At 69.6% G+C, this 56,060-nt stretch carries 48 protein-coding genes, 2 tRNA genes and 2 pseudogenes (2 of these 52 only partly in view); 21 read left to right on the top strand and 31 right to left on the bottom strand.

The features are described 5' to 3' along the window. Nucleotides 1-237, top strand: the 3' portion of a protein-coding gene (locus tag ABTX60_RS25935) for a hypothetical protein (protein WP_351636740.1). The gene continues 39 nt to the left of window position 1, outside the view; the window shows 237 of its 276 coding nt (coding positions 40-276); its start codon lies off the left edge, out of view; it ends in the stop codon at nucleotides 235-237. Between the two features lie 152 nt (nucleotides 238-389). Here ABTX60_RS25935 and ABTX60_RS25930 read toward each other — a convergent pair whose 3' ends face one another. Then, nucleotides 390-1,349: a D-2-hydroxyacid dehydrogenase family protein gene (locus ABTX60_RS25930; protein ID WP_352099397.1), complete on the bottom strand. Its 960-nt coding sequence runs from the start codon at nucleotides 1,347-1,349 to the stop codon at nucleotides 390-392. A gap of 224 nt (nucleotides 1,350-1,573) precedes the next feature. Beyond that, entirely contained in the window at nucleotides 1,574-1,987 is a 414-nt protein-coding gene (locus tag ABTX60_RS25925) for a hypothetical protein (RefSeq protein ID WP_352099396.1), read from the bottom strand. Between the two features lie 160 nt (nucleotides 1,988-2,147). Here ABTX60_RS25925 and ABTX60_RS25920 point away from each other — a divergent pair, with 160 nt between their 5' ends. Both ABTX60_RS25920 and ABTX60_RS25915 read left to right on the top strand, forming a co-directional pair. After that, nucleotides 2,148-2,789 carry a maleylpyruvate isomerase N-terminal domain-containing protein gene (locus ABTX60_RS25920; protein ID WP_352099395.1) on the top strand — a complete coding sequence of 214 codons (642 nt, stop codon included), beginning with the start codon at nucleotides 2,148-2,150 and terminating at the stop codon, nucleotides 2,787-2,789. Nucleotides 2,790-2,966: 177 nt separating this feature from the next. Continuing rightward, a pseudogene (locus tag ABTX60_RS25915) lies at nucleotides 2,967-3,162 on the top strand (IS630 family transposase); the annotation flags it as partial. A gap of 101 nt (nucleotides 3,163-3,263) precedes the next feature. Here ABTX60_RS25915 and ABTX60_RS25910 read toward each other — a convergent pair. After that, nucleotides 3,264-3,992 carry an SDR family oxidoreductase gene (locus ABTX60_RS25910; protein ID WP_352099394.1) on the bottom strand — a complete coding sequence of 243 codons (729 nt, stop codon included), beginning with the start codon at nucleotides 3,990-3,992 and terminating at the stop codon, nucleotides 3,264-3,266. Between the two features lie 76 nt (nucleotides 3,993-4,068). Between ABTX60_RS25910 and ABTX60_RS25905 the strand changes: the two genes are divergently transcribed. The 3 genes and pseudogenes from ABTX60_RS25905 to ABTX60_RS25895 all read left to right on the top strand — a co-directional run bounded on the left by ABTX60_RS25905 (nucleotide 4,069) and on the right by ABTX60_RS25895 (nucleotide 5,924). Beyond that, nucleotides 4,069-4,446 (top strand): MerR family transcriptional regulator, encoded by a 378-nt coding sequence (locus ABTX60_RS25905; RefSeq protein ID WP_352099393.1) that lies wholly within the window; start codon nucleotides 4,069-4,071, stop codon nucleotides 4,444-4,446. 429 nt (nucleotides 4,447-4,875) lie between these two features. After that, nucleotides 4,876-5,190: pseudogene (locus ABTX60_RS25900) on the top strand (Imm10 family immunity protein); the annotation flags it as partial. A 326-nt stretch (nucleotides 5,191-5,516) separates the two neighbouring features. Beyond that, nucleotides 5,517-5,924: a hypothetical protein gene (locus ABTX60_RS25895; RefSeq protein ID WP_352099392.1), complete on the top strand. Its 408-nt coding sequence runs from the start codon at nucleotides 5,517-5,519 to the stop codon at nucleotides 5,922-5,924. Between the two features lie 595 nt (nucleotides 5,925-6,519). Here the strand turns inward: ABTX60_RS25895 and ABTX60_RS25890 are convergent. The 3 genes from ABTX60_RS25890 to ABTX60_RS25885 all read right to left on the bottom strand — a co-directional run bounded on the left by ABTX60_RS25890 (nucleotide 6,520) and on the right by ABTX60_RS25885 (nucleotide 7,710). Further along, nucleotides 6,520-6,601: transfer RNA gene (locus ABTX60_RS25890), tRNA-Arg, on the bottom strand. Nucleotides 6,602-6,665: 64 nt separating this feature from the next. Then, nucleotides 6,666-6,875, bottom strand: a complete 210-nt coding sequence (locus ABTX60_RS43260; RefSeq protein WP_502992396.1) for a DUF7660 family protein — start codon at nucleotides 6,873-6,875, stop codon at nucleotides 6,666-6,668. A 79-nt stretch (nucleotides 6,876-6,954) separates the two neighbouring features. Further along, the gene (locus tag ABTX60_RS25885; protein ID WP_352099391.1) at nucleotides 6,955-7,710 is read right to left on the bottom strand and encodes a GntR family transcriptional regulator; all 756 of its coding nucleotides are present in this window, start codon (nucleotides 7,708-7,710) and stop codon (nucleotides 6,955-6,957) included. Nucleotides 7,711-7,788: 78 nt separating this feature from the next. Between ABTX60_RS25885 and ABTX60_RS25880 the strand changes: the two genes are divergently transcribed. The 4 genes from ABTX60_RS25880 (at nucleotide 7,789) to ABTX60_RS25865 (ending at nucleotide 10,274) form a co-directional block, all read left to right on the top strand. After that, nucleotides 7,789-8,067 (top strand): hypothetical protein, encoded by a 279-nt coding sequence (locus ABTX60_RS25880; protein ID WP_352099390.1) that lies wholly within the window; start codon nucleotides 7,789-7,791, stop codon nucleotides 8,065-8,067. A 12-nt stretch (nucleotides 8,068-8,079) separates the two neighbouring features. Beyond that, complete coding sequence (locus ABTX60_RS25875; protein ID WP_352099389.1) at nucleotides 8,080-8,397, top strand: hypothetical protein; 318 nt, start codon at nucleotides 8,080-8,082, stop codon at nucleotides 8,395-8,397. Nucleotides 8,398-8,662: 265 nt separating this feature from the next. Beyond that, the gene (locus ABTX60_RS25870; RefSeq protein ID WP_352099388.1) at nucleotides 8,663-8,959 is read left to right on the top strand and encodes a hypothetical protein; all 297 of its coding nucleotides are present in this window, start codon (nucleotides 8,663-8,665) and stop codon (nucleotides 8,957-8,959) included. A gap of 265 nt (nucleotides 8,960-9,224) precedes the next feature. Next, the gene (locus tag ABTX60_RS25865; RefSeq protein WP_502992395.1) at nucleotides 9,225-10,274 is read left to right on the top strand and encodes a YaaC family protein; all 1,050 of its coding nucleotides are present in this window, start codon (nucleotides 9,225-9,227) and stop codon (nucleotides 10,272-10,274) included. A gap of 237 nt (nucleotides 10,275-10,511) precedes the next feature. Here the strand turns inward: ABTX60_RS25865 and ABTX60_RS25860 are convergent, their stop codons facing one another. From ABTX60_RS25860 to ABTX60_RS25850, 3 genes are all read right to left on the bottom strand, one after another. Continuing rightward, nucleotides 10,512-13,970, bottom strand: coding sequence for an NACHT domain-containing protein (locus ABTX60_RS25860; protein WP_352099386.1), 3,459 nt, complete (start codon nucleotides 13,968-13,970; stop codon nucleotides 10,512-10,514). A gap of 565 nt (nucleotides 13,971-14,535) precedes the next feature. Beyond that, entirely contained in the window at nucleotides 14,536-14,814 is a 279-nt protein-coding gene (locus ABTX60_RS25855) for a phosphorylase family protein (RefSeq protein WP_352099452.1), read from the bottom strand. A gap of 155 nt (nucleotides 14,815-14,969) precedes the next feature. Then, the gene (locus ABTX60_RS25850) at nucleotides 14,970-15,434 is read right to left on the bottom strand and encodes a 5'-methylthioadenosine/S-adenosylhomocysteine nucleosidase family protein (RefSeq protein ID WP_352099385.1); all 465 of its coding nucleotides are present in this window, start codon (nucleotides 15,432-15,434) and stop codon (nucleotides 14,970-14,972) included. Between the two features lie 653 nt (nucleotides 15,435-16,087). Between ABTX60_RS25850 and ABTX60_RS25845 the strand changes: the two genes are divergently transcribed. Then, nucleotides 16,088-16,645 carry a hypothetical protein gene (locus ABTX60_RS25845; protein WP_352099384.1) on the top strand — a complete coding sequence of 186 codons (558 nt, stop codon included), beginning with the start codon at nucleotides 16,088-16,090 and terminating at the stop codon, nucleotides 16,643-16,645. An 870-nt stretch (nucleotides 16,646-17,515) separates the two neighbouring features. On the opposite strand, the gene ABTX60_RS43255 is transcribed toward ABTX60_RS25845, so the two are convergent. After that, complete coding sequence (locus ABTX60_RS43255; protein WP_502992389.1) at nucleotides 17,516-17,932, bottom strand: NrdR family transcriptional regulator; 417 nt, start codon at nucleotides 17,930-17,932, stop codon at nucleotides 17,516-17,518. A 187-nt stretch (nucleotides 17,933-18,119) separates the two neighbouring features. Between ABTX60_RS43255 and ABTX60_RS25840 the strand changes: the two genes are divergently transcribed. Continuing rightward, entirely contained in the window at nucleotides 18,120-18,605 is a 486-nt protein-coding gene (locus ABTX60_RS25840) for a helix-turn-helix domain-containing protein (protein WP_352099383.1), read from the top strand. A gap of 1,396 nt (nucleotides 18,606-20,001) precedes the next feature. Here the strand turns inward: ABTX60_RS25840 and ABTX60_RS25835 are convergent. Next, nucleotides 20,002-20,074 (bottom strand) — tRNA-Arg (locus tag ABTX60_RS25835). A 321-nt stretch (nucleotides 20,075-20,395) separates the two neighbouring features. Here ABTX60_RS25835 and ABTX60_RS25830 point away from each other — a divergent pair. From ABTX60_RS25830 to ABTX60_RS25815, 4 genes are all read left to right on the top strand, one after another. Next, nucleotides 20,396-22,003, top strand: a complete 1,608-nt coding sequence (locus tag ABTX60_RS25830; protein ID WP_352099382.1) for a dynamin family protein — start codon at nucleotides 20,396-20,398, stop codon at nucleotides 22,001-22,003. A 3-nt stretch (nucleotides 22,004-22,006) separates the two neighbouring features. Then, on the top strand, nucleotides 22,007-23,827 hold the full coding sequence (locus ABTX60_RS25825; protein WP_352099381.1) for a GTP-binding protein: 1,821 nt from the start codon (nucleotides 22,007-22,009) through the stop codon (nucleotides 23,825-23,827). A gap of 347 nt (nucleotides 23,828-24,174) precedes the next feature. Further along, the gene (locus ABTX60_RS25820) at nucleotides 24,175-24,654 is read left to right on the top strand and encodes a single-stranded DNA-binding protein (protein ID WP_352099380.1); all 480 of its coding nucleotides are present in this window, start codon (nucleotides 24,175-24,177) and stop codon (nucleotides 24,652-24,654) included. A 281-nt stretch (nucleotides 24,655-24,935) separates the two neighbouring features. After that, nucleotides 24,936-26,345 (top strand): Cys-Gln thioester bond-forming surface protein, encoded by a 1,410-nt coding sequence (locus ABTX60_RS25815; RefSeq protein WP_352099379.1) that lies wholly within the window; start codon nucleotides 24,936-24,938, stop codon nucleotides 26,343-26,345. Nucleotides 26,346-26,416: 71 nt separating this feature from the next. Here ABTX60_RS25815 and ABTX60_RS25810 read toward each other — a convergent pair whose 3' ends face one another. Beyond that, nucleotides 26,417-26,818, bottom strand: a complete 402-nt coding sequence (locus ABTX60_RS25810) for a DUF4234 domain-containing protein (RefSeq protein WP_352099378.1) — start codon at nucleotides 26,816-26,818, stop codon at nucleotides 26,417-26,419. A gap of 225 nt (nucleotides 26,819-27,043) precedes the next feature. On the opposite strand from ABTX60_RS25810, the gene ettA reads away from it, so the two are divergent. The 3 genes from ettA to ABTX60_RS25795 are packed head-to-tail and all read left to right on the top strand — an operon-like array spanning nucleotide 27,044 to nucleotide 29,793. Continuing rightward, complete coding sequence (gene ettA, locus ABTX60_RS25805) at nucleotides 27,044-28,708, top strand: energy-dependent translational throttle protein EttA (RefSeq protein ID WP_352099377.1); 1,665 nt, start codon at nucleotides 27,044-27,046, stop codon at nucleotides 28,706-28,708. 6 nt (nucleotides 28,709-28,714) lie between these two features. Further along, nucleotides 28,715-29,128, top strand: coding sequence for an acyl-CoA thioesterase (locus ABTX60_RS25800; RefSeq protein WP_352099376.1), 414 nt, complete (start codon nucleotides 28,715-28,717; stop codon nucleotides 29,126-29,128). Continuing rightward, entirely contained in the window at nucleotides 29,125-29,793 is a 669-nt protein-coding gene (locus ABTX60_RS25795; protein WP_352099375.1) for a DUF8185 domain-containing protein, read from the top strand. Before ABTX60_RS25800 ends, ABTX60_RS25795 begins: the two co-directional genes overlap by 4 nt. A gap of 30 nt (nucleotides 29,794-29,823) precedes the next feature. On the opposite strand, the gene ABTX60_RS25790 is transcribed toward ABTX60_RS25795, so the two are convergent. Continuing rightward, nucleotides 29,824-30,237, bottom strand: a complete 414-nt coding sequence (locus tag ABTX60_RS25790) for a globin (RefSeq protein ID WP_053671759.1) — start codon at nucleotides 30,235-30,237, stop codon at nucleotides 29,824-29,826. 78 nt (nucleotides 30,238-30,315) lie between these two features. On the opposite strand from ABTX60_RS25790, the gene ABTX60_RS25785 reads away from it, so the two are divergent. After that, a complete protein-coding gene (locus ABTX60_RS25785) occupies nucleotides 30,316-31,299 on the top strand; it encodes a methyltransferase domain-containing protein (RefSeq protein ID WP_352099374.1) in 984 nt (327 codons plus the stop codon). A 19-nt stretch (nucleotides 31,300-31,318) separates the two neighbouring features. Here the strand turns inward: ABTX60_RS25785 and ABTX60_RS25780 are convergent, their stop codons facing one another. The 14 genes from ABTX60_RS25780 to ABTX60_RS25715 all read right to left on the bottom strand — a co-directional run bounded on the left by ABTX60_RS25780 (nucleotide 31,319) and on the right by ABTX60_RS25715 (nucleotide 50,558). After that, on the bottom strand, nucleotides 31,319-32,755 hold the full coding sequence (locus tag ABTX60_RS25780; protein ID WP_352099373.1) for an FHA domain-containing protein: 1,437 nt from the start codon (nucleotides 32,753-32,755) through the stop codon (nucleotides 31,319-31,321). A gap of 32 nt (nucleotides 32,756-32,787) precedes the next feature. After that, nucleotides 32,788-34,134 carry a vWA domain-containing protein gene (locus ABTX60_RS25775; RefSeq protein ID WP_352099372.1) on the bottom strand — a complete coding sequence of 449 codons (1,347 nt, stop codon included), beginning with the start codon at nucleotides 34,132-34,134 and terminating at the stop codon, nucleotides 32,788-32,790. A gap of 99 nt (nucleotides 34,135-34,233) precedes the next feature. Then, nucleotides 34,234-35,643 (bottom strand): PP2C family protein-serine/threonine phosphatase, encoded by a 1,410-nt coding sequence (locus ABTX60_RS25770; protein ID WP_352099371.1) that lies wholly within the window; start codon nucleotides 35,641-35,643, stop codon nucleotides 34,234-34,236. A 3-nt stretch (nucleotides 35,644-35,646) separates the two neighbouring features. Next, nucleotides 35,647-38,193 carry a serine/threonine-protein kinase gene (locus ABTX60_RS25765; protein WP_352099451.1) on the bottom strand — a complete coding sequence of 849 codons (2,547 nt, stop codon included), beginning with the start codon at nucleotides 38,191-38,193 and terminating at the stop codon, nucleotides 35,647-35,649. Nucleotides 38,194-38,210: 17 nt separating this feature from the next. Continuing rightward, nucleotides 38,211-39,548, bottom strand: a complete 1,338-nt coding sequence (locus ABTX60_RS25760) for a coiled-coil domain-containing protein (protein ID WP_352099370.1) — start codon at nucleotides 39,546-39,548, stop codon at nucleotides 38,211-38,213. 68 nt (nucleotides 39,549-39,616) lie between these two features. Beyond that, nucleotides 39,617-40,669 carry a glutamate ABC transporter substrate-binding protein gene (locus tag ABTX60_RS25755; protein ID WP_352099369.1) on the bottom strand — a complete coding sequence of 351 codons (1,053 nt, stop codon included), beginning with the start codon at nucleotides 40,667-40,669 and terminating at the stop codon, nucleotides 39,617-39,619. After that, nucleotides 40,666-42,117 carry a GlnX family signal transduction membrane protein gene (locus ABTX60_RS25750; protein WP_352099368.1) on the bottom strand — a complete coding sequence of 484 codons (1,452 nt, stop codon included), beginning with the start codon at nucleotides 42,115-42,117 and terminating at the stop codon, nucleotides 40,666-40,668. Before ABTX60_RS25750 ends, ABTX60_RS25755 begins: the two co-directional genes overlap by 4 nt. Before the next feature lie 446 nt (nucleotides 42,118-42,563). Continuing rightward, nucleotides 42,564-43,535 carry an N-acetylglucosamine kinase gene (locus ABTX60_RS25745; RefSeq protein WP_352099367.1) on the bottom strand — a complete coding sequence of 324 codons (972 nt, stop codon included), beginning with the start codon at nucleotides 43,533-43,535 and terminating at the stop codon, nucleotides 42,564-42,566. Further along, entirely contained in the window at nucleotides 43,526-44,791 is a 1,266-nt protein-coding gene (locus ABTX60_RS25740; protein WP_352099366.1) for a 6-phospho-beta-glucosidase, read from the bottom strand. Before ABTX60_RS25740 ends, ABTX60_RS25745 begins: the two co-directional genes overlap by 10 nt. A 2-nt stretch (nucleotides 44,792-44,793) precedes the next feature. Then, nucleotides 44,794-45,687, bottom strand: coding sequence for a carbohydrate ABC transporter permease (locus ABTX60_RS25735; RefSeq protein ID WP_352099365.1), 894 nt, complete (start codon nucleotides 45,685-45,687; stop codon nucleotides 44,794-44,796). Next, a complete protein-coding gene (locus ABTX60_RS25730) occupies nucleotides 45,684-46,628 on the bottom strand; it encodes a carbohydrate ABC transporter permease (RefSeq protein ID WP_352099364.1) in 945 nt (314 codons plus the stop codon). Before ABTX60_RS25730 ends, ABTX60_RS25735 begins: the two co-directional genes overlap by 4 nt. A gap of 2 nt (nucleotides 46,629-46,630) precedes the next feature. Continuing rightward, entirely contained in the window at nucleotides 46,631-47,968 is a 1,338-nt protein-coding gene (locus ABTX60_RS25725) for an ABC transporter substrate-binding protein (protein WP_352099363.1), read from the bottom strand. Between the two features lie 70 nt (nucleotides 47,969-48,038). Continuing rightward, complete coding sequence (locus ABTX60_RS25720) at nucleotides 48,039-49,250, bottom strand: ROK family transcriptional regulator (RefSeq protein WP_352099362.1); 1,212 nt, start codon at nucleotides 49,248-49,250, stop codon at nucleotides 48,039-48,041. A 228-nt stretch (nucleotides 49,251-49,478) separates the two neighbouring features. Then, a complete protein-coding gene (locus ABTX60_RS25715; protein ID WP_502992394.1) occupies nucleotides 49,479-50,558 on the bottom strand; it encodes a mechanosensitive ion channel family protein in 1,080 nt (359 codons plus the stop codon). Between the two features lie 341 nt (nucleotides 50,559-50,899). Between ABTX60_RS25715 and ABTX60_RS25710 the strand changes: the two genes are divergently transcribed. Further along, entirely contained in the window at nucleotides 50,900-51,436 is a 537-nt protein-coding gene (locus ABTX60_RS25710) for an HNH endonuclease (RefSeq protein WP_033314199.1), read from the top strand. Between the two features lie 100 nt (nucleotides 51,437-51,536). Here the strand turns inward: ABTX60_RS25710 and ABTX60_RS25705 are convergent, their stop codons facing one another. From ABTX60_RS25705 to ABTX60_RS25690, 4 genes are all read right to left on the bottom strand, one after another. Next, nucleotides 51,537-52,892, bottom strand: coding sequence for an FtsX-like permease family protein (locus tag ABTX60_RS25705; RefSeq protein ID WP_352099361.1), 1,356 nt, complete (start codon nucleotides 52,890-52,892; stop codon nucleotides 51,537-51,539). Beyond that, on the bottom strand, nucleotides 52,889-53,575 hold the full coding sequence (locus tag ABTX60_RS25700) for an ABC transporter ATP-binding protein (RefSeq protein ID WP_352099360.1): 687 nt from the start codon (nucleotides 53,573-53,575) through the stop codon (nucleotides 52,889-52,891). The genes ABTX60_RS25705 and ABTX60_RS25700 overlap by 4 nt, the downstream gene beginning before the upstream one ends. Further along, on the bottom strand, nucleotides 53,572-54,105 hold the full coding sequence (locus ABTX60_RS25695) for a PadR family transcriptional regulator (RefSeq protein WP_352099359.1): 534 nt from the start codon (nucleotides 54,103-54,105) through the stop codon (nucleotides 53,572-53,574). Before ABTX60_RS25695 ends, ABTX60_RS25700 begins: the two co-directional genes overlap by 4 nt. A gap of 78 nt (nucleotides 54,106-54,183) precedes the next feature. Next, a protein-coding gene (locus ABTX60_RS25690; RefSeq protein ID WP_352099358.1) for a beta-N-acetylglucosaminidase domain-containing protein crosses the window boundary here: on the bottom strand, nucleotides 54,184-56,060 show its 3' portion. It continues 1,015 nt past the right edge of the window; 1,877 of the gene's 2,892 nt are visible here — the last part of the coding sequence; its start codon lies off the right edge, out of view — the gene reads right to left on this strand; its stop codon occupies nucleotides 54,184-54,186.

Below are 56,060 nucleotides of genomic sequence, written 5' to 3'. Positions count from 1 at the left end.
CTGTGGAGCGTGGCTCTCCTCGGAGCCGGGGCCGGCCAGGCCTTCGCCCTCGACGGCTCGGGCGGGTCCAGTGGCTCTGGCAAGTGCGTCGATGACGGCAAGGGGAATGTCCGCTGCGTGCACGAGGCCGTATACCGCGACAGAAACGGAAACGTCCACGTCGTCACGAGCCAGGCGCAGAGCTGTTCAAGCGAGGGCTGCAGCAGCAATGTCGTCATCGGTGGCAAGGACTCCTGACGTCCGAGACAGCCGAGGCGCCCTTGTCCACGCCGGCGCCTGTTGGTAAGTCCACCCGTCGGTCAGAGATGGCCGGGACCCGGTACCGGGTCCCGGCCATTTGCGTGTGCCGAGGGCCGCTGCCACTCGCATGCGGCGCCCGACGGACGTCTTCAGGGCAGCCGTCGGACGGGCGCGCCCGCGAGGAACGCGCGGATGTTCTCGACCGCCTGCCCGTAGTACGTCGCGTAGTTGGCCCGGGAGACGTAGCCGAGGTGCGGCGTGGCGAGGAGGCGGGGCGCCGTGCGCATCGGGTGGTTCGCGGGAAGGGGCTCGACGTCGAAGACGTCCACGCCGGCGCCGGCGATACGGCCCGTGTGTAGGGCGTCGAGGAGGGCGTCCTGGTCGACGATCGCCGCGCGCGAGGTGTTGATCAGGTAGGCGGACGGCTTGAGGAGGGCGAGTTCGGACCGGCCGAGCAGTCCCCTGGTGCGGTCGCCGAGGGCGAGGTGGACCGACACGAAGTCGCTGTCCGCCAGCAGTTCTTCCTTGGAGGGGGCGAGTTCCACGCCGACCTCGTCGGCGCGCTCCCGGGTGAGGTTCTGGCTCCAGGCCCCGACCCGCATGCCGAAGGCGAGCCCGACCTGGGCGACCCGGCTGCCGATCTTCCCCAGGCCGAGCAGTCCGAGACGCCGGCCGTGCAGATCGGCACCGACGGTGCTCTGCCAGGGGCCGCCGGAGCGCAGGGCGTTGCTCTCCTCGACGAGCCCGCGTGCGAGGCCGAGCAGCAGCGCCCAGGTCAGCTCGACCGGAGGGGTGGAGGAACTGGCCGTGCCGCACACCGTGACGCCGTGGGCGTCGGCGGCCGCGTAGTCGATGACGGAGTTCCGCATGCCGGAGGCGACGATCAGTTTTAGCCGGGGCAGCCGGGCGATCAGCGACCCGGGGAACGGCACGCGTTCGCGCAGGGTCACGACGATGTCGAAGCCGGCCAGCGCCGCGGCCAGGTCGTCCTCGCCTTCGATGTGCCGATCGAAGGTCACGACCTCCACGTCGTCCGCGACCCCCGCCCAGTCGGCGACCTCGGTCGCCACCTTCTGAAAGTCGTCCAGCACAGCGCATCGCAGCCGCACGGCTTGCCCCTTTCACGGTGCAGGGTCCGGTCAGGTCCGGTTTGGGACGGTCCGGTCCGGTCCGGTCCGGTCCGATCCGGTTCGGGTTTGGATCCGGGTCGGCGCTCGGGGACCATGATCGCGCGTGCCCGGGGGTTGCGGAAAGTGGCAGAACCTCGGCACCGCTTCCCGCCGACCCCTTCGTCTTCGTCCCGGATCGCTCGGGGGTGGGCCCCCGATCCGGTCTAGGGCTGCGACTGACCCTGTTCGCCGGGGAGTCCACCACGGGACTCGTCGAGAAACTCGTCACGGAACTCGTCGAGCAGCTCGAAGAACAGCTCCAGCGCAGGCCGGCCGGTGGCTTCGGCGTATCGCTCGATCACGGTCGACCAGCCCAGAGAGGTCTGCCCGCCCATGCGCCGCTCCAGCCACAGGTCGAACGGACTCTGACCTCCCGGGCTCCAGAAGTCGAACGGCTCCTCGGCGCCGTGCACGGCAAGGGCCACCCGGTACCCGGCCAGCATGGAATCCAGATGCTGCAACGACCTGTCACGCACCCACATGCCCGGGCGCAGTCGTACCTCCTCCAGGAGGTCGTACACATCGCGCATCGCGGTAAGCCGTTCGTGCGCGCTCCGGGCCTTCTCCGTCGCCGTCATGGGGGAACCGTACTGTCGCGTCGCGGGCGGCATGACGGAGTCCCCGGTCGTCCGTCCTTGGATGGTTCACGAGCACCGCCTGCTCCGTAGCTCCGTGACCGTCGGTCCACCAAGTGGACGCACCCGCCGTCGTGATCTTGCTCCCTGGGACGATGCCTGCATGACTGACGGGATACGGAATGTGTACCTGCAGGCGGCCGAGAAGGCCGTGGGCCTGCTGGCGGGCGAGAAGGTGGCCAGCTCTTGGACATCCGAGTCCGCGCTCCTCGGGATGTCAGTGGGCGGGCTGGCCGGCCACCTTGCTCGAAGTGTCCTGCAGGTTGAGTGGTTCCTCGACGGTCAGGTGGTCGGCGCGGAACCGGTGTCGCCGGTGCGGTATTACGCGCGACTCGTCGGCACATCGACCCCGGAATCGGCGCTGAACGTCGGAGTGCGTACCCGCAGCGAGGAAACAGCCGCCGCTGGTCCGGAGACCGTGGCCGACCAGGCACGGGCGGCGTGGGAGCGGCTGACGCGACGGCTGAGCGCCGAGCCGGTCGATCGACGGGTGGAGGTCCTGCACCGGCCGGGGGAGGAGATGCTGCTCGACGGCTACCTGCAGACTCGTTGCGTCGAGTTGGCGGTGCACATCGAGGACCTCGCACTCAGCGTGGGCAGTGACTGCCGGGCGCCCGATGCCGCGGTAGCCATCGCGGTTGACGTGCTCGTCGCGGCCGCCCGCGACCGGCACGGGGACCAAGCCGTGTTGCATGCGCTGGCCAGGCGCGAGCGCGACGTCGACCAGGCGCTGCGGGTGCTGTAGCTCGCCTTCCGGCGCCGGCACGTCCTGAGCCCGTGCGAGGGTTCGAGGATGCCCTGCGGGGTGAAACGGCTCCTGACCAGCGCCGCCGCAGGCGAAGACCGGGTCACATCGCGGACATACACCGGCGGTGCGGGTCCGCGGCCGTTCCCGCAGACGGATATCCATTGCCGAACTGGATTGCCGCCCCATGCACCCGACCTCAACCCCGTCGAAGGCATCTGGTCTCCCCTGCGACGCAGCTGGCTCTCCAACGTCGCCTTCATGACCCCCCGAACACCTCGACCAGCGCATCCGACGCGGCTTACGCCTCATCCAGTGCCGCAGTCACCTCATAGACGGCTGCCCCGCCGAGACCGGCCTGACCATCGGACCCGCCGATCAGCGACCCGACACCACGAGTTCGACCTCAAGTAGAGGAGCTCGAGAGGCCGATGGGGAAGCAGCCGACCGAAGTCCGTGCGGCCCGAGGGGCCCTCAGGCCGCCATCAGCGCCGCCAGGGCGCGGTCCATTGCGGCGTTGAACTCTTCCGGCGCAAGCGGCAGACGGGACTTGACGTCCCGACTCCACTGGTCGGCGAGGACCTCGGCGGAGCCCGCCTCGACACCGTCGAGGGCCGCGTCGGCCAGGTCCGACGGAGCGATCTTGTCCACCGGCCAGGCCGCGGCCATGTCGGTGTCGGCCAGGCCGAGGTGTACCGCTGTGACGAGCGTGCCCTGCTCGGCGAGCTCCAGGCGGACGCCGTTGGTCATGGCCCACGCGGCGGCCTTGGTCAGGTGGTAGGCGTTGGCGCCCTTGCCCCCGAACCACGACATGGCGGAGAGGACGTTGACGATCGCGCCCCCGCCGTTCCTGGCGAGCGCCGGCGCGAACTCCCGGATCATTCCCAGGTGGCCGAACATGTTGGTCTCCAGCTCGTGCCGCACCGCGTCCAGCGAACCCGTCACCAGGTCGGTCCCCGTGCTGATTCCCGCGTTGTTGATGAGTAGCGAGACGTCCGGGGCGGTCTCGGCGGCGGCCCTCACAGATGCGGGATCGGCGATGTCGAGGGGCAGCACCTCGACCCCGGGCAGGTCCACGGTCTCCGGTCGGCGGGCCGTAGCGTAGACCGTGCGGGCGCCCCGTTCGAGCAGGCGCTGGGCGAAGGCGCGGCCCAGGCCGCGGTTGGCTCCGGTGACAAGGGCGACGGCGTTGTTGATATCCATGTCCGGGACGCTAAAACCTGACGCTAGCGTCAGAGGCAAGTGCTGGTCGTCAGGGCCAGAGGTGAGGGGAATCACCATGACTGTCACAGTGGCCGCGGCCGAGCGGTTGATCCGCATCGGTGAGGTGGCACGGGGTGCCGGCGTCTCGGTGCGCGCCGTGCGCTACTACGAGCAGCAAGGGCTGCTCATCGCGGAGCGCAGCCCGTCCGGCCAGCGCCTGTACCGGCAGGACGCCATCGCCCTGGTCCGCTTCTTCCAGCAGATGTACGCCGCCGGCCTGACCAGCCGAAGGATCACCGAACTCCTTCCATGCTGGGACTCCGGGCACACCGACGCCGAGCAACGAGCCATGCTGCGAGCCGAGCGCGAGCGCATCCAGGCCAAGATCGACGACCTACAGGCCGCCCTGGACCGCCTCGACGAGGTCATCACGGTCACGGACACGCACCCGTAGGCGCGGTCGGTCAGACGTCTCATCAGCGATCTGACGTCGTTGTCTTGGTTGAGGCGATGAGGAGTTGCTGAGGGTGGAACTGTTGCCGGGTGGCCGACGCGATGTGCGGTGCTCGGGCAGGGCGGAGACCAGCGCGGTGGTCTGGTTCTCCAGGGTCTTTCCGGTCGTAGGCCGTCAGGGTTTGCCGGTCAACTGGCAGGTGCACAGACTGCCCGACTCGCCGGAAGCGTACAGGGCCATGATCACTCGCCCCAAAGCAGCTCCAGCCCAAAGCCGCTCCGCCGACCTCACGTCATCGGCCGTCGCAGGCCCTGGTAGAACACGCGTGTGACCTACAGATTCACAGCGAATATCGCCTATGGGTGGCACGAGCCGGGGCCAGACATCTATGCCCTGACTGCCGGAGTTTCCTAGTCGGAAGGCAGGGAGAGCTTCGCGCTTGAGTTCCAGTGCAGCTTCGAGGAACCCGATGCGCAGAACATCCGCAACGGCTGCGACTCATACTGCGTTGTCACCCCCGACCATGGCACCGCGTACGGGTGTGTGCGCACGGTGGAGCTGGAAGAAGACATACTGCGGGTCACGTTCGACCCCGAGTCCCTCGAAGCCTTGTTCCTGGATGATCCGGTAGTCGAGGCGGTTCTCCACGCACCGGCCGCGGACGTAGCTCACATGAGGGAGGCACTCACGCGCATCCTCACCTACGGCCGGCCGAACGTGCTCCCAGTGGTGATCGGGGTCTGAACTACTAGGAGGAACCACCGAGTAACGGGGGCAAGAAGCTTCTCGGAGTCTGCCCCCTGCAGCGCTCTGTGCGGTACAGCAGCGAGGTACAGCAACCGCCCCAACTCCTGGCGGCTGGCGGAGGCCGTAAGTAACTGCTTAGCCAGGCCAGGAAACCTCAGCGACCACCCCGCCCGTGGTTCGCATCGAGAGGGTTCACGTAGGCCTTGGACCGTTGTCCTTCTCTGCTGTGACCTGCAATGATTCAGCCCGAATCATCATTACGAGAGAGTCCAGGCATGCAACCTCCGAGACCAGGCTGTCCCGACACCGCGTCCCGTCGGCGCATGAAGCGGCCGCGCATTTCGCTGCTGCTCGCGCTCGGCATCGTCGCCGTCTCCGTTACGGGGTGTGGCAGTTCCGATGACAAAGGACTACCGGTGCACGTGGTCAACGAGTCGGCCTGGGATGCCCACGTGTTCGGTTGTCCAGGGTGCGGGAAGCTCGGGGTTGTGGTCGAAGGGGAACCTGACCGAAAGCCCGGCGGGAGCGGCGGTTCGGTCATGGGGTGGACCGAGGGACGCGCGTGGCCCGCGACGTACAAGGTCGTTGTCCGCGGAGTGGAGTCGGTCTGCCCATTCATCGACCCCGAGCCTGGTAAGGGAGAGGGCGCAATGGGGACCCGTGACGTCATCTACGTAGTGGACGAGAGCGGGAAATGCGTCGAAGGCCCGGGGAGCATGGACGAGATCTGACACCAGCGGCTGGCACCGACAATCGCGAACAGTGGCAGTCAGCATCAGATCTCAGGCGAGGGGCCGCGCCACTCTCGTGCCAGAACATGCGGGGACTCACGGGGAACCGGGGTTCACCAGGGCTGTGCCGACAGCCGACGCGCAAGGCAGAGAATCCCCATGTGCCGCCCACGATTGCCCAACCTCGCCCCTAAAGTGGTGGTCCAACCCGGTCACTGAGTCCAGACCCGCTGGAACTCTCTACTGCCTCGCTTCGCACAGCAGTATGCCTCTATGTAATGAGCGTCGACGACACCGTTCATCGTGAGTGGGCATCCACTCAACGCCGTCATCGGGGACCTGAAGTCTGGCTTCTTCGAGGGGCACTAGGCGGCGGGCGCGATCGTACGACGACAACGCACCCGTTGATCCCACGGACCCTGACCTGGTACCTCACTGTCGGGGCGGCGGGATTGAACCCACGACCGGGCTGCCCTGGACGAGCGGGGAGGCCTGCTGGCCGACAGGTGAGGGGCCGTTGCCGTCAGCGTTGCCGTCACAGACACGAAACGCCTGGAGGGGAAATCCCGCTGGGACCGTTATTGCTGGTAGGAGGTGGCGCCCCCGGCAGGACTCGAACCTGCGGCCAAGCGCTTAGAAGGCGCTTGGTGGGTTTGGTGTCGTACCGCTGCTGACCTGCTTCTCTTACCGTGCAGCACGCGTCATCGTCTGGACTTCGACACGCATTCGACGCGGCTCGGGCTACTCGTACGTCGTCGCTGCTTGCAGAGCTCGCGCGAAGAATGCCCAGTCGCCGCCAGGCGGCAACTCCCGGCCGGTGTGGCGGTACCAGCCGTCCGCGTCATCCATCCAGGCGGCCAGAGCGTCCAGGAAGCTCGGAAGGTCCGCGTTCTCCCATGAGCCTCCGTCCGGAGCATGACTGCGACGCAAGGAACGAACGAAGGCTGCCAGGTCTTCTCTGCTGTCGACGTGATCAGGAGAAGGGGACCCTACTCGGCACGTCGAGCCGGAGGTCGCCCCGTGGGGGAAGCTAGCGGTTGATCGGGATCTCGTACACGATCTCGCAGTGAGCGGCAGGCACCACGATGTCCGCTGTCTCTACGGGGCGTCCGTCGTCGCTGTAGTACGTCCGCCGGATGTGCGTAACGAGTGCGGCCTTCTGGATACCGAGAAGTGACGCCTCCTCGGCGGTCGCCTGCCTCGGCTCCGGCTGCTCCACTGCGTGGCTGACGGTGACGCCGATCGCAGCCATACGGTTCACGACTCCCGCCCCAGCGTGCGGCCCTCCCTCGGGGAGAACGACGAGAGTGCCGGCGGTGAGGTCGTACGGCTCCCAACTCGTCGACAGCTGCACCGGCCTGCCATCGGCCAGGAACTCGTACGACGTCTTGACGCACAGGCCGCCCTCGGCGATGCCGAGCCGCGCTGCGATGTCTGCCGGAGCCGGCACCTTGGCCTCGGTCCGGCTCTCCCAATCTCCTTGCCTGCCCACCGCCTTCATGTCCGCTCGGAAGGGCGATCCGCTGGGCTGCTCCCGGGCCGATGACCGGACTACCCGGACCCGCTGTCGGGGCTCGGCGACGTACGTGCCCGAACCTGCGCGCCCCTCAAGCACACCCTGGGAAATCAGCAGCTCCTGAGCCCGGCGGACCACGTTCTCGCCCACCCCGCACTCCTGGCCGATCTGAGCGCGGGACGGCAGGCGGTCCCCGGGCTCCCATACGTGTTCCGCGATCCGCCGCCGGAGTTCGTCGGCGATGCGGAGATAGGGCGGCTGCTCAGGCATATGGAAAATCTAGTCCACTAGCTCTAATCTAGTTAACTAGCTTCACTCAAAGTGATAGTCGGTGACGGAGGCTGCCCTGTGCCCGCTTCGGGAGTTCGCGTGGCAGCCATCGCTGCCCGGCTGTCCGACCTCGGGCTTCCCGCGCGCGTTGAGGAGCACGACCGGCACACGTCGGTCGAAGCAGCAGTGCCGGAGTCTCTCTCCGTCGATTTATGGCGGGAGGTCCTGGAAGCGGTGGCCGAGGCCGATCAATTCGGGCTGCTAGCCACCAGCCTGAACGACCGCACCCTCTGGGCGGTCGTACGCAAAGCGGTCCCCGCGACGGGCGATGTCGGGGGACCGAGCCATCAGCGATAGGAGCTGACCAGCATGCTCAACCGTATCCGTCGCGCCGTTGCCCTCGCCAGAGCGCGGCATGTCCCCAAGGGCAGGCACCGCCGCACCTTAAGGCCCTCGCGGCCACCGATGATCGCCGCCGATTCCCCGGCATCCGCTGACGAGCCGACAGTCGCCCTCGCGCAGGCCGTCAACGAGCCGAGCCATCGGCAATTGCTCAGGGGCGAGGACAGTGCACTCGTCCGTCCGTATGTGCTGGCGAGAGAAGGCCGCACCCGACGGCGCCCGACGGTCGTCATTGCTCCCTACCTGTCGACCGACGCCCGGTCGACTCTCCTGGAGGTTCAGTGACGTCCTTGCGGCGGCAGGCTCTCGGCCCGGACACCTCAGCCACCTCGTACCGCTCGGCTGCTTGCCAGATTGGCACGCACCCGGCCTGCGCGGAGTCCACTCCGGATTTGGCGCCGGTCGACCTCCCCTTGATCTACGAGGCCTGCGGCTGCCTGTGCCACTCGCCATCTGACCAGTCTCGGCCCGGAGGCGACGCAGCGAGGGGTTCGAAATCGAGCGGCACGCCGGCGCCTGACCTCGAGGCCACCGAGGGGCGAGTAAAAGGATGACGGCACAGGATGAACTGAGGCTCCTCCCATGGGCGGGGCCGGACGGCAAGCCGTGCTATCTCAGCACTGGTGACCATGGGGGCTACGTGTCCCGCCTGGCGGACCACATCGAGGCTTTCCAGCTTGGGATGGCATCCCAGCTGCTTGAGCATGCACGTCAGGTACTCGACGACGACACCGAAGACCTGGAGGAGTTGCACCTTCTCGCCGCCCAGTTGACCAGCGCATTGCGGGACGTGCTGCGCGTAGCAACCAGCCGTGGACGCGAGCCGGTCGCGCCTGGGCGCCGTTGAGGGAACTGAGCGGCAGCCGTTTGTAGTGCGGCAAGGAGCCTTGGAGACGGTCCGGGGCTCCTTGTTTCATCTGGCGTGCCCTTGGTGACCACCCCTTGGAGTTCGACACGATCCCTGATCCGGCTGCTGTTGTGGACTGGTGCGGCGGCGGACAGGGACTCTAGTTAACTGCTGGACACACCGGCGTGCCGCGCGGCAGCGTGCTAGTAACGGGCGTTCTTGCTCCGGACGCCGCCACTGCTGAACTGGAGACTTGAGGAGGCTCGTGGTCACCTATAGGGACCTTGCCCTGCCGCCCGCCAAGGAGGTCTGGCGTGACCTGAGAGGGCTTCGTGTAGGAGTAGGCGGACCAGCATCCGCAGAAGCCGCTCGACGGGCCGTTTTTGTGGCTGCGCTCGAACAAGCAGAACAGTTCACCGAGGCCGCGGCTAACGCTGGTCCGGCGACGCGGCCAGTGCAGATTTTCTATGCCCTGTCGCAATTCGGTAGGGCCATCGCTGCTGCGTCGACTTTGCTTGGAAAAGACGAGTGGCGACTGAAGGGGCATGGGATCGGGACACGGAATATCGACGCGAGCCAGGGGCTGGTGCTCGTTGAGGTCATCCCAACTGCTAAGGGATCTTTGGCTGGCGTAGCACGTGCGCTAGGGGTTGACACGCTGGAGCCGCAGGTGCCCGTTCAGCTCGGTGACCTGTGGCGCCTCATCCCCGAAACGCAACGAGTCCCACTCCCTAGAGCGCAGGGCCTGCCAGTCATGCATTTCACTCCCGGAGGTTTGATCCATCGAGGGGATGAGATGTGGTGTCGGCTCTCGATTTACCCGGTGCCCCGCAAGGTGCGCAGCCTGTCAGAAGTAGACCGTTCGACTGTAGATAGATTCTTAGCAAACTATCCCTCTTTGGCGGGTTGGTCTCATACGCCGGACGCGCCGGACACGATGCTGTGGCGCGAGCGTGGCAATGGAGCAGAGGAAGAGTTGGAGATCTTCTTGCCCTCTGCTCTGACAGTGCCTGTGAAGCCCGGGGAGGACAGAGCTGAGGCCTTGCAGCGTGCGACGCTCTACCGAGGCCCAAGTGATGCCTACGCATTCCCCGCTCTTGGCAACATGCGCAGTCCCGTACACCCACTCCTGGCGTGGTGGGCGGCGCTCTTCGGGCTGTCGATCCTGGCGCGGTATGAGCCGGAGTCTTGGGCTGAGATCGTTGACATTGACAGCTCCTCATCGGCTAACGCCGTGGAGCATTTGCTGGACGAGGCGATCACGGTAGTACCTCACATGGCCCTGCTTGCGATCCTCGACGTAGCCGGGCGCTAGATATTGGATTCCGTTCTCGCGTAACGACATTTTCCCTGGTCAGCGCATGATATGCGCTGACCCTCGGAGAGTGCCCCGGCAGGGTTCTGCTTGTCTGTTGGAGATTGCGCTGAATGCTTCTAGCACCGCAGGGGCCCGGTAGCTGGCTGTATGGAGCAGCCGAGCGCGAGCAGCGCCTCGACGAAACTTGCAGGAGCCTGCCATTCCATTCGGTCGTCGCTGTGGACTGCGCCTGCCCTATTTTCCTTTTGGAGGATCAGGAATCGCAGAGACCCGCAGGTTCATCGATGAGGGCAATGCACCAATGCCTTGAATGCGATCAGAGCCCGCTGCAAAGTAGACGTCTCGCAGGTCGCGTAGTTCAGCCAATGGTGCAATGTCGATGTGACCTTCCGCCGTCATGTCTCCTGTGAACTCACAGGAGAGTAGCCGTGGAAAGGAATCGGCTAGTCGATTAACTGCCGCTTGAATGACTCGTTCCCCGTGGCCCCCGCTGAGAGTCAGGCTAGTGACGTTCGCCAGAACCTCGTTTGGCGGCAGAGTATCGAATGACGCGGCGCTCACGCTGAGGCCAACTAGCGATGGCAGACCGGAAATCTCCCGCCAGTCATCGGCGGAAGCCGGGCTAGATTCATGGTTGAGTCCGAGATCCGCGAGTTGGGAAAAACGACTGAGCCCTTGGAGGCTTCGCAGCGGCCTTGCCCCGCCCGACACGCGCACGCTGCACAGCGGAGCACGGATCGGAAGATGCTCCGTGGACCAGCTCAGGCTGGATGGGCCGCTGATGACCAGCGATTCCAGGTCCGACAACTGTGAAACCGGTCGCAGGTCGATGCTCGAACTGACAATGGTGATGTCCAAATGCTGAATCGGGAGTCCACTGATCGCGGAGATATCCTCGAGGGTGGGGCAATCGTTGATGACGAGTGACGTCAATTCTGCTTGCGCGGCCAGGAATTCCAAGTCGGGCGTTTCAGTGCTCGACAGCGTGAGTTGTGCGAACGCGTGGTTAGAGGCGTATGACGCGAACGCCCTCAGGGATACACCCGCCCTGATGTCCAGAATTTCTGGCTGCAGCATCAGGCGGCTCAGGTGATGTAGCTGGTCGTCGGACTGGATGGTGTAAGTGAGGGCGCTCGAGTCCAAGCGCGCAATGATCTCCTCCGCGTACTGGGCGCTGTCGAAGCGAGGCCAGGCCCAAAGAAGCTGGGCCCGGACCGGGAGGAACGGGTGATCGACGAACTGGGACAGAAACGCGATGGCAGCCTCGGACTTGACGTTGGAAGCCGCGATGGTCACGTTATAGGCGGTCACTGCGTCTGCGAGTTCCTCGGGGCTGGGGAGGAGGCGGAGGATTAAGGGGCCTACTTCCGCTAGGGCGTGTGCCTCCTCCTCGTTGCCCGGGGGAATCAGGGTGGCGGTGCGTTGCTCGACGTCTTTGCGTACGGAAGGTTCGAGGGACGTCGCGTAATCCAGGCAGGCCGCGGCGAGTAGGTAGATGCGCGCCTGGACGCGTCTATCGGAAGTGCGGTCCCCCAGGGCCATGAGTTCCTGGAAGATCGTGACGCGTTCCCGGGGCCGGGCGAGAGCGACCGCCATTCGGATCACGTCCTCCCATTGGTCGTCCGCTGCGTGCTCGACGAGGAGCCCAAAGTCGGCTTCCTCGACGGCGGCCCGAGCGCCGAGGAAGTCCTGGAAGGTGCGATGGATGAAGTCCACCGTATCGGGAGCAGGTTCACGGAGGAGGCCGCTGCGCTGGAGGAAGTGGTCGAAGACAGCAGGCGCATCACCCAAAGCAGCAGCTTCGGGAATTGCGGGGAGAGCCCGAGTGATGATGTCCTCTGCGCGGGAACGGTCCATCTCGGTACGGCCATTCTTGATCAGCCAGTAGGCGAGTCGCTGGAGCAGATCAAGTTGGGGCTCCTCGCGGAGTTCGGGCCCCGTCATGTCCCGTTCCCGGTCGCGTCGACTGAGCAGCATGGACAACGCGGCTTCGTAGAGGTCCTTGCGGCCATGGGGGAGATAGCCCCGTCGGTCCCGATGGAGGGCGCAGATGAGTGCACACATCAGGGGGTTCGTGGCCAAGCGGCCGAGGTCGGGCTCGGTTTGGACAGCGGCGAGGAGTTGACCTTCGTACCTGTCGAGATCGGCAGCGTCGTCGCCATCGTTCCGTGCGGCGTCGTGCCAATGAGTGATGAAGGTAGCGATGTCCGTGGGGCCCATAGGAGACAGCGCCAGCTCAAGGAACTCGTCCTCAGAGAGCCAGTCCTGGCCCACGGCCGATGGCCGGGAGGTAACCAGCCATCGGTTGTCCCGGTCGTACGTCTCGATCAGCTCCAACAGCCACCTCCGGGTTCGCTCGCGCTCGCGGTCGGGAATCTCGTCGATGCCGTCGATGAGGATGAGGCCGCGCCCAGCGACGAGGACCCGGTTCTCCCAACCGTCGGGCTGTGTGCCAGCGAGGGGGCAGCCAGTGGCAGAGAGGAAGTGCGTGGGCGCCGGGAGGCGCTCACCGTGGCGCGTGAGAGTGCGGAGGGGCAGAACGAAAGGGATGCGGTCGTAGAGGTACTCCATGCGATCGGGGAGGTCCTGGCTGGCAGCGGCGACAGCCAGCCACTGGACGAGTGTGGTCTTGCCTGAGCCGGCCTCGCCGCGGAGGAGGACGCGGTGGCTGGCTGCCAGGGCTTGGTCCGCGGGCTGCGTCGCGAGCGGGTCGCGGATCACATGAGCACGCCCATCAGAGTTGTCGGTGAGCCACAGCCTGGCGGCGTAAGTCTCTTCATCCTGACGGGGCCCTACCTCTTCCGTGAACGGCAGGAGGTTGTCCAGGTCTCCGCTGAATTCCCCCGCGCCGGACAACATGAGATCGTCTAGAGTGCCCCGCGCTGTCGGTGTAGCGAGAGCGGAGTGACGGCGGGGCGGGGGGAACGTCGATGGATCCCTTTCTTGGGCCGCATGGACCCATGTCACCGCCCGCCGGCGCCCCGACACCGGTGATGCCTCCAAATTCAGGTACGCCACGTCCAACGGCCACCGTCTCGGGGAATTGTTGAGATCGATCCCGTAGATCGTGAGCTTGCCATGCTTCTTGGAGACGTGCTCCAGGTACGCCTGTTCGAATGCGGCGTCCTCGCCACCGGGCAAGGGATTTCGACGCATCAACTCATCGACCTTCGCGATGAGATCGTCGATCGCGCGGGTCTGTACGACCAGGGTGTGGGCGACGAAGGTCGAGCGTTGCGTGAAGAAGTTGAGGATATGGAGGCATGCGGTTTCGAGCAGACCCTCGTAGAAGTATGTGGCGTCGGCCGTGAGGTGACGCTCAGGACTGCCGCTCGCGCCACGCAGTTCCTGCGCCAATGCCTTGTGGCCAAGACCTACGGCTTCAAGGTCAGTGAGGGTTAGGTCGCCGAGGGCGTGGAGGGTGGTGGCGAGGGCATCGGTTACGGCTTGCTGCTCGTCATTGGGAATAGGGCGTTCGCCGGAGCGCAGGGCTTGTCGCACTAGCTTGGCGGCGAGGTCACGCACGTCGGACTCGGTGAGTGCGCGCTTCTCGCCTTTGAAGGAGACATAGCTGGAGATGCGGATCGGCTTGTCGACGAGACCCGCTCCGGCACCTTCGGTGAGGAACAGCTTCCTGACGAGAGGTCCGATGGCGGCCGAGGCGAGTCGGGCGCCGATGGCTGTGGGTTCCACGTTACCCCCGTAGATCCGTACCGATGCCCTCGGATCCTAAGACGCCCAGGTACCGCTCCGCCTAGCTTTGGCGATGAGTCTCTGCGCGACTTCGAGCAGACGACATTCAGCCACGAGGAGGGCCAGCCAACCGACCAGGCGTGTGCGTTCGCCGCCGCCCACCCTCAACAACACACTGCCGGTTTCTCAACCAGATCAAGCCGCGCCAGCCGGGCCGCACAGATGCGTCTGGCACGGTTGTGGCAGGCTCAGCCGACGACAGTCAGCCACGATGGCGGGTGCGTCGACCGACCGGGCGCGCGTATGCCTCGTTGCACCCCCACCTTCACCATGTTGAATGTGCCGTCAACGAGAGCAAGCCACGACGGCCGGCACGTGCTGACATGCCTGAGCCCTCAGCTTGGGAAGCTGCGATCATTTGGAGCCGGACTGGGCGCTGACCTGGACTAATGGCTGAGCCATGACCTCGTCTGGCTCAGCTGCTTTCACCGTGATTGCCCGCTGCTCCCCGCTCTATTTGTTGCTTGGGGTGCGGCGTCCGCGGCCTTGTCGGTCGGCAATATCATCAGAATAGTTCGATCAACGATCGCGCGTAAGCTGCCGCTGCGACCGCGGAATAACGCTGCCAGTCGTCATTCTTGTGTGCATCGCAGTAGTCGCTAATCCCGCGAATAACAAGGTACTTCCCGCCTGATGTGTCTGAGATGCCAGAACCTTCCATCTCTATGGCCAGAATGCCTAGCTTATCCCGCAGAGAGTCACGATGTTTGGCGTCCTTTACGACGGAGTTTCCGGATCCTATTGCGCCGTGATGGACCCTTGGGTGATTGGGCTTTCTGTTCATGTCGTCCGGGTGGGGCAATTTCCCATGTGGATCATTCGGGTCGTAGAGATTGTCTGCCGTGTCGGGTGGGCGTGTGGCGTTTTTGAGACTCCGCGCTCGGGAAATATGCTGTTCCCATGGCGCGTGTCCGGCGATATTCTCCGCCTCAAGGTACCTCACCATGGCCAGCAGTCGAGGTGATGCTGGACGCGACAGAAGCACTGGCTGCAAGGCCCATCGGTGAATTTACCGTAGTCATGCTGTATTATGCTATCTGAAACGACGATATCGCCAAGGCGTACGTGTTTCTCGGGATTTTTATGGTTCGGCACTCCTCCGGCTATTCCCACCATAAGCAAGTAATCGACCTTAAAGGCTCGCAGTAGGTGCGTTGCCGACTCTGTTGCTCGATTATTTCCTGTTCCGTGAAGCAGGGTTAGGACGACTGGGGTGGAACCTTTCCTGTCCTTGGCGGTGATATTGCCTCGCACGTAAATATTTGGGTCGCCTTTCATTTGCCTGAGTGGCGGCTTCACGTCGTCAAGCATGACCTTCATGGCCGCGAACTCATGAGGCAGTGCTGTGACTATTCCAAAGCTAGGCTTTACTTTCTTCCGGCCGCCCGTTCTGACCGCCCGCAAGTGGATTCTTCGGAGGTTATAAGATAAATTCTGTCACACCATTTGCGACGTTGCGACTCGGGCTCGTGTCCTGGGGGCGTGGCTGCGGGCGCATGCCGGAAGGCGAGTCGGGGGAAGGGGTGCCGCCGAACTTGGTCTCAAAGGCTACGGGTGCTCATCGTGCCCCTCCACGGCTGTGGGTCCCCAGGCCGTAGGCAACCCAGGACACGCGCGTCGCGCCGGGGCACCCGTCAGTGACACGGATCTTGAAGCTCGCCGGCAGTCGAGTCAGCGGGTGAAGTTGGATTCTGTGGGTCGGCCCATCCCTGGGTCCGCCGTCAGGTCGTGAACTGTCTGAAGGTAGCTGCGACCGTTCCGCGTTTTCAGGGCAGCCACCCGCAGAAACCCGGTGCCAGCCGGACAGTGCCGAACCCTCCCAAGGGTCAGTCGGGGAGGGTCCGGCGCTTCTCTGCCTCCGGCTATACGTGCTCTGACCAGCAAGAGCCCTCCCGAACGGGAGGGCGGAGACTTGCGCCCCGGCAGTCCTCGCTGTCGTCCGTTGTCAGCGTTTGCCGTTGGTGAGCGCCCCCGCACGGACCACAGACGGCCCAGGAAAGCAAGCTGGAGCACCATACTGGCAACGCAGTTCCGGTCGCTACGGGCACGATGAGGACATGGATCAAGGTATAGCCGCATTGATCGCGGCCGGATTCGGGCTAGTCGGTGCCGTGGTCGGCGGTATTGCAGCTGTCTGGGGGGCCAAGGTTGGTGCTGAGAGATCTGCGCAGGCGACTCGTCAGCAGGTGCAGGATCAAGCGGCAGCCGAACATGATCACTGGCTACGACAGCAGCGACTAGAGGCCTACCAGAACTTCCAAGACACCTACGGCGAGCTTGTTCGCCTTATGGCGCTTGATGGCGATGAGGATCTCGCGGCCGCCGCCGAGTCTGCACGCGTCATGTCTCGCTGGAGCTCCCGTATCGACATCCTTGGCCCGCCCAACGTCGCAGAGCTGGCGGACCGTGTGACGTCCGCTCTCACGATTCGCCTCACGGCGGCCATTGCCATGCATCGAATGAACTCTGGTGTCGACGGCGAGCCGGATCCGGAGTACGCCCGGACGATTACAGACCTATTCGAGGAGAGTGCAGGGCTTACTGACAGCTGGACGATGCATCAAGCCCTGTTTGTGGAAGCGGCGCAGGAGGTCATGCGGTCGAATGACTCCTAGATGCGAGCTATAGGCACACGCTCTCGTGCTGTCCTCAGCCTGATTACGCCTGCGGCTTGCGGCGCCGGCGCTTTGCAGTCCCCGAAGACTTCGACGTGACGTCGTGGGCCCAGAGAGTGCCGACCGATGAGACCGGTGGCTTGCCGGTCGGTACCCGGCGCTTACGACGCCTGGCCTGGCTCGGCGGTATTGGATCGCGAGGCGGCTGGGGCCTCATGGCCTTCAGGCACGGGAGGCACCACCACTTCCCTGCGATGCGGCTGGTGCCGTCTCCCTCACACCGATGCGCTTTGCGGCCTCTATGGCCTTGGCTACACTGACACTTCATGCTGCCCCCATCCACCCCCGCGGCTGATAGCCACAACGGAAGCTCCCTTGTACCACCGGCTGGGCTTGCATGGAATGAGGTCGGTGGAACTCAATGGCTGAGTTGAGCCGACGGGCGCCAGCCGTAAGTGATGACGGCGCCCGCGCTGGATGCAGGCTTTGAGGTCTGGCCTCATCCTTATCAGGTCGATCACTGAGGGCCAGCGACGTTGGTCAACCAGCTGGAATCATCGGCTGATCGGTCGTCGACGTTCGGCACAGGTCGCGGTTGTCCGTGCCTGTTGGTGTCAGCCGCTGGTGTCAGACATCAGCGGGCTTCTTGACGGTTTGCCGGACAGGGACTACGGCCGACGATGCCGGTGTCATTCGGCTTCGCCGGACACGGCTCTGCGATCAGTCTCCGCTCGCCGACGTCGCATTCGCTGGGCCGCTGCGCCAACCAGGCTGATGAAGGCTCCGCTGAGGATGTTGATAGAGAGATCGCGAACAAGTGACCACACGTGGGCGTGGATGCGCCATGGGGCCGGCCGCGCATCGCGCTCCTCACATGCAAAGTCGTGAGTTGGAAGGCATGACACTGGCGCAGCCCCGGCCCGAAGCAAGCACCAGCGAGTAAGGCGACGTCGCGCCTCGTTCGCTGTGCTCTGTCGGCTGGTGCTGGCCAAGGTGATGGCTGTGCGGTGGGTTAAGCGAGCTGCCTCTTGTCCGTCTCCGGTGGGCAGCAGCATCCATGACCTGGCGTTGTCGTTGCGATGCGGCTCGCACCCCTGTGATCACCCACCAACGGGAGTAGGGGACGCAAATACCCGACTGAACGACAGGTACCAGTTCGTAGTGCTCCAGGGTGCTGAACCGCAGGTCGCAGCCAGAGCACCTCCGGCGCCTTCGGATCGTCGATCCCTGCTCGTCTGCCTCGACAGCGACGACGCTGGTGGGTGCGGCACACGAGGGGCAGTTCACGTACAACTCCCCCTCGTGTTGGTGGTCATCGGCGTGACCAGAGTACGACCTTCGGTGACACCCGCGTTGTCGATGCCCGCTAGTTCCTTAACTCACGTGCTGGGGTTCGCACCTGCGGCAGTACTCAACGCGTGGTCTCTGGGTAGGGAGAGGGTTGTCGACTGTCGTCGTCTGTCGGCGTTGGCCGATGTCAGACGGCCCACAGACGCCCCGGCCATGGAGCAGTGCCTGCGCCCCTACAGAACCCTGTAGGGGCGTCCGCCAGCCGCATTCTTGGCCACACTGCGGGAAACCTAGGGAGCGCAACCCACTCCCCTCCTCAACGTCTACAATTCTGGCTCTGTCTGGGGTGCTGGGGGGGAACGTGGGAGTCTTCGAGAACGTTTCAGAACATTTGACGCTTGCTGTCCTTCGCAGGAGAGCCGGCCTGTCACAGGCTCAGGTTGCGGAAAAGATGTTCGTATCGAAAGCGCAGGTCAGCCGGATCGAAGCGATGTACCCGGACTTGATGTTCCCTACCTTGCGAGCGTATATGGATGCTATCGGTGTGAACATCAGATTCGTTGGCGAGAACATCGTCGATGAGTTGTCCGGAGAGGTCGTCGCTGACACCAGCCGCATCTACGCGGAGTCCAGGCGTAAGGATCCGACTAGGGGGTCTAGACGCCCCTGAACGTAGTTTCCTTCGCTGCGGAGAGTCAGCTGACCATGACCTCAACCCACCACTCACCCCAGCTCCCATCCCGTCCGCCGTCGACCCACACACCGTGGAGCGGGCGTGGTTCAGGGGTGTCAAGGTGGAGCGCGCCACTGTACGAACGACCTTGACGCCCCTGGGCCGCGTCTGCTCGGCTCTGCCTGGGTCGATGGCGGACGGGTGGGAGCTCCCCGCGCACGCCATCTACGGACCCGCAGTCGGAGGCGGCGCCCCCTCCATCCCGGTGCCGGCCGGTCCCCCGCCGGAGGCATTGCCTTGACCGCAGGCCGCTCTATGCGGTGATCGACTCATGGCCACCGGCCCTATCCACATCTGGGCGCGCGTCGGCGCAGCGCGCGCGGAGCGGGCCGAAGGCAGGAGCGCAGCGCGGAGCGGAGCCGGGAAGCGCGCCCGGCGGAGCGGAGCGCAGCCGGGGCTTGATGAAGTAGAGAAAGTCTTACCGCGATGCATCGAGTGCGGACACGAATGCCGTGGACAAACGGTCCCTGCTGAACCCGGAGCAGGCGGCGGCTATCCTCGATTGGATACGGCGCCGGCCACGGGGCGGTAAGCGGCTCCACGCCTTCTTCGCCACGCTGTACTACTGCGGCCCACGTCCCGAGGAAGCCGTGGCCATGCGGGTAGAGGACGTGACCCTGCCCGAGCCCGACGCCGCCGACCAGTGGTGTGAGCTGCTGTTCCACACCGCGACCCCCGAGGTCGGAAAGCAGTGGACAGACACGGGAGAGATCCACGAGCAACGCGACCTGAAAGGCCGTGCGGAGGGTGAGACCCGCACTGTCCCTGGACATCCCGCCTTGACCCGAATCCTTCGGCAGCACATCGAGGACGAACAGCTCAAGCCGGGTGACCTGGTGTTCCAAGGCGAGTCGGGCGGCATCCTCGCTGGTTCCGTCATCCGTCGGGCCTGGCGCAGTGCGCGTAAGGCCGTACTGTCCCCGTACGTCTTCGAGTCACCCACGGGACGGCGCGTCTACGACAACCGGAACACGCGCCTGACGAAGTGGCTGAACGACGGGATCCCACCCGCCCAGGTGGCCGAGTGGGCCGGAAACAGCGTTGCCGTGCTCCTGGCGACCTACGCCCGCTGCGTCGAGGGGCCAGCTGCCCGACCTGAAGAGGCGACTCGAAGCTGCCGGAGATCTCCCCGAGCGGCCGTCCGCCGACTGACCTCGCGGCCCGCGGAACTTCGACACGTATTCGACACGGCCACCCGCAAAAACCCGGTAACAGCCGGACAGCCCCGGAGCCCGCCCTTGAGTCATCAGGAGGGCGTCCGGGGCCTCGCCATACTGTCTGGCATGCACCCTGACCAGCAAAAAGCCCTCCCCAAAGGGAGGGCGGAGACTTGCGCCCCCGGCAGGACTCGAACCTGCGGCCAAGCGCTTAGAAGGCGCCTGCTCTATCCACTGAGCTACGGGGGCCGGGTGTGGTGGCCTCTGTCCTGGTGCCCGGGTGTGGGCCGAACCGTGACGTTGCCGGGGACAAGGATAGGGCTCCCGCGTCCTTGTCCCTGATGCTTCGCCTCCGTGGCTCGATGTGGAGGTTCGGTGAAGCGGTCCTGATAATCGCAGGCAGGTACGAATCGTGCACCGCTTTTGGCGTCAGACGCATCGGGTGTTGTGCACTCGTTATGCCTGGAGTGTGCCCGTGTCCCAGTCGTCCCTTCCATCCCTTGTGTTCCGTCGGCGCGCAGACATGCTCATATGCTTCAGAATTCCCCTAAAATTGGGCATTCTTCACATGTGGTGACCTTGGACGTACGGCCTCAGCTGCTCGACGCACTCTCCGCCCTGCGCGACCGTGTCGCCGCCGCACGCTTCCCGCTGCCCCTGGCGGGGGCCCCACGCGCGCGTGCCAACCGCGACGAACTCCTCGCGCAGCTCGACGACTACTTGGTGCCCCGCTTGAGGGACCCCGAAGCGCCGCTTCTGGCCGTCGTCGGCGGGTCGACCGGAGCCGGAAAGTCGACACTGGTGAACTCCCTCGTGGGGCGGCGGGTCAGCGAGGCGGGCGTGCTGCGGCCGACGACACGCACCCCCGTGCTGGTCTGCCATCCGGAGGACCACCACTGGTTCAGCGGGATGAGGGTGCTGCCCGACCTCACACGCGTGTGGGTGCCCCAGCAGGAAGCCACCGAAGACCTCCTGCTCCCCGGCGAGGACCCCGCGCGCGTGCTGCGTGTCGAGTCCGCCGACACCCTCCCGCCCGGCCTCGCCCTCCTCGACGCGCCCGACATCGACTCCCTGGTCTCCGACAACCGGGTCCTGGCCGCCGAACTCATCTGCGCCGCCGACATCTGGGTCATGGTCACCACCGCAGCCCGCTACGCCGACGCCGTCCCCTGGCACATGCTGCGCACCGCCAAGGAGTACGACGTCACCCTCGTGACCGTGCTCGACCGCGTGCCCCACCAGGTGGTGAACGAGGTGTCACGGCAGTACGGCGCCCTGCTCACCAAGGCCGGCCTCGGCGAGGTGCCGCGCTTCACCGTGCCCGAACTGCCCGAGTCCGCCTGGGGCGGCGGCCTCCTGCCCGCCACCGCCGTCGCCCAGTTGCGCGGCTGGCTGATCCACCAGGCCCAGGATCCCGCGGCCCGGCAGCAGGTCCTCGCCCGCACGGCGTACGGCGTCCTCGACTCCCTCAAGTCCCGGATGCCCGAGCTGGCCGGTGCCGCCGCCGCGCAGTACGCCGCCGCACTGCGGCTCACCTCCGCCGTCGAGGGGGCGTACGACAGCGAGCACACGCGCGTGCGGGGCCGGTTGCACGGCGGGGCGGTCCTCGCCGGGGACGCACTCAAGCGATGGCGCGCCTTCCCCCTGGACTGCACCGCCGGTGAACTCCTCGACGCGCTCGTGGAGAGTCTCAGCGCCCTGCTGCTGTGCGCCGTCACCGCCGCCGACGAGCGCATCGACGACGCCTGGCGGCGCGAACCGGCGTCCGCCGCCCCGGAGCTCGCCGCACGCGACTCGGGGGCGGACAGCGCCGAACAGCGCATCGGGCTGGCCGTACGGCGATGGCGGCGGGAGCTGGAGGAGCACGCCGAGGACGAGGTACGCGAACTCGACCGCACCCTCGCGCCCGACCCCGAACTGGTCGCCGCCCTGGTCGCCACCTCCCTGCTGGGCGGCCGCCGGGGCCGGATGGCCGGGGAAGGGCTCGCCGAGCGGATCGGCGCCCATGGCGCGCTGCGGCTGCGCGACCGGGCCGGGCGGCTGCTCACCGAGCACGTGGACCGCGTCCTGCACGCCGAACGCGAGCGCCGTCTCGCCCCCCTCGACGCGCTGGACGTCCACCCCGAGCCACAGGCCGAACTCATCGCCGCGCTGTCCGTACTGCAGAAGGAGAGGTGACCGGTGACCGCCATCACCGACCAGGACCCCACCGAGCACGCCGATCAGCCGGACGACGACGCCCGCAGGACGGCAGGCACCGCCGGCCGGAGTGCCCCGGACGGTGAACGCGCGGCGCACACCGACTCCACCGAGACCTGGGACGACGGGCTCATCGCGCGCCGAGTCAACGAGACAGCCGAAGGAGGCCGGTTCCCCATGACGGACAGCCGCTCCGCCGTCCCGCCGACGGTGACCCCACTGGTGTACGAGGGGTCGCTGCGCTCCCGGCTGGAGGCGCTGCGCCAACTGGTGGGGCTCTCCCGTACCCGGCTCGACAGCCGGACGCTGTCGCAGGCCGGCCGGGTGCTCGACGAGGCGTCCGCGCGGCGCAGGCTCTCCGGGCAGCACACCGTCGTCGCCATCGCGGGCGCCACCGGAAGCGGCAAGTCGCAGCTCTTCAACGCGCTCGCGGGGGTGACCATCTCGGAGACGGGCGTACGCCGTCCCACCACCGCGGCGCCCATCGCGTGCAGTTGGAGCGACGGGGCGGCCGGACTCATCGAACGGCTCGGCATCCCGCCCCGGCTGCGCCGCCGCCCGCTGCCGTCCGGGGACGGCGAGTCGCCGCTGCGCGGACTCGTCCTGATCGACCTGCCCGACCACGACTCCGCCGCCGTGCAGCACCGTCAGCACGTGGACCGCATCCTGGCGCTCGTCGACGCGGTCATCTGGGTCGTCGACCCGGAGAAGTACGCCGACGCCGTCCTCCACGAGCGTTATCTGCGGCCCATGGCGGCCCACGCCGAGGTCATGTTCGTCGTCCTGAACCAGATCGACCGGCTGCCCGGGGAAGCCGCCGAACAGGTCCTCGACGATCTGCGGCGGCTCCTCGACGAGGACGGCATCGCCCTCGGGGAGTACGGCGAACCGGGCACGACCGTGCTCGCGCTGTCCGCACTCACCGGGGACGGCGTGGGCGAACTGCGTGAGGCCCTCGGGCAGTTCGTCTCGGAGCGCGGGGCGCCGAACCGTCGTATCTCGGCCGATGTGGACATCGCCGCTGCCCGGTTGTGGCCCGTCTACGCCACCCAGCGGCGGACCGGGCTCAGCGAACAGGCCCGGGAGGAGTTCTCCGACCGGCTCGCGGACGCGGTCGGCGCCACGGCGGCGGGCGAGGCGGCCGAGCGGGCGTGGCTGCGCAACGCCAACCGGGCCTGCGGGACGCCCTGGCTGCGGCTGTGGCGCTGGTACCAGGACCACGGCGAGCCCACCACGGGACGGCTCCCCGGGCGCACGCAGGCCGACGAGGAGGCGACCGCCCGCCAGCGGGTCGAGCAGGCGGTGCGGACGGTGGCCGACCGGGCGTCGGCCGGGCTGCCCGCGCCCTGGGCGCAGGCGGTGCGCGAGGCGGCCGTGCGAGGTTCGCAGGGGCTGCCGGAGGCATTGGACGAGCTGACCGTGCGTGCGGGTGTGCCGACGGGGCGGCCGCCACGGCCCGGGTGGTGGCCGGTGGCCGTACTCATCCAGGCGTCCATGACGATCCTGCAGTTCCTGGGCGGGTTGTGGCTGCTGGGCCAGATCATCGGGGTCGTGTCACCCAACCTGGGGGTGCCGGTGCTGCTCATGGTGATCGGCATCGTCGGCGGTCCGCTCATCGAGTGGAGCTGCCGGATGGCGGCCCGCGGCCCGGCCCGGCGCTACGGCCTGGAGGCGGAACGCCGATTGCGGGAGGCGGCGTCCGGATGCGGCAGGGCCCGGGTGCTGGACCCGGTCGCGGCGGAGCTGCTGCGCTACCGGGAGGTCAGGGAGCAGTACGCGAGGGTGGTGGGAGCGGGGCGGTGACGTTCCTGGTGGGCCGGTAAGGCTCCGGGGGGCGAGGGGAGGAGTCGGCTGTGACGGGCCGCATGCGTTGCCTTCGCTCCTCCGGCACCCACCCGCCGTCACCCCATGCGTTGCCTTCGCTCCTCCGGCACCCACCCGCCGTCACCCCATGCGTTGCCTTCGCTCCCCCGGCAGCCACCCGCCGTCACCCCTGCGGGTGGCGGCGTTGTCCACAGGCCGGCGGTGGTCCACAGCGCTCAGCGGGCCCGGCCCGGCGGCGGCAGTCTGGCAGACGCAGCCGTACGGGACGGGCCCGTACGCGTGTCGGCCCGGTGCGTAGCCGTAATCCGGGCGAGGGAGGGTTCGCGATGAACGAGACGATGGTCTGCGCGGTGGGCAGGGTTGCGACGCAGCCGGTGTACCGGGAGATGGCGTCCGGCCCGTCGGCGAGGTTCCGGCTGGCGGTGACCGCTCGCTACTGGGACCGCGAGAAGAACACGTGGACCGACGGGCACACCAACTTCTTCACGGTGTGGGCCAACCGCCAGCTGGCCACGAACACGGCGGCGTCGTTGACGGTCGGTGAGCCCGTGATCGTGCAGGGCAGGCTGAAGGTGCGGACCGACGTGCGCGAGGGGCAGAGCTGGACGTCGGCGGACATCGACGCGGTGGCGATCGGTCATGATCTGGCGTGGGGCACCGCGGCCTTCAGGCGCGCGGGCAAGACCGAGGCCGCCGCACCCTCGCAGGCGCAGCCCGAGCCCAACTGGGAGACGGCGCCGGATGGTTCGGAGCAAGGGGCGGCCGCTCGCGCACAATCAGGCTCGGTCACAGCTGTTTTGACGTGACGTCAAGCGGCGGGACCGTGGCCTGCCCGAACTGCGGCTTATCGGCGAGTGCGCACCGAACGACCAGGGGCGATTTGTCGATAAGCCCTGCTCGCCGGGGATGTTGGCGATAACGATTCCGAGTCGGATCACTCGTCCGACCGTCTGACCGGCGGGCGGAGTCTCCCGCGTCCCTAGGATGCCGGACATGGCTCTCGGGACTTTTGTGTCCGGTGAGGCTTCTGATTCTGCAGGTGGGACCGTCCCCCCACGTCAACTGGTCCTGCTCGAAGGGGAATTTGGTGTTTGCTTCGTTCTCTGAGCTGTTCGTCCGCAGGCGAGGCGCGGCCCGCCTCGCCACCGCGACGGTGGTGTCCGGACTCGTCGCCGCGGGCGGGCTGGCCGGTGCCGGCCGGGCGGCCGCCGACGATACGACACAGAGCCAGGGCGGGGCGGCCGCGACGATAGGCGGCCTCAAGACGTTCGGCGCGGCGGTGATACACGCCGGCACCGGTGACCAGGAGATCTCGGCGGGCCTGTTCGAGATGTCCGTCGACGGCGGCGGCATGCTGCAGACGTACTGCGTCGATCTCCACAACCCCACGCAGCGGGACGCCAAGTACCACGAGACGCCCTGGAGCGGCACGTCCCTGGGGGCCAACAAGGACGCCGGCAAGATCCGTTGGATCCTGCAGAACTCCTACCCGCAGGTGAACGACCTCGCGACGCTGGCACGCAAGGCGGGCGTGCGGGGCGCGCTGACCGAACAGGACGCGGCGGCCGGCACGCAGGTCGCGATCTGGCGGTACTCGGACGACGTGGCCGTCGACGCCCTCGACCCGCAGGCCGAGCAGCTCGCGGACTACCTGCACAAGAAGGCCCGCAACCTGCCCGAGCCCCGTGCCTCGCTCACCCTCGAGCCGTCCGCGGTCTCCGGCCGGCCGGGCGAGCTGCTCGGACCGGTGACGGTGCGCACCAACGCCGGCAGCGCGACGGTCACCCCGCCCGCCGACGCCGCCACGAGCGGGGTGCGGGTCGTCGACAAGCAGGGCAAGGCCGTCACCTCCACGTCCGACGGCGGGCAGGTGTACTTCGATGTGCCCGAGGACGCGGCGGCGGGCACGTCGGAACTGACCGTGCAGGCCTCGACCACCGTGCCCGTCGGCCGGGCCTTCGCCTCCGAGAGTCGCAGCCAGACGCAGATCCTGGCCGGTTCCAGCGAGTCGACGGTGTCCGCGACGGCCGGGGCGACGTGGGCGAAGCAGGGCCCGGCCCCGGCGCTGTCGGCGGCGAAGAACTGCGCCGAGGGCGGCGTCGACATCATCGCGTCCAACAAGGGTGACGAGCCGTTCACCTTCGAACTGGCCGGGCTGCAGCACACCATCGCCGCCGGCGAGTCCCGTACGGTGACGGTCCCGCTCCAGGAGGACCAGGCCTACGACTTCACCATCCACGGCCCCGGCGGTCTCGAGAAGCGCTTCACCGGCATGCTGGACTGCCAGACGCGTGGCAGCGACACCGGCACGACCACCCAGACCCTGAGCGAGCCGGTCCCGGCGACGGTGGGCGGCGCGGCCGCGGACACCAACCTCGCCGAGACGGGCGGCTCGGCCATCACACCCCTGATAGCGGGCGTGGCCATCGGCTTCGTCCTGATCGGCGGGGCGACGCTGGTCGTGCTGCGACGCAGGGAGTCGACGGCGGGGGAGTGACACGGGCGAACGCCGCCCCGGACGGGCCCTGACCGCCGTCGCCGCGCCAGAGCCCGGGCGCGCGGTGCACGTCAGGCCGCGAGAGGTACCTGCTCGCCCTCCGCCGGGGTCTGGTAGTGAGCCCAGATCTGGTTCAACTCGTGCTGGTAGTAGAGCGGATACAGGCCGGCCACGATGAAGAGGATGACGCCGATCCACGGGTTGCACTCCTGCTCCAGCCCGGCGGACCGCTGCATCCTGGCTATGCGCACACCGGTGTTGTAGACCGAGATGAAGGGGGGCACGATCAGCACCCAGCCGAGAGCGAGAGCGACCACCGACACGGCCGGATTGGCCTCGATCCGATCATCGAAGTCCTGGGCCTCGCGATTGATTTTGTAATACCAGACCAGGTGGTAGATCCCCAGTGTGATCAGCGGCCAGACCAGCCAGACGAGAAAGATGTTGCGGGTCTTACCAGCGCGACCTGACATGGCACACCTCCCATATGTTCCAGTGCATCACGATCAGGTGCCGGGCGCGCGTGGTGAGGGCCGCGGCGGCCCCTGGCGCCCGGCAGTGACCGAGAGGCCCGGCCGCTCCCGGTGAAACCGCAGGTCACAGCCCTTGCTTCAGACGCGTTTCCACCCAGGGGTGGCGGTACGGCAAGATGGGGTGTATCTGCCCACTGCCAGTTTCAAGCTGCCGGACGGTTTCTCTTGGCTGAGTTCATTTACACCATGCGCAAGGCGCGCAAAGCGCACGGCGACAAGGTGATCCTCGACGACGTGACGACGAGCTTCCTCCCGGGAGCGAAGATCGGCGTCGTCGGCCCGAACGGCGCCGGCAAGTCGACGATCCTGAAGATCATGGCCGGCATCGAGCAGCCGTCCAACGGTGACGCCTTCCTCACGCCCGGTTACACGGTCGGCATCCTGCTCCAGGAGCCCCCGCTGACCGAGGACAAGACCGTCCTGGAGAACGTCCAGGAGGGTGTCGCCGGGATCAAGGGCAAGCTCGACCGGTTCAACGAGATCGCCGAGCAGATGGCGACCGACTACACCGACGAGCTCATGAACGAGATGGGCAAGCTCCAGGAGGACCTCGACCACGCCAACGCGTGGGACCTCGACGCCCAGCTGGAGCAGGCCATGGACGCCCTGGGCTGCCCGCCCGGCGACTGGCCCGTCACCAACCTGTCCGGTGGTGAGCGCCGCCGCGTCGCGCTGTGCAAGCTGCTGCTGGAGCAGCCCGACCTGCTGCTGCTCGACGAGCCCACCAACCACCTCGACGCCGAGTCGGTGAACTGGCTGGAGCAGCACCTCGCCAAGTACCCGGGCACCGTCGTCGCGGTCACCCACGACCGGTACTTCCTCGACAACGTCGCCCAGTGGATCTGCGAGGTCGACCGCGGTCGCCTCTACCCCTACGAGGGCAACTACTCGAAGTACCTGGAGACCAAGGCCGCCCGCCTCAAGGTCGAGGGCCAGAAGGACGCCAAGCGGCAGAAGCGGCTCAAGGAAGAGCTCGAGTGGGTGCGGTCCAACGCCAAGGGGCGGCAGGCCAAGTCCAAGGCGCGTCTGGCTCGCTACGAGGAGATGGCCGCCGAGGCCGACAAGATGCGGAAGCTGGACTTCGAGGAGATCCAGATCCCGCCGGGCCCGCGCCTGGGCAACGTCGTCGTCGAGGTCAGCAACCTCAGCAAGGGCTTCGGCGACAAGCTGCTCATCGACGACCTCAGCTTCACGCTGCCGCGGAACGGGATCGTCGGGATCATCGGCCCGAACGGTGCCGGCAAGACCACCCTGTTCAAGATGATCCAGGGCATCGAGGAGCCGGACTCCGGCGCCATCAAGGTCGGCGACACCGTCAAGATCTCCTACGTCGACCAGAGCCGCGAGAACATCGACCCCAAGAAGTCGCTGTGGGCCGTCGTCTCCGACGAGCTGGACTACATCAACGTCGGACAGGTCGAGATGCCGTCCCGCGCCTACGTCTCCGCCTTCGGGTTCAAGGGGCCGGACCAGCAGAAGCCGGCCGGCGTGCTCTCCGGCGGTGAGCGCAACCGGCTGAACCTCGCGCTCACCCTCAAGCAGGGCGGCAACCTGCTGCTCCTCGACGAGCCGACCAACGACCTCGACGTCGAGACCCTCTCCAGCCTGGAGAACGCGCTGCTGGAGTTCCCGGGTGCGGCCGTGGTCGTCTCCCACGACCGGTGGTTCCTGGACCGGGTGGCCACGCACATCCTCGCCTACGAGGGCGAGTCCAAGTGGTTCTGGTTCGAGGGCAACTTCGAGTCGTACGAGAAGAACAAGATCGAGCGGCTCGGTCCGGACGCCGCCCGTCCGCACCGCGCCACCTACAAGAAGCTGACCCGGGGCTGATCGATCTTGCGGCACATCTACCGCTGCCCGCTGCGCTGGGCGGACATGGACGCGTACGGCCACGTCAACAACGTGGTGTTCCTCCGCTACCTGGAGGAAGCCCGTATCGACTTCCTGTTCCGCCCGGAGAAGGACTTCAAGCAGGGGTCCGTGGTGGCACGCCATGAGATCGACTACAAGCGGCAGCTCGTGCACCGGCACCACCCGGTGGACATCGAGCTGTGGGTCACCGAGATAAGGGCCGCGTCCTTCACCCTCACCTACGAGGTGAAGGACGGCGACCAGGTCTATGTGCGGGCCTCGACGGTGATCGTGCCGTTCGACTTCGAGGCGCAGCGCCCGCGCCGGATCACCGCGGAGGAGCGGGAGTTCCTCCGCGAGTACATGGATGACGCCGAGGAGGAGGCCGTCGCCGCATGACGGTGCTCCACCTCGCCGACGAGGGGGAGGCGGCGGATCTCGCCGCCTTCCTCTCCCGGCTGCTCCACTACGACCGTGGGGCGGCGGTGCGTCTGCAGGCCGCGGGCACCGCACTGGCCGTCTTCGGGCGGCCGCCGTCCTTCGAGGTGCTCGCCGTGCGGGCGGTGCGGCTGGCGAAGCCGTACGAGAAGGGCCTTGAGGTCACGCTGGACGTGACCGTGTCCGCCGGTGAGTTCCTGGAGTCGGTCGACGAGAAGGCCGGCACGGCCGTCGTGCCGGGCGCCGTGACCGGGCCGCCGTGGGCGGGTGTGCTGCCGCCCCGAGGCGACTGGCGGGCCGAGCCGGGGCTGCCGGCGCCGGAGGCGCTGCGCGAGCTCGTGGCCGCGGTGATCGCCGAGTTCCGCTCGCGTACACAGGAGTTGCCCCCCGAGGGGCGGACGCGGGACGAGCTGGACCGGATCGGCCGGGACGTCTGGTCCCGGACGGTCGGGGACACCCGGCTGCCCGTCCGGGCCGTGCACGCGGCGCAGTCCCTCGGCTTCCTGCGCCCCGGTGTGCCCCTGGGGCTGTTCTCGTCGGGCGCGTGGCTCAGGCTGCGCACGCCGTACGGGTCCGTCGCCGTACGACGGGCCGGGCTCGGGGCACTGGACGTCAGCGTCCGCTGAGCAGCGCCGCCCGGCAGTGCCCCGCAGGCGTCAGCCCGCGGTGTTGACCATCGAGGCCGCCGCGTACGTCAGGTAGTTCCACAACGTGTGCTCGTGCTCCTCGGACAGGCCGAGTTCCTCGACGGCCACCCGCATGTGCTTCAGCCACGCGTCGTGCGCCGCACGGTCCACCGCGAAGGGGGCGTGCCGCATTCGCAGCCGGGGGTGGCCGCGGTTCTCGCTGTACGTCGTGGGGCCGCCCCAGTACTGGATGAGGAACAGCACGAGGCGCTCCTCGGCCGGGCCCAGATCCTCCTCGGGGTACATCGGCCGCAGCAGCGGGTCCTCGGCGACTCCCTCGTAGAAACGGTGGACGAGCCGACGGAAGGTCTCCTCCCCGCCGACCTGCTCGTAGAAGGTCTGCTCCTGAAGCGTGCCGCGCCGAATCTCATTCACGCGATCCATGGTCTCAGACGCCCCGGCATAGGACTCAAGACCTAGGACCCCGCCCCTGCGGCCGGACCCTGCCCCTACTGTGGAGACATGGGCGGGCACGCACCCGGCAGGGACATCGACTCTCTCGCCGCCGACGCGCGGGCGGCGCTGGTGCGGCGGATCGAGGCGAGCGGGGCCTGGGCCGCCGACCCGGGCTGGCGGGAGGCCTTCGCGGCGGTCCCGCGGCACCTCTTCGTGCCGTATTACTACGTGGGTGTCGCCGGCGGCTATGAACGCCGCTGGCGCGAGAGCGCCGACCCCGCGGCGCGGGAGCGATGGCTGCGCGGCGCCTACGAGGACACTCCACTGGCCACCCGGCTGCGCGACGGCGAGCTGCTGTCCTCCAGCAGCCAGCCGTCCCTGATGGCGGACATGCTGGCCGCGCTGCGCGTCGAGGACGGTCACACGGTCCTGGAGATCGGTGCCGGCACCGGCTACAACGCGGCGCTGCTGTCCCATCGGCTGGGCGACGACCAGGTCACCACCGTCGACCTCGACCCGGAGATCACCGAGTCGGCCCGCCGGCACCTGGACGCGGCCGGGTATCACCCGGCGGTCGTCACCGGCGACGGTGCCCGGGGCGTGCCCGAGCGCGCCCCGTTCGACCGGATCATCGCCACCTGCGCCCTGGGCGGCGTCCCGCGCGCCTGGGTGACCCAGAGCCGTCCCGGCGGCCGGATCCTCATGCCGCTCGCCACCGGCCTGATCGTGCTCACGGTGACCGGCGTGGGGCATGCCGAGGGGCGTTTCCTGCACACGCCCGCCTACTTCGTGCCGCTGCGCGGCGCCGGCCGGCCCGGGGGCGATCCGGTCCAGCTGGGCGGGGTGCCGCACCGGGCGCGGGAGGACGACCTGTTCCGGTTCCTGCTGGCGCTGACCCGGGGCAGCCTGGACCCGCAGGAGGCCCACGCGCTGTGGGAGCAGGAGGGCAGGCCGCAGCGCGAGCGCTACGGCATCACGGTCGGCGAGGACCGGGAATGGGCCTGGCTGGACGACCCGGAGGGGCCGTACGCCTGGCCCCTCCCGTCGTGAACGATCTCAGTGAACGGTCTCAGCCGCGGCGGATCGTGATCGTCGTCCAGGCGCCCACGTGCACCCGGTCGCCGTCCTGGAGAGGAACGGGGACGAACGGCTGGATCGGTTCATCCGAGCCGTTGACCGTCGTGCCGTTCGTCGAGTTCTGGTCGACGACCGCCCAGCTGCCGTCCGGCTGCTGGACCAGCACCGCGTGCTGGTGCGAGACGCCCGGGTCCTCCGGCGGCGTCGACAGGTCGATGTCGGGGGTGTCACCGGTGGAGTGCCGGCGGCGGCCGATCGTGAGCTGGTTGCCGGTGAGCGTGCGCTGCTGCTCGGGCGAGTACGCGGGCAGGTTCAGGCCCGCGGCCTCGGGGCCGGAGCGCTGCATCATCGCCATGAAGTAGTCGCGGTCCGGGCCGATGGTCGCGGTCCACGTCGCGGGTCCCTGCGGCGCCTGGGGCTGCTGTGGGAAACCGCCGGGGCCGGGCGGGGCCTGGGTCGCGCCGGGCTGCGGGTAGCCGTAGCCGCCCTGGCCGGGGCCGCCCTGGCCGCCCGGGCCGGACGTCGGCGGGGAGATCACCCAGTCGTCGTCACCGCCACCGAAGGACGGACCGCCCTGCTGCGGGGGCCGCTGGGTCTCCTGCGGGAACCCGGGCGGGGCCGGCGGGCCGGACTGGTGGAACGCCTGCGGAGCACCGCCGGGACCACCAGGACCGCCGGGTCCGGGCGGGGGCGGAACCGGCCGCGAGGGGTCGGCACCGAAGCCGCCGGGGCCACCCGGGCCGCCGAAGCCGCCGGGACCACCGGGACCACCCGGGCCGGGAGGGCCGCCGAAGCCGCCGGGACCACCCGGGCCGCCGGAACCGCCGGGGCCGGGCGAGGTCGGGGCACCGCCGGGCTGCGGGAAGCCGTAGCCACCGCCCTGCTGAGGGCCACCGGGGCCACCGGGGCCACCGGGGCCGCCCGGGCCGGGGCGGCCGGACGGGTCGCCGCCGAACGGCGGGATCGGCTCGGCCGGGCGGTTGATCTGCGACGGGCGGGAGCCCTGGTACTCGTAGGAGTCACCGCCGCCGTACGACGGGCCGGGGGGCGGGCCGCCCTGCTGGCCCGGTGGCTGGAAACGCACACCCGGACCGGGCGGAGGGGCCGCGGGGGTGTACGACGTCGCCGTGTTCGTCAGGAAGTTCCACCGGCACTCCTCGCAGAACGGGGCGCCGCCCTCACGCGGCGTACGGCACTGCGGGCAGAGCTCCGGCTCGGCGTGCGGTACGGCGGACAGGTGCGGCGGACGTCCACCGGGCTGGCCGCCGGGGCCCTGCGAGCCGCCCTGGCCGGCGGGGGGCGGGAAGCCGTAGCCGCCGGGCGGGGGCGGCGGGGGAGGAGGCGGAGGCACGGCACCCGCCATGCGGTGACCGCAGACCTCGCACCAGTCGTCGGAACCCGACTGGTGTCCGTTCGGGCAGGTCGGCATGTCGGCGCGTCCCTCCTTCGATCTCTTCTAGGTCACTTCTTGACGCGAACGGTCTTGGTGGAACGGGTTTCGAGCGTCATCTCGTCAGCCTCCGCGACCTTCGCCTTCAGTCGCACAGTACCGGTCGCGGCGTCGACCACGTCCACCACCTTCGCAAGCAGTTTCGCAGTATCGGCGTTCCCGGAGGCACTCGCGAGCTGAACGGCCCGGCCCAGTTTGGCCGTTGCGCCATCCATATCTCCGGACTTGCGAAGATCCAGTCCTTGTTGGATGACTTGTGCCAGTTCGGCCTGCCCGGTGTAGTGGGCGACCTGAGGGTTGATCGACGTCGAGGCGACCATGTCGTCCGTCCACACGGCCCGCACGAGACCCTGCGCGCCGAGGTTCTGGACGCTGCCGTCGGACTGCGGAATGACCAGCGAGATCCGGCCCGCCAGCATCTCCTGCCCGATGTTCGCGACCGGGACCTCGATGCAGACGTGGTAGTCACGCGACTCGTCTCCCCAGGAACCGAGGGGGTAGTCGCCGGCGCGCGGGCCCGCCTCGGTGCGCCGGCCGGTCAGGTCCTCGACCGTCGGTGCGACCTGCTTGACGAACCTCACGGTCGTGTTGACGGGGGTCCACAGCCGCAGGGAGACGTCCGCGACCTCCTTGCCCATCGCCGTCTCCATCATCTTCGTGAAGTCCGCGGCGAGCGCGGCCGGATCGGCGACGATGTCGGCGGTGCCGAGCAGGGCGGAGGCGATCCCTGTGACTTCTTTCACTTCCCAGTCGGTGCCCACGCCGCGCGCGTCACAGGTGAAGCGTCCGGCGCACGCGTCGAGCGCGGCCTTCAGGTCCTGCGGCGACTCGTGCTCGTTGCGGCCGTCGGTGAGCAGGATGCCGTGCCGGATCGCGACGTCCGCGGAGGACAGCAGGCGGTCGGCCAGTTTCAGCCAGGTGCCGATGGCCGTGCCGCCGCCCGCGCTGAGCGAGCGCAGTGCCTGCTTGGCCTGCTCGCGCGTGGTGGCGTCGGCGACCGCGACGCGCCCGCCGCCCGGGTAGACCTCCTTCGCCAGGTGCGTCCCGCCGATCACCGCGAAGTGCACGCCGTCGCGCAGGGTGTCGATCGCGGCGGCCGTGGCGTCGCGGGCGTTGCGCATCTTGGTCGGCGGGTAGTCCATCGAACCCGAGCAGTCGACCATGATCGCCACGGCGGCGGACGGGCCCTGGCCGGGCGAGTAGAGGTGGGGCGCCGCGACCGCGCTGCCGATCGTGCCGCCGCCGGTCGCCGTCACCGTGACGATGGCGTTGACCTCGCCGGTGCCCTCCGGCAGGTACTCGTTCTGGTAGACGTCCACCGAGAACTGGGGCACGTTCGATTTCGAGAAGTTGGCCATGCCTGCTTCGATCCCCCTTCAAAGCCCCCGCCGCTGCGGGGTGATGACGGTAGGCGGACCGGTCCCCTCCGGTCCGCCGAGGCGTCCCCGTACGTGGCCTCAGGCCGATCCTGCCCCCTGGGGCACGGCCGGGAACGGCACGAGCGCCACTGTTACGTTGTCGTGGCCCCCGCCGTCCAGGGCGTGGCCGAGCAGCACCCGGGCGCTGTGCAGCGGATGCGTGGCCGCGTCGGGCGGGACGATCCGGGCCATCTCCTCGGCCGCCTCCGCGTAGTTCCACAGGCCGTCCGTGCAGACCACCACCACGCCGGGCCGGTCCGGCTTGAACGCGGCGGTGTGCGGTTCCAGCTCGTAGGCGTCCGCGCCGAGCCAGCCGGTGATCGCGTGGGCGCGATCGTCGGCGTAGGCCTCGGCCTCGTTCATCAGGCCCGCGGCGACCATCTGCGCGGCCCAGGAGTCGTCCTCGGTGAGCCGGGCGGGGGGAGCGCCGCGGTCGACCGGGACCCAGTAGGCGCGGCTGTCGCCTACCCAGCCGACGATCAGCAGGCCGGACGTCACCACGGCGCCGACGATGGTGCAGGCGGGGGCGTTCTGGTGAGGGGCCTGCTCGAGAGCCGTGGCGGGCTCCGCGGCGAGCGAGTTGACGGCGCGCGAGGCGGCGAGGATCGCGTCGTGCATCGCCTGCTGCGGGTGCGTGCCACGTGGCAGGGCCGCCAGCAGTGTCTCGCCCGCCGCCTTGGACGCCGCCGCGGAGGCGTCGTCGGGGCGGGTCGCGGAGGAGACGCCGTCGCAGACGATCGCGACGGAGGCGGGGGAGCCGTCGGGCAGCGTGGTGGTGCCGATGGCGAACGCGTCCTCGTTGCGGTGGTGGCGCAGGCCGCGGTCGCTGACCGCGGCCAGGGGGCCGGACTCCTGCTCCATGTGGTCCCGTTCGCGCGGCTGGGCGTGGCCGCAGTTCTCGCAGTAGCCGTCGTCGTCCACGCGGCCGGCCCGGCAGGCGACGCAGACCTTGCCGCCGGTGCCCGCGGCCTGGACCGCCGGCTCGGCGGACGCCCGTGGGTCCGGTGCCTGGAGGAGGTACTCGTCGGGCTGTGTCTGGTAGATCTCCGGCGACGCGGCAGACCCGTCGGGTTGCCGCGGCCGGTCGAACCGCACGCCCGCGGTGGGCGGGGCGCTCGGCGGCGGGGGTGTTTCCGGCGGCAGGGCGGAGCCGCCCGAGTCCGTGCCCGGCAGGTCCGTCGGCAGGTGCACCGCATCCGGGGCACCCGTGCCGTCCGGCCCGGGCGCGGGCCAGGCCGTGCCGGCGGGGGGCGCCGACGGCGGCTCGGGATACTCACCGGCCGGGGCGCCCTGGGCGGGCACCGAGCCGTTCATGGTGATGGTCGGGTTGTCCTGCGGCCGTTCGGGCACGGCGGACAGGTCGTATCCGCACGCGCCGCAGAAACGGTCACCCGACTCGAGGGGTTCCTCGCAACTCGGGCAGGCGGACAACTGGGGCATCTGCGACATCAACTACACCCACGTCCGGGGGCGGTAACGATTGGCACGTTCCACCAGGTCGATCCTCTCCTCGCCGCCCCGCGCCAGCCGGGCCAGCGTGCGGTACGAGCGTTCCAGACCGAAACGCAGGCCCCGCTCGTCCAGGCCGCTGCCGAGCAGCGTCCGTCCCCCGGCGGCGGGAGGGGCGGAACCCTGGCCCCCGGAGAGTACCCAGTCCAGCGCGCAACCGAGGACTTCGGCCGACAACTGCTCCCGTCGCGCCGGATCCAGACCGTACGCCTCCAGCGCCTCGACCTGCGCGGCGGAGGCCGTCAGGTCCCCCAGGAACGCCGCGTCGGCGGCGGTCGGCGTGCGCTGCCGCAGCCGCGCCCGGACGGCCGCGACCCGCGCCGCCGTGTAGTGGATGGAGGATTCCGGGACCGACTCCAGCGTGCGTACGGCGCCGTGCCGGTCCCCGGTCGCCAGCTGGACGCGGGCCAGTCCGAACGCGGCGCTCACATAGCTCGGGTCGGTCGACCACACCAGCCGGTAGTACTCGGCGGCGTTGTCGAGCTGGCCCAGCACCTCCGCGCACAGGCCCAGCGCCAGCTTGGGCGCGATCTCACCCGGGAAGGCGTCGTAGATCGCGTCGAAGGCGAGGGCGGCGCCCTCGTCGTCGCCCGTCACCAGGGCTGCCAGGCCCCGGTACCAGACCACCCGCCAGTCGTCGGGCCGCTCACCCTCCAGCGAGACCAGCGCCTGCAGCGCCGCGGCCGGATCGCCTGTCTCCAGCCAGGCCCGGATCTGCCGCAGCCGCGTCTCGATCGACGGGGCCGGGGCGGCCGCCAGGGCGCCGAGCAGCTCGCCCGGCGCCGAGGTCATCAGACCGGCCAGGAAACCGGCATTGGGGTCGGTCGGGTCGACGCGCGGGACAGGCAGGGCGAAGGCGGCGGCCGGGGTGTCGACGGGCTTCACCAGACGGTGCGCGGGCCCGGGCCGCTGCGGATCGGGCAAGGAGGCGGGGAGGGCGGCACGAGCCCGGACCTGCGGCATCCGCGCCCCCAGGCGGGACACCTCGCCGTCCAGCCTTGGGAACAACTCCGTGTCGGTGACCCGCAGTTCCGGACCGAACAGCGTGGACAGGGCGGGGCGGGCGCGGCCCGTCTGGAGGGAGACGACCTCCCGCAGGACGCCCGTCAGCTGCTCGGTCATCTCCTGCGCGGAGGCGAACCGGCGGGCCGGGTCGGGGTCCGTGGCACGGACCAGGAGCCGGTAGAACGACTCGTACTGCCGGAACACCTCGATGTGGTCCGGGTCGGGCAGGGAGTCGGCGTAGACGTTCGTGTAGCCCTGGAAGTCGAACGTCATGACCGCCAGGGTCCGGGCGACCGTGTACAGGTCGCTCGCCACCGACGGGCCCGCCTCGGCCACCTCCGGCGCCTGGTAGCCGACCGTGCCGTAGATGGCCGACTCCTCGTCGTCCATCCTGCGCACCGCGCCCATGTCGATCAGCTTGAGCTGGTCCTCGGTCTGGATGGCGTTGTCGACCTTGAAGTCGCAGTACAGCAGGTTCCGGCTGTGCAGGTGCCCGAGCGCCTCCAGCGCCTCGATGCCGTACGCGCAGGCCTGCTCCACCGGCAGCGGGTCGCGTCTGCCCTGCGGGGTGCGGCGGGCGTTGGCGATCTCCTTGAGCGACTTGCCGCCGACGTACTCCATCACGATGTAGCCGTCGAGCGAGCCCGTGCGCTGGTCCAGATGCTCCACGAAGTTGTAGATCCGCACGATGTTGGCGTGCTCGATCTCCGCGAGGAACCGCCGCTCGGAGATCGCCGCGGCCATCGCGTCCTGGTCGCCCGTGTCCAGCAGGCCCTTCAGGACCACCCACCGGTCGGACACCGCCCGGTCGACGGCCAGGTAGATCCAGCCGAGCCCGCCGTGCGCCAGGCAGCCGACCACCTCGTACTGGCCGTGCACGACGTCCAGGGCCTTCAGCTTCGGCACGAACGAGTACGGGTGACCGCACTTGGTGCAGAAGCCCTCCGTACGGCCCGGCCGGTCGCCGCGCGCCCGCCCCACCGGGGCGCCGCAGTCGGAGCGTGAGCAGAACCGCTTCCGCTCGGGTACCTCCGGGTTGTCGAGGACCATCTCGCGCGGGTCGGGCCGCGGGATCGGCGGCACCTGCACCAGCCCGGCGCCCAGCCGGCCCCGGGACCCCGAGCCGGTCGACGAGCCGGAGCTGCGCACCGACACCGAGCGGCCCGTCGACGTGCCCGACAGGGACCGCGACAGACGCCCCGACACCGAGCGGCGGGACTTCGACGACTGGGACGACGTCCGCGAGCTGCGGCCGCTGGAGCGGGAACTGCCGCTGCCGGCCGACCCGCCGGAACCGCCCCTGCCCCCGGCGGTGATGCCCGTGGGAGGCGAACCGACCATGCCGTTCCCCGCGACGACCGGGGCCAGACCACAGGTGTCGCAGTACAGTTCACCGCCGCCGACGTCCTCGTACGTGCCCTCGCAACCCGGACGCTGACAGGTGCGTGGCGGCGCGCCGGCCGGCTCCTGCGGTGCCTGACTCATCGACTCCCCCTCGTCGCTCATGCGCCCGGCCCCCTCCGGTCGTCCTCCGGCACGCCCTGCTCCGGCAGCCGCGGGCCCCCGCCCAGCAGTTCCGCTGCCGCGTGCTGGAAGCGCAGCACCGCCTGTTCGGCGACGCGCAGGTCGCAGGGGGCGCTCCACAGCATGCGGCGCGCCTTCTCGTACCGCTCCATCAGCAGCGTGTCCTCGGCGAAGCCGTGCCGGGCGACCTTCGCCTTGTACGCGTCGAGACGGCCGCGCAGCTCGGCGCGGACCGCCAGCGGTGCGGTGACCTCCGTCAACGACTCGCGGGCGCGCAGCAGTTCGTCCTCGGCCTTCTGCTCCAGCGACTCCAGCAGCGGGGACAACCGGTGCCACTGCGCCTGCCTGCGGTACTCGGCCGCCGCCGCCAGCTGCTCCTGCAGCACGGTCGGCGGTCCGCTGACCACCGGCACCTCCGTCGCCGCGATCTTCGCGAGGACCTCGCCGCGTGCCGTGCGTGCCTCGGCGAGCGTGCGGTCCGCGCGGCTGAGGAGGTCCCGCAGCCGCACGATCCGCTTCTCGGCGTCCTGGCGGACCGTCAGCACGGCGTCGATCTCACGGCGTACGTCCTCCAGGGCGCGGGCCTCGCGGTCGTACACCGTCGTGTCCGGTCTGCCGCCGCCCGGCGCCGAACTGCCCTCCGCGGCCAGCCAGAACGCCAGCGGGTCGGAGACCACCTCCTCGCGCAACCTGGTCAGGACCCGCGTGATGCGCTCCAGGTCGTCACCGGCCGGGTGCTCGCCGGGGCGCACGCCGACCGAGTGCGCGAGCCGACGCGTGCGCTGGAGTTCGGCCGCGAGCAGGTCTATCCGGGCCGGCAGCGCCGACCAGACCGCGTCCGCGGCGACCACCATGTCCAGGCTCGCCGCGTACAGCCCGTTCATCCGGTCGACGAGGGTGCGCAGCGAGTGGCGTTCGCTCAGCTTGGCCGGACCGGAGTGCGGCGTCGGGGCGTTGGCCGTCGCCGTGGCGCTGCCCGCGACGGTCACCGAGTCGCCGTTCAGGAGCTCCGTCAGCTCCACCAGGTCCTCGCGGCTGGACCAGCGGCGGCGGGCCCGGACGTCGCGGGCGGAGCGCAGCGCGTCGGTGTAGGCGTCGAAGTAGGTCCACAGCAGCGTGATCGACGCCTCCGTGGACGTCCAGCGCTCCTGGGTGACTCCGGTGAGCTCGGCGCCCTCCAGGAGTCTGCGGCCCGCGTGGTCCTGCAGGGCGAGGAGCGAGGTCTCGATCGCCTCGTGCTCCGCGCCGAGCCGCGCCAGCGCACGGTCCACCTCGTCCCGGTCCATCACCGGCCCGGTGGATCCCGTGGCGCCCATCGATCACCTCTCGCTGCGGTCGTGCCCGTCGGGGCGTTCTCGGTCGTGGTCCGGCTGCGTGCCGGTCATCAGCTCGTGCGGAGGTACTGCGGTGCCGGCGGTTCCGACTTCTTCGCGTCCTTGCGCAAAGTCGCCGACAGCCATCGGTCGTAGGACGCCTGCCAGCCGTTCGCGGTGTCCTTGCGGTAGTCGACCAGGATCTGGTTGACCCGGCGTACCAGATCGTCCGCGTCCCTCTTCATCGCCACGCCGTAGTAATCGGTAGTGAAGGCGTCGCCCTTGAGCTCGACCGTCGGATCCTGTGCCGCCTGGCTCGCCGCGAGGGCGCCGTCGGTGACCACGGCGTCGACCTCGCCGAGCTGGAGCCGGACCAGACAGTCGAGTTGGTTCGGGACGGTGGTGGATATGTCGGTGTCGGCGGGCAGTTCGCCGGCCTCCTTGTCCCGCTCCAGCCTGGAGTGCGCCGTGGAGCCGGCCGCCGTGCAGACCTTGCGGCCCGCGAGTGTGTCGTCGTAGCCCTTGACGGGCGAGGACTTCGGGGCCAGGACCTGCTGGCCCGTCTTGAAGTAGGGCGCGGAGAAGGCCACGTCTCCGATGCGGTCGCAGGCGATCGTCATCGTGCGGACGACCATGTCCACGCGGTCGCCCTGGATCGCCGGGATGCGCTGGTCGGTGGGGATCGCCTTGAACTGGACGGCGTCCGGGTCGCCCAGGATGTCCTCGGCGATGCGGTGGACCAAGTCGATGTCGAAGCCCTCCAGCTCCGCGCTCTTGCCGCTGTTGGGGTCGCGGTAGCCCCACCGGTAGCTGTTCTGGTCGACGCCGACGATCAGTTTGCGCTTCCCGCCCTTGCGCTCCTTGATCGCCCGGATGGTGTCGCCGTCGGCGGAGGAGGGGGAGAGGGTCTGCTTCTCGGGAGCCACGCACTTCTTTTCCGCCTTGGTCTCGGCGGTCCGGGTGGTCGCGGTGGCGTTGCGGGCCGACGGCGTGGTCGTGGTGAGCGGCAGGCAGAGGGCCATCAGCGCCACCAGGGCGCAGACGACTGCCATCGCGGTCACTCCGCCCCAGCCCCTGAGCGTGTCTCGCACGGTCGTTCCTCCCTTCGCCCCTGGCCCGATCATCGGTACTCCGAGAGCCTGCGGCCGATGCCCAGGACCGCGCCCGCGGCGCCCAGCACCGCCAGTACGGCCACACCGGCCGGCATGCCCGTCAGCGCGGCACGGCCCTCGCCCGCCGCGCGCTTGAACTCCGTCTCCTCGTGCGCGAGTGCCGTGCGCAGGTTCTCGTCGACGCTGTCGAAGCACTCGCCGGTCGTGTCCTTGGTACCGATGACGCGGTCCAGCGCCTGCTGGTAGTTGCCGTACTCGTCCTGCTCACGGGCCGCGGCGTGGCGCTTCTTCCACACCTGCATGTTGCCCACGGCGGCGGTGACGGGGTGTTCGCCCGAGGTGTCGTCGGCGAGCTTCTCGGCTGCCGCCAGATACCGGGCCAGTTTCTTGATGTCCGTGCCGAAGTCGTAGTCGTAGGCGTCGTACGTCTCCTCACCGACCTTCTTCGTCTCCGCGCCCCGGGCCACCAGGGTCAGGTTCTCGTTGCCCCTGGCCTTGAGGGAGGCGATGCGCGCGTCGTGCAGCACGTTCAGGGAGCGGACGCCGTGGTCGAAGGAGTCGTTCAGGCCCGCGCGGGCGACGGTGTGGCCGACGACCAGCCACAGCAGGACGACCGTCGCCGTGGCGGTGGCGGCCACCAGGCCGTGGTTCAGGACTCTGTTCGTCCGCTGGTAGTTGCGGTGCTGGGCCCAGGCGAGGGCGGCCAGTGCGGCGACGCCGAGGGCGATGGCCGCCCAGGGGTAGGGCGTGGCGGCCGCGTAGTCCGCGCTCAGGCGCTGGTTCTCCTTCGTGTACAGGTCCTCCGCCGCCGGGAGCATCTGCTCCTGCATCTTCTCGTTGGCGTAGCGGAGGTAGGCGCCGCCGACGGGGAAGCCCTGCCGGTTGTACGTGCGGGCGCGCTCCACCAGGCCCTTGTACTCCGGGAGGAGGCGGTTGAGCTTGGCGATCGTCTCCGTGGACGGTGAGTCCGGCTCGGCGTTCGCGGCGGCGTTGACGAGCTTCTCGGCGGCCGTGCGGATGTCCCGCTCGTAGCGGTCGCGGGTGGCGGCCGACTCCTGGCCGCCGGCGAGGAAGCCGCTGGATGCGGCGGTGTTGGCGTCGGCGAGGGAGCGGTAGATGTCGGCGGCGTCCGAGCTGAGGGGCTGGCTGCGGGTGAGGACGTCGTCGGCGGCGGCCGCGCGGTCGGTCATCTGCCAGGCGGTGACGGCGCCGAAGGCGATGACGAGGAGGGCCAGCAGGGCGCCGATGATGCGCAGGCGGCCGGGCTCGGTGGTGGCGGCGGAGCGCAGGCGGTCGAAGCCCTCGGCGAACGCGGTGCGGCGGGGGTCTGCCGGGGGTGTCGGGGGCGCGGGAGCGTTTTCGGGGGGCCGGGCGGGGGGTGCTGCCTGTGCCGGGACCGCCGGCAGGACGGGCAGGGCCCGGCCCGGTGGTGGTGGGCTGCTCTTCGGCGTGTGCGTCATTGTGACCTCCCCCGTGGTCATCCGTCGCCGCAAGTATCGCTGCCGGGACTGACATCCGCACCGGCCTTGCCCTGATCTTGATCGGATCGCAGCGTGGCGCACCGCCCCCAGGCGCCACCCCTTGTCCAGGAACACGTACGGGGGGTTGGTTCGGTTCCCGTGGGGTGGTGGGTGTGGCTGCGGCGGCCCGTGCGGCTGGGTGGGGGTGCGCGTCTTCGCGTGACGCCGGTGGGGGGTCGGGGCCGCGCCGGGGGGTGTCCGTCCTCGGAACGGCGCGATGGGCTTGCACGCCGACTGACTGTGTGTTGACGCGCCAACCGCTGCGGGCGGACACCCCCCGACACGGCCCCTTCTCGCCGTGCGCGGGTGCGGGCGCGTCTCCGCTCGGCTGCGGGCAGTCGTGCCGCTGGGCGCAGCGGCACCCTGCTCCGTCCGGCCTCAGCGATTCACATGCCGTAGTACCTCCGCAACCGACTCTGCGCCCCCTCGCCCGAGCCCACCCTGTCCAGGCCCAGCAGCGCAGCCCCCAGCACCGGGCTCGCCGTCACCACCTGGGGGACCGCCTTGGGGGCGCGTTTCTCGAGCAAGTGCTCGATGCGGTTGTTGAGTTGGGGGTGCCGGGCCGCCAGGACGCCGCCGCCGAGGAGGACCGGTGTCGGCTCCTCCAGGAGCTCCAGGCGGGTCAGGGCGACCACGGCCATGGAGACCACCTCCTCGGCCTGGCGCTCGATGACCGCCCGGGCGATGGTGTCTCCGTCGGCGGCCGTGGCGAAGAGGACCGGGGTCAGTTCGTGGCGCCGGAGTGCCGGGATGTGCCCCAGGTGGAGCGCTTCCACCAGGGCGTACACGGAGGGCAGACCGAAGTGGGCGGGGAGGGTGTGGGACAGGGCGGTGGGGGCGCCGCGGCCGTCCTCCGCCCGGGACGCGTGCCAGAGGGCCTCCTCGGACAGGCCCCAGCCGCCGCCCCAGTCGCCCGAGACCCTGCCCAGTGCCGGGAAGCGGGCGGTGCGGCCGTCGGGGCGCATGCCCACGCAGTTGATGCCGGCGCCGCAGACGACCGCCACACCCCGGGGCTCGGTGACTCCGGCCCGCAGGATCGCGAAGGTGTCGTTGCGGACCGTCGCCGTTCTGCTCCAGGCGCGCGCCCGCAGCGCCCCGGCCAGGCGCTCCTCCTCGACGGGGAAGTCGGCGTTGGCGAGGCAGGCCGAGACGTGGGTGACCGAGGTGAGTCCGGCGGTGGTGAGAGCCCGTGTCACCGTTTCGGCGAGGGCGTCCATCGCCGTGTCGACGCCCACGGCCGGGGGACGGAAGCCGCCTCCGCGTGCTGTGGCGAGGACGTCGCCGTCCGCCGTGACGATCGCGACGTCCGTCTTGCTGTTGCCCGCGTCGATGGCGAGGACTCGTGCGGTCAGGCCCACGCGAGGTGCTCCCGGTTGTGGGCGATCAGCCGGTCGGTGAGCGTCTCGGCGTACGCGTACTGGCCGATGAGGGGGTGAGAGAGGAGGGCGCGGAAGACGCGGTCCCTGCCGCCGTGCAGGGCGGCCTGGAGGGCCAGGTCCTCGTAGGCCGTCACGTGGGCCATCAGGCCCGCGTGGAGCGGGTTCACGGGGTGTACGGGCAGGGGGGACGCGCCCTTGGACCCCACCGCCGACTGGACCTCGATCACCGCGTCGTCGGGGAGGAAGGGGAGCGTGCCCCGGTTGTACGTGTTCACCACCTGGTACGGCGAGCCGCCGCCGCCCAGCAGGGCCGCCGCCAGGTCCACGGCGGCCTCGGAGTAGAAGGCACCGCCCCGCTGGGCGAGCAGTTCCGGTTTCTCGTCCAGGGCCGGGTCGGCGTACATCGCGAGCAACCTGCGTTCCATCGCCGCCACTTCCACCGCGCGGGACGGCTTCGTCCGCAGTTCCCGGACGACCTCGTCGTGCGCGTAGTAGTAGCGCAGGTAGTAGGAGGGGACCACGCCCAGGGTGTCCAGCAGGGGGCGGGGCAGGCGGAGGTCCGCCGCGATCGTGTCGCCGTGCTCGCCCAGCAGTTTCGGCAGGACGTCCTCGCCCTCGGGGCCGCCGAGGCGTACGGCCGTCTCCCAGGTGAGGTGGTTCAGGCCCACGTGGTCCAGGTGGATCCCGGACGGTTCCGTGGACAGCAGGGCCGCGAACTTGCGCTGCAGACCGATCGCCACGTTGCACAGGCCCACCGCCTTGTGGCCCGCCTGGAGCAGGGCGCGGGTCACGATGCCCACCGGGTTCGTGAAGTCGATGATCCAGGCGTGGGGGCTGGTGCGGCGGACACGGTCCGCGATGTCCAGGACGACCGGGACCGTGCGCAGGGCCTTGGCCAGTCCGCCGGCGCCGGTGGTCTCCTGGCCCACGCAGCCGCATTCCAGGGGCCAGGTCTCGTCCTGCTCGCGGGCCGCCTGTCCACCCACGCGGAGTTGGAGGAGGACCGCGTCCGCGCCGTCCACCGCCTCGTCGAGGTCGCTGGTCGTGGTGACGCGGGCCGCGTGGTCCTGGCGGGTGAAGATGCGCCTCGCCAGGCCGCCGACCAGGTCGAGGCGGTCCTGGGCCGGGTCCATCAGGACCAGTTCCTCGACGGGCAGGGTGTCCCTCAGACGGGCGAAGCCGTCCACGAGTTCGGGGGTGTAGGTCGAGCCTCCGCCGACCACGGTGAGTTTCATGTCTAGCCCTTCACTCCGGTGAGCGTGACACCCTCGACGAACGCCTTCTGGGCGAAGAAGAACACGAGGATCACGGGGGCCATGACCAGCACGGTGGCGGCCATGGTGAGGTTCCAGTCGGTGTGGTGGGCGCCCTTGAACGACTCCAGGCCGTAGGAGAGCGTCCAGGCGCCCGGATTCTCCGAGGCGTAGATCTGGGGGCCGAAGTAGTCGTTCCACGCGTAGAAGAACTGGAAGAGCGCCACCGCGGCTATGCCCGGTCTGGCCATCGGGAGAACGACTTTGAGGAGGGTGCGCAGGTCGCCGCAGCCGTCGACCCTCGCCGCGTCCAGGTATTCGTCGGGGATCGTGGTGAGGAACTGGCGCAGCAGGAAGATGGAGAACGCGTCGCCGAACGCCATGGGGATGATCAGCGGCCAGAGCGTGCCGGACAGGTCCAGCTGTTTCGCCCAGAACAGGTACATCGGGATGACGACCACCTGTGGCGGCAGCATCATCATCGAGATGACCAGCATCAGGGCCAGGTTGCGGCCCCGGAAGCGGAACTTGGCCAGGGCGTAGGCGACGGGGATCGAGGAGAGGACCGTGAGGACCGTGCCCAGGCCCGCGTAGAGCAGGGTGTTCTTCCACCAGGTGAGGAAGCCGGGGGTGTCGAAGACCTCGGCGTAGTTGCCCCACTCCCAGGTGTGCGGGATCAGGTCGCGGCTGAGTGCCTGGCTGTCGCTCATGAGGGAGGTGAGGAGGACGAAGACGAAGGGGAGCGTGAAGAAGAGGGCCGCCGCGATGCCGAGGGAATGGACCGCGATCCACTCCAGCAGCGCCCTGCGGCGGGCCGTGCGTTCCGCCGGTGACGGGGGTGTCCTCAGCTCCAGGGGTCTGTCGAGTACCTGCGTCATCGTTCACCTGCCTGGATCAGGCCGCCCCTGCGGCGCATCAGAAGGGCCGTGAAGGCCATGGAGAGGGCGAAGAGGACCAGGGCGACCACGCAGGCCGAGCCGTAGTCGAAGCGCTGGAAGCCCAGGTTGTAGACGAGCTGGGGGAGGGTGAGGGTCGACTTGTCGGGGTAGCCGGGCTCGAACTGTGTTCCCGCGCCCTGGATCACGCCCGAGGCGACCTTTCCGGCGATCAGCGGCTGGGTGTAGTACTGCATCGTCTGGATCACGCCCGTGACGACGGCGAACATGACGATCGGCGAGATGTTCGGGAGCGTGACGTAGCGGAAGCGCTGCCAGGGGCTCGCGCCGTCCAGCTCGGCCGCCTCGTACTGCTCCTTCGGCACGTCGAGCAGGGCCGCCATGAAGATGACCATCAGGTCGCCGATGCCCCACAGGGCCAGGAGGGTCAGGGCCGGCTTCGACCAGGTGGGGTCGTTGAACCAGCCCGGGGTGGGCAGGCCGATCTTCTCCAGGATCGAGTTGACCGGGCCCGTACCGGGGTTGAGGAGGAACGCGAAGGCCATCGTGGCCGCCACGGGCGGGGCCAGGTACGGCAGGTAGAAGAGGGTGCGGAAGACGCCCGTGGCCGTCTTGACCTTGGTGATGAGCAGGCCCACGCCCAGGCCGAAGACGACCCGGAGCGTGACCATGACGACGACCAGCCACAGCGTGTTGCGCAGGGCGGGCCAGAAGAAGGGGTAGTGCCCGAAGACGTACACCCAGTTCTTCGTGCCGCTCCACACGGGCGGCTGGAAGCCGTCGTAGTGCATGAAGGAGAAGTAGACGGTGGAGAGCAGGGGATAGGCGAAGAAGACCGTGAAGCCGATCAGCCAGGGGGAGAGGAAGGCGAGGGTGCGCAGGGTGGAGCGGCGCTGTCTCGCCCGCAACGTGGAGGTGCTCATGGCTACTTCGCCTGCGCGATGTCCGTGTCGATCTGCCGGGCCGTCTCCCGGAGACCCTTGTTCAGATCGGTCGCCTTGCCGCTCTCGTAGTCGTAGCCGAACTGCTGGATCGTGGTGAGGTAGACACCGCCGTTGACGGACGCGGGGGCCGTCGTGGAGTCCGGGTTGGCGGCGATCTCCAGGAACGTCTTGAAGCGCGGGTCGTACTTCAGCTTCGGGGACTTCAGGGCCGCCAGCGTCGAGGGCACGTTGTGGATGGCGTTGGAGAAATTCACCACCGCGTCCGTGTCCGTCGAGATGTACTTCACCAGCTCCCAGGCGGCGTTCTGCTTCTTGCTGGTCGCCGCGATACCGGCGATCGTGCCCGTGATGTAGCCCTTGCCGTACTGGTCGGCCCGGTCGTCGGGGACGGGCAGCGGGGCGACGCCGATGTCGAACTTCGGCTTGGTGGCCAGGGCCATGCCCAGGCGCCACTCGCCGTCGAGCTGCATGGCGACCTGGCCGGTGTGGAACGGGTGCTTGGGGCCCCATTCGTCGCCGAGCTTCGAGCGGTAGGTCTCCAGCCTGCGGTAGCCGCCGAGTGCGTCGACCAGCTTCTTCTGCACCGTGAAGGCCTGGGCGAAGGCCGGGTCCTTCGCGACGTTCGACTTGCCGTTCTTGTCGAAGTACGTCGGGGAGAACTGGCCGAGGTAGTGCTCGGTGGTGGTTTCCCAGCCGTGGTAGTTCGGCATGAAGCCGAGCTGCTTGTAGGTGTCGCCCTGGGGGATCGTCAGTTTCTCGGCGGCCTTCTCGAATTCCGACCAGGTCTTCGGCGGGCTGGTGATGCCGGCCTTCTTGAACGCCGTCTTGTTGTAGTAGAGGCCGTACGCGTCGCCGAGCAGGGGGACCGCGCAGCGGTTGCCGTCGAACCGGGTGTACTCGTTCATCGCCTTCGGGAAGGTCTGCCGCGGGTCGATGCCCGACTTCTCGAAGAACGGGTTGAGATCCACCAGGGCACCCGAGGAGCAGAACTTTCCGACGCTGTTCGTGGTGAACGACGAGATGACGTCCGGGGCCTTGGCGCCGCCGGTGCGCAGGGCCTGGTTCATCTTGTCGTCCGTCATGTTGCCGACGACGTCGACGTGGATGTTGGGGTGCGCCTTCTCGAATCCGGCGACCAGGTCCTTGACGGCCTTCACCTCCGAGGGCGCGCTCCAGGCGTGCCAGAAGGTGAGGGTCGTCTCCTTGGACGCGTCGTCGCTCGCGCCCGCGTCCGACTGGCCGGTGCAGGCCGTGGCGAGGAGGGCGAGGGAGGCGGAGACGGCGACAGCGAAAGCCGTTTTTCTGGGCATTCCGGGCATGGCAGGGCTCCCTGAGGCACGGGGGAAGAAGGGGATTACCGGGAGGGGGGGTGGGGTCAGCGGGAGATGATCAGCGAGAGGTGTCGAAGACCTCGTCGCGGGTGGTCGCGAGCGCGCTCTCCAGCGCGCCGCGCAGCACGGGGTGTTCACGGACGTCGCCCACGACCAGGCGCGGGCGGGACGCGGCCAGCTCTTCCAGTTCGGCCTGGACGAGCGCGCGCAGCGGCTCGCCGCCCGAGGTGAGGACGGCGCCGCTCAGCACGACGAGCTCGGGGTCGAGGACCGAGACCAGCGAGGCCAGACCGGTGGCCAGCCGGGTCGCGTAGGTCCGGAGGAGGTGCAGGTGGGCGTCGTCGCCGGCCTGTGCCGCCCTGGCCAGCAGGCCGGCGGCGGCCTCGGCGTGCGGGGCCTGCGGGGCGTCCTCGATGCCGAGTTCGCGGGCCAGGCGCGGGACGGCCTGGGAACCGGCCAGCTCCTGGTAGCCGCCGCTGTTGGCCCTGGTGACCTGGCGGACCAGCGGCGTGCCCGGCACCGGCAGGAAGCCGACCTCGCCGGCGCCGCCGGTCCAGCCGCGGTGCAGCCGGCCGCCGAGGACCAGGGCGGCGCCCAGGCCCTCCTCGTTCCACAGCAGCACGAAGTCCGTGTGGCCCCGGGCCGCCCCGAGGCGCTGTTCGGCGAGTGCGACCAGGTTGACGTCGTTCTCGTACTCGAACGGCATCGGCAGGGCGGCGGCGAGCTCGTCCAGCAGGGTGGGGGAGTGCCAGCCGGGGAGGTGGGAGGCGTAGCGCAGCCGGCCGGTGGTGGGGTCGAAGGCGCCGGGGGTGCCGATGACGAGGCGGTGGATGTCGTCCCGGGCGAGTCCGGCCGCCTTCACCGCGCCGTCCAGGGCGTCGGTGACCTGCTGGACGACCGGGGTGCCGGTGCGCCTGCCGGGGGTGGGCAGCTCGTGGCGGCCGATCGTGCGCCCGGTGATGTCGGCGACGGCGGCGAGGATCCGCTGCGGGGTGACGTCGAGTCCGGCGGCGTGACCGGCCGCGGGGTTGACCTCGTAGAGCTGGGCGCTCGGGCCGGGCCGGCCTTCGGTGGTGCCGGTGGCCAGGACGAGTCCCGCCGCCTCCAGGCGGGCCAGGAGCTGGGAGGCGGTCGGCTTGGACAGGCCGGTGAGCTTGCCGATCCGGGTGCGGGACAGTGGTCCGTGCTCCAGCAGCAGGTCCAGGGCGGCCCGGTCGTTCATGGCGCGCAGGACGCGCGGGGTGCCCGGCGTGCCGGCGGTTCCTGCCATGCGTGTCCACACCTGCCCTTCAGCTGTTCAGCCTCTCAGTGATCAGGCGGGGAAGTCCATGGGGAGGCCGCTCCCTCGATCACTGTTAGGAAAGTTTCCTATCGGTGGGAGGAAGGTAGGCCCGGCGCCCCGCGGGCGTCAATAGGGGACGGCCTGCCGTCATCCGGACATACGAGAGGGCGGTGTCCGGCCGAACCGGACACCGCCCTCCGCGTACGTGGGGTGCCGCTATTTCGTGGTGCTCGTCGGCGCGGCGGGAGTGAGCGGGGACGCCGCCGCCGACTGCGGGGACCCCGTGTTCGCGTACACCGACGGCGCGGCCATGCCCGCCGTCGGGTCGACCGGCTGCTCCTCCACCGGGGCCGTGGCGCCACCGACGATCCGGATGTCCGCCGCGTCGAAGGCCCGCTTGACGCGCCAGCGCAGCTCGCGCTCCACGGTCAGCGACTTGCCGGGCATCGTCTTGGCGGTGACGCGCACGACCATGGAGTCCAGCAGCACGCTGTCCAGGCCGAGGACCTCGATGGGGCCCCACAGCAGTTCGTTCCAGGGTTCCTCGGCGCTCATCTTCTCGGCCACCTCGTCCAGGGTGGCCTTCACCTTGTCCAGGTCCTCGCCGGCGTGGACGGTGACGTCGACGTTGGCCGTGGCCCAGCCCTGCGAGAGGTTGCCGATGCGCTTGACCTCGCCGTTGCGGACGTACCAGATCTCGCCGCCGTCACCACGCAGCTTGGTCACGCGCAGGCCGACCTCGATCACCTCGCCGGAGGCGACGCCCGCGTCGATCGTGTCGCCGACGCCGTACTGGTCCTCCAGGATCATGAAGACGCCGGACAGGAAGTCGGTGACGAGGTTGCGGGCACCGAAGCCGATCGCGACACCGGCGACACCGGCCGAGGCCAGCAACGGGGCGAGGTTGATCTGGAAGGTGCCCAGGATCATCAGCGCGGCCGTGCCGATGATCAGGAACGACGCGACCGAACGCAGCACCGAGCCGATGGCCTGCGAGCGCTGCCGCCGGCGTTCGACGTTGACGAGCAGGCCGCCGAGCGCGCTGCCGTCGACGGACTGCACGGTCCGGTTCATGCGGTCGATCAGCTTGGTGATCGCCCGGCGTACGAAGACCCTCAGCACCGCGGCTATCACCACGATGAGCAGGACCCTCAGCCCGATCGCGAGCCACGTCGACCAGTTCTGCTCGACCCAGCCGGCGGCGTTCGTCGCGCTCTCCTGGGCGTCCTGGAGCGAAGGCACTCTCGGGGACTGGGTCTCCGAGGGGGTCGGCGACGGTGACGGGTCGGCGGCCATCAGGACGGCGTCCGCGAGGGACAGGGACACGGCAGGTACCTCCAGGTGCAGCGGTCCGCCCCGGTGCGGTGGTTGAGGGGTCAAGGTCACGGCAGGGTCACCGAAGGGGCAGAACCACCACACTAACGGGGCATTGTGTGTGCTCTCGCGGAATGTGTGAAGGAGAGACCGTGCTCACCTGGGCTTGAACAGGCCGTGATCCGGGGGATGAATGGGATGTGGTCGAAAACACTCCCAGCCCGTTACGGGGACATGGTGGCGCTTCCACCAGGCATGAGGGGAGACTGGCTACGAATCGTCCCGGCGCGAGCCACGCGCCGCCGGCGTCCAAGGAGGCATCCGTGCCGCATGTCCTGGTCCTCAACGCGTCGTACGAGCCGCTAGGTGTCGTACCGCTCCGCCGCGCGCTCGTCCTCGTCCTCGAGAACAAGGCCGTCTGCCTCGAGGAGTCCGGCGCCTATCTGCACAGCGCGACCGTCACAGTCCCCGCACCCAGCGTGGTCCGGCTCAAGCGATTCGTCCGGGTTCCCTATCGGGGGCCCGTTCCTCTGACCCGCCGGGCGCTGTTCGCCCGCGACGGGGGCCGGTGCATGTACTGCGGTGGCGTCGCAACCAGCGTCGACCACGTCATCCCGCGCAGCCGCGGGGGCAAGCACGTCTGGGACAACGTGGTGGCGTCCTGCCGCCGCTGCAACCACGTGAAGGCCGACCGGCACCTCTTCGAGATCGGCTGGCGGCTGCGCCACAAGCCCGCCCCGCCGTCGGGCCTGGCCTGGCGCATCATCGGGACCGGCCATAGGGACCCGCGCTGGCTGCCGTACTTGCAGCCGTACGGCGCGGAGGACGCCATGGCCCGGATCGACGGCATTTCCGCCTGACGAGGATCCGGGCCTTCGTACTGCCGAACACGTGTGAGCCGGCCCCGGGGGCCCCCTGTTCCCCCGGGGCCGGCCTGTCATGGGCCGGCCGTGCCGGCGCTCACGCGTACCGCAGCTCCGCCGGCCGCACCGAGCGGCCCAGCAGCGGCAGTGAGGTCGCCGCGGCGAGCAGGCAGCCGGCGTAGACGGCCACGGGCACCAGGGCCGCCGCCCAGGGGAACGGGTGACCGGTGAGCAGCGCGTAACAGGTGGCGATGGCCGTCCCGCCCAAGCCCGCGAGCAGCACCGCCGGTGCCAGCGGCAGCGCGGTCTCCAGCAGCAGGGCCCGGCCGAGGACCGCGCGCGGCACCCCGGCGGCGACCTGCGCGGCCAGACCGCGGCGGCGGGTGGCCAGGGACTCGGCCGTGCCGACGGCGAGGCCCGACAGCGTGATCGCGAGGGCGACCGCGAGGGCGACGCCGGTGAGGTCCAGGCCGGTGATGTAGTAGTCCGGGCTCGCGGCGAGCTGCTTGCCGGAGCGCACCTCGGCGAGGAGCACCGCGCGCACGCCCATGAAGCCGCCCCCGACGACCGTCACCAGCAGCACCGCCGCGTGGGTACGGGCAGCAGCCCACGGGTCGTCGCGCAGCCGCTCCGCCGCGATCAGCGCCGCCGCCGACCGGGCCCGGGCCGCGAGGACCCGTCCGGTCACCTTGGCCGCGGCTCCGGAGAGCCACACCGCGCCCGCGCCGACCGCGAGCACCACACCCACCATCGTCAGCGGCGGCCCGGCGTAGGGCCGGTTGGGGGCGGCCGTGGATGTGCCGAGCACGGCGACCAGCGTCATCACCCCGACGAGCACGACCCCGGCAAGGAACAGCAGCCCCGGCCCCCGCCCGGTGCGCGGCCCGAGCCGGCGGACCCAGCCGAGGGGCGAGGCCACGACCCGGCGCAGCGCCAGCGCGCCCGCTGCCGCGCCCAGCAGCGGTACGCCGACCGCGACCAGGGTGATCCCCGCCCAGGTCAGGGCGGTCGGCCGGTCCCACAGGCGCAGCAGGACCAGCACAGAGAAGACGGTGGCGACCGCCGAGCCCAGCAGACAGGCCAGACCGGTCTCCAGTGCGGCGATCCGTCGCACCTGCCAGGCTGTCGCCCCGGCCAGCCGCAGCCCGGCCAGCCGCCGGTCGCGGTGCACCGCCCCGATGCGGGCGCACTGTCCGAGGAACCCGAGCACGGGCACGAGCAGGAGCATCAGGCTGGTGATCACGCCCGCCCGGGTGCCCGGCTCGTTCAGGAGCCCCGCGGCGACGGGCACGTTGTGGCCGCCGCGCAGGGACGCCAGGGCGACGGCGGCCAGGGCGAACCCGGTCGCGAGCGCCGCCCCCGTCGCCGTGAGGGTGACGCGCCACCACTCACCGCGGTCGGAACCGCGGGTCAGTTCCCAGGCGAGACGCAGATCGGCCTTCAGTGACGTCATGCCGTCACCCCCAGCGCCGCCACGGCCCCGTCCCGCAGCTGGACCTCGCGGTCCGCGTACGCGGCGACCTGGGCGTCGTGCGTGATCAGCAGGACGGCCGTACCCGACTCACGGGCTGTGCGGACGAGGGCCGTCATGACCTGCTCGCCGGCCAGGGAGTCCAGCGCGCCCGTCGGCTCGTCGGCGAAGACCACCCTCGGGCCGGTGACCAGGGCCCGGGCCAGTGCGGCCCGCTGCGCCTGGCCGCCGCTAAGCTCGCCCGGCCGCAGGTCCTCCTGGCCCCGCACCCCGAACCGCTCCAGCCACTCACCGGCCCGGGCCCGGGCCTCCGCCCGGCCGGTGCCCGCCAGCAGCAGGGGCAGGGCGGCGTTGTCCAGGACCGTGAGCTCGGGGATGAGCTGCCCGAACTGGAACACCACGCCGAACTCGGTGCGCCGCAGCTCGCTGAGCCGCTTCTCGGGCAGGTCCTCCAGGCGCCGGCCGTCGTAGGTGACGGACCCGGCGTCCGGGCGGACGATGCCGGCCAGGCAGTGCAGCAGCGTCGACTTCCCGCTGCCGCTCGCGCCGGTCACGGCGAGGATCTCGCCGGCGTGCAGGTCGACCGAGGCGCCGCGCAGGGCGGGGGTCCGGCCGTGCGCCTTGGTGAGACCGGCGGCCGTGAGAAGGGGCACGGGTCTGCTCATGCTGCGTCGACCTCCGCGGTCAGGGTGGTGAGCCGGGCCGCGGTGGTGTTCATCCAGCGGAGGTCGGCGTCGAGGTGGTTGAGGGCGTAGTCCGCCGAGAGCACGGTCGCGAGATCGGCTCCCTCGGCGGCCTTGACCGCCGTGAGTTCCCGCATGCGCTCCATGTGCGCGGCGCGCTGGGCGCTCAGGTACAGGGCCGGGTCGCCGCCCGAGAGGATCGCGACCACGACCTTGGCGAAGATCTCGTTCGCGACGAAGGGCGCGGGTGGTGCGATCTCCCCGGCCCACCGGGCCAGTTCGCGGCTTCCCTCGTCGGTCGTCCGGTACGCCGTGCGCTCCGGGCCGCCGTCCGAGCCGGTGCCGTCGACCTCGGCGAGGCCGTCCCGCACCAGGCGCTGCAGGGTCGTGTAGACCTGCCCGTAGGCCAGTGGGCGGGCCTGCGGGAAGCGTTCGTCATGGCGCCGCTTGAGGTCGTAGCCATGGCTCGGACCTGTCGCGAGCAGGCCCAGCAGGATGTGGCGGGTGCTCATGCCGATCATTATGCACCGAGTACATGTACTGAGTGAATAGTGATCGGCGGCAGATTCCGCCGCCGATCCCCACAGGGCTCACTCCGAGACGGCGTACGCCTCCGCCGACCACAGGGAATACCCGTACCGCGTCGCCCGCTTGTCGCCCTGCACGCGCACGAAACGCACGCCCCGCTCGTCCATCGGGACGCTCTCCCGGCCGCCCCCGCTGTCCCGCACCGTGGCGGCGGTGCGCCAGCGGCGGCCGTCCGGGGAGACCTGGACGCGGTAGGACGAGGGGTGGGCGTCCTGCCAGTGCAGCGCGACCTTGCCGAGCCGCGCCGGGCGGGCCAGCTCGACCTGCCACCAGGCGCCGTCGTCCACCGGCGACGACCAGCGGGTCTCCGGGTCGCCGTCGTTCGCCGCCGACGCGGGGAAGTCGGGCGTCTCGTCGCCCGAGGAACGGGCGGTGCCGAAGCGGGCCAGATCGGGGCCGCCGGCCGGCGGGACGGCACGGACGGCGAGGGTGCGGTCCGCTCCCGCGAATCCCAGCCGGACCTCGTACGACCGCATCGGCGCGCCACGCTCCACGGTCACCTCGACCGGGATCTCCACCGTCGTGCCGCGCCGCACGGTCAGCTCGCCCTTCGGCACCCGGACGCGAACGCCTTCGGGCGCCTCGGCGGTGAGCCTGCCGCGGACGTCGGCGGGGCGCAGCGACCCGAGCCGGGCGGTCAACCGCTCGGTCCGCCCGGTCTCGACGTCCGCCCGGTCGCGGGGGAGACCGAGGGAGGTGGCCGGGGATTCGGCGAACCAGGGGATGAGGTGGTGGACGCGGGACGGGTCGGGGCCGGTGACCCGCAGGGCGTCGGCGCGTTCCGCCGGCCGCGCTTCGGTCGCCCCCGATCCGTCCAGGAGGCCTGCCTCCCGCCAGCCCTGCCCCGGCACGTGCACCTCGACGGCCCCGTCGGTGCCCGGCTCCGACAGGACCGTCACGGCGGTCAGCGCCCGCGCCTGCGGGAAGCGCAGAGTACGGCCGTCACCGGGGTTGCGGGGCGGCTCGTGGTCGATGCCCGACCAGGCCGCGTACGCCTTCTGCGCCCGCTGCAGGAACGGGTCCAGCACGTCCGTGCCGACCTCGACCGGCGCCGACTCCAGCCGGGCCCGCAGCGCGCCCAGCCTGCGGTACGCGCTCCAGGCCGCCGCCGCGTCCCCGGCGCGCTGCGCGTCCAGCATGCCGAGCGCGGCCGTGCCCGCCTCGCCGTACGAAGCCAGCTGCCGCGCCCAGGGGGCGACCTCTGCGCCGAGGCCGGTTCCCGACAGGCGCCGGGGCAGCTCGCGCAGCACGGTGAAGGCCCCGCGCAGCCGCCGGGTGGCCTCGCGGCCGGTTCCGGTACCGCCGGCCGTGCGGGACGCCCAGTACGCCTCGGTCAGCGGGCGCAGATACGCCGACTCCCCGTCGTCCAGGACCGAGGAAGCGTCGTTGCCGGCGAGCGCGGCCAGGGCCTGCTCGCGGCGCCGGTCCCCGCCCGCGAGGTCGGCGATCGCGGCGCGCCAGGACTCGCCGGGCCGGTAGGCGCGCGGGTTCCAGGCGTAGTCGGCGGAGGTGAACAGCGGGATGCGGGAGGCCTCCGGCTGCTGCATCGCGTTGGCGAGCAGGGCGGCCGAACCGGTCGCGACGGCCGGCTCACGGCCCCGGTGGGGGCCGAGGAACAGGCGGCCGGGGTCGTAGTCGTTGACCGGGTAGTTGTCCATGGTGACCAGCGGATGCCCGAACGCCTCGCGCGCGTCGGCCAGTTCGCCGCCCGTGATGGTGCGGGGCACCACCCCGACGCCCGTCCAGGCCACCTCGACGGGCGCGGCCAGCTCGCCCGCCAGTGCGCGCCGGTAGTCGGTCGTGCCGTCCTCGTAGTACTCGGTGGGCATCAGGGACAGCCGGGCGGCGCCGGGGTGCCGCCGTGCCAGGTGCCGGGCCA

Source organism: Streptomyces sp. NPDC126510 (assembly GCF_040302345.1).
GTDB lineage: Bacteria > Actinomycetota > Actinomycetes > Streptomycetales > Streptomycetaceae > Streptomyces.
This window is presented reverse-complemented; position numbering and strand designations above follow the sequence as displayed.

Excerpts from the sequence above, each read along its gene's own strand:
- ABTX60_RS25925 (WP_352099396.1), bottom strand. The coding sequence starts at position 1,987 with ATGACGGCGACGGAGAAGGCCCGGAGCGCGCACGAACGGCTTACCGCG.
- ABTX60_RS25920 (WP_352099395.1), top strand. The coding sequence starts at position 2,148 with ATGACTGACGGGATACGGAATGTGTACCTGCAGGCGGCCGAGAAGGCC.
- ABTX60_RS25910 (WP_352099394.1), bottom strand. The coding sequence starts at position 3,992 with ATGGATATCAACAACGCCGTCGCCCTTGTCACCGGAGCCAACCGCGGC.
- ABTX60_RS25905 (WP_352099393.1), top strand. The coding sequence starts at position 4,069 with ATGACTGTCACAGTGGCCGCGGCCGAGCGGTTGATCCGCATCGGTGAG.
- ABTX60_RS25895 (WP_352099392.1), top strand. The coding sequence starts at position 5,517 with ATGAAGCGGCCGCGCATTTCGCTGCTGCTCGCGCTCGGCATCGTCGCC.
- ABTX60_RS25885 (WP_352099391.1), bottom strand. The coding sequence starts at position 7,710 with ATGCCTGAGCAGCCGCCCTATCTCCGCATCGCCGACGAACTCCGGCGG.
- ABTX60_RS25875 (WP_352099389.1), top strand. The coding sequence starts at position 8,080 with ATGCTCAACCGTATCCGTCGCGCCGTTGCCCTCGCCAGAGCGCGGCAT.
- ABTX60_RS25870 (WP_352099388.1), top strand. The coding sequence starts at position 8,663 with ATGACGGCACAGGATGAACTGAGGCTCCTCCCATGGGCGGGGCCGGAC.
- ABTX60_RS25855 (WP_352099452.1), bottom strand. The coding sequence starts at position 14,814 with ATGAACAGAAAGCCCAATCACCCAAGGGTCCATCACGGCGCAATAGGA.
- ABTX60_RS25845 (WP_352099384.1), top strand. The coding sequence starts at position 16,088 with ATGGATCAAGGTATAGCCGCATTGATCGCGGCCGGATTCGGGCTAGTC.
- ABTX60_RS25840 (WP_352099383.1), top strand. The coding sequence starts at position 18,120 with ATGTCAGACGGCCCACAGACGCCCCGGCCATGGAGCAGTGCCTGCGCC.
- ABTX60_RS25820 (WP_352099380.1), top strand. The coding sequence starts at position 24,175 with ATGAACGAGACGATGGTCTGCGCGGTGGGCAGGGTTGCGACGCAGCCG.
- ABTX60_RS25810 (WP_352099378.1), bottom strand. The coding sequence starts at position 26,818 with ATGTCAGGTCGCGCTGGTAAGACCCGCAACATCTTTCTCGTCTGGCTG.
- ABTX60_RS25795 (WP_352099375.1), top strand. The coding sequence starts at position 29,125 with ATGACGGTGCTCCACCTCGCCGACGAGGGGGAGGCGGCGGATCTCGCC.
- ABTX60_RS25790 (WP_053671759.1), bottom strand. The coding sequence starts at position 30,237 with ATGGATCGCGTGAATGAGATTCGGCGCGGCACGCTTCAGGAGCAGACC.
- ABTX60_RS25785 (WP_352099374.1), top strand. The coding sequence starts at position 30,316 with ATGGGCGGGCACGCACCCGGCAGGGACATCGACTCTCTCGCCGCCGAC.
- ABTX60_RS25780 (WP_352099373.1), bottom strand. The coding sequence starts at position 32,755 with ATGCCGACCTGCCCGAACGGACACCAGTCGGGTTCCGACGACTGGTGC.
- ABTX60_RS25775 (WP_352099372.1), bottom strand. The coding sequence starts at position 34,134 with ATGGCCAACTTCTCGAAATCGAACGTGCCCCAGTTCTCGGTGGACGTC.
- ABTX60_RS25770 (WP_352099371.1), bottom strand. The coding sequence starts at position 35,643 with ATGTCGCAGATGCCCCAGTTGTCCGCCTGCCCGAGTTGCGAGGAACCC.
- ABTX60_RS25765 (WP_352099451.1), bottom strand. The coding sequence starts at position 38,193 with ATGAGTCAGGCACCGCAGGAGCCGGCCGGCGCGCCGCCACGCACCTGT.
- ABTX60_RS25760 (WP_352099370.1), bottom strand. The coding sequence starts at position 39,548 with ATGGGCGCCACGGGATCCACCGGGCCGGTGATGGACCGGGACGAGGTG.
- ABTX60_RS25755 (WP_352099369.1), bottom strand. The coding sequence starts at position 40,669 with ATGATCGGGCCAGGGGCGAAGGGAGGAACGACCGTGCGAGACACGCTC.
- ABTX60_RS25750 (WP_352099368.1), bottom strand. The coding sequence starts at position 42,117 with ATGACGCACACGCCGAAGAGCAGCCCACCACCACCGGGCCGGGCCCTG.
- ABTX60_RS25740 (WP_352099366.1), bottom strand. The coding sequence starts at position 44,791 with ATGAAACTCACCGTGGTCGGCGGAGGCTCGACCTACACCCCCGAACTC.
- ABTX60_RS25735 (WP_352099365.1), bottom strand. The coding sequence starts at position 45,687 with ATGACGCAGGTACTCGACAGACCCCTGGAGCTGAGGACACCCCCGTCA.
- ABTX60_RS25730 (WP_352099364.1), bottom strand. The coding sequence starts at position 46,628 with ATGAGCACCTCCACGTTGCGGGCGAGACAGCGCCGCTCCACCCTGCGC.
- ABTX60_RS25725 (WP_352099363.1), bottom strand. The coding sequence starts at position 47,968 with ATGCCCGGAATGCCCAGAAAAACGGCTTTCGCTGTCGCCGTCTCCGCC.
- ABTX60_RS25720 (WP_352099362.1), bottom strand. The coding sequence starts at position 49,250 with ATGGCAGGAACCGCCGGCACGCCGGGCACCCCGCGCGTCCTGCGCGCC.
- ABTX60_RS25715 (WP_502992394.1), bottom strand. The coding sequence starts at position 50,558 with ATGGCCGCCGACCCGTCACCGTCGCCGACCCCCTCGGAGACCCAGTCC.
- ABTX60_RS25705 (WP_352099361.1), bottom strand. The coding sequence starts at position 52,892 with ATGACGTCACTGAAGGCCGATCTGCGTCTCGCCTGGGAACTGACCCGC.
- ABTX60_RS25700 (WP_352099360.1), bottom strand. The coding sequence starts at position 53,575 with ATGAGCAGACCCGTGCCCCTTCTCACGGCCGCCGGTCTCACCAAGGCG.
- ABTX60_RS25695 (WP_352099359.1), bottom strand. The coding sequence starts at position 54,105 with ATGAGCACCCGCCACATCCTGCTGGGCCTGCTCGCGACAGGTCCGAGC.